This window comes from Desulfovibrio sp. Huiquan2017 (genome assembly GCF_017351175.1).
GTDB lineage: Bacteria > Desulfobacterota > Desulfovibrionia > Desulfovibrionales > Desulfovibrionaceae > Pseudodesulfovibrio.
Genome location: NZ_JAFMPN010000023.1, coordinates 1 through 56,106, shown reverse-complemented (window position 1 = coordinate 56,106; position 56,106 = coordinate 1). Strand labels below are relative to the sequence as shown.

The following is a 56,106-nucleotide window of genomic DNA, read 5'->3' as shown; positions in this document are numbered from 1 at the left end:
AGCGGCAGCGTTTTGCTGGATGACGCGGTCGAGTTCCGTGGTGGCGGCGCTGATGTCGGCGGTGCCGGAGTTCTGCTCCTGGGTGGAGGAGGTGATTTCCTGGATGAGCTCCGCGGTCTTCTGAATATCCGGAACGAGGCGTGCGAGCATCTCACCGGCGCGGTTGGCCACGTTCATGCTCGAAACGGACAGTTCGCCGATCTCGTTGGCGGCGAAGCCGGACCGTTCGGCGAGCTTGCGCACCTCGGCGGCCACCACGGCGAACCCCTTGCCGTGCTCACCCGCGCGGGCAGCCTCGATGGCGGCGTTGAGAGCCAGGAGGTTGGTCTGGCGGGCGATCTCCTCGATAATGGAGATCTTCTCGGCGATATCGCCCATGGCGGAGACGGCCTCTGCCACGGCCTCGCCGCCAGCCTGGGCGTCATTGGCGGCCTGCGCGGCCAGGGATTCGGTCTCCTTGGCGTTGGCGGCGGTGGCGCTGATGCTCTCGCTCATCCGCTCGATGACCCCGGACAGCCGTTCCACGCCTCCGGCCTGGGCCGTAGCGCCCTGGGCCAGGGTCTGGGCCGTGGCGGAAAGTTCCTCGGCCCCGGAGGCCACATTTTCGCTCCCGGTCTGGATGTCATGGACGACCCGACCGAGACTGCCCACCATGGCTTCAAAGGAGTCGCGCAGCCGGGCCAGTTCTCCGCTGAACCGGCCGGAAAAATCTACGGACAAATCGCCTCGACTGACCTGCTCCGACGTTTCCACGATGGCGGCCAGAGGCGTGGAGACGAGCTTGCGGATGACCACGAAGACCACGGCGAGGATGACAAGCAGGGCCACGGCACCCCCGACGATCAGGCGGTTTTCGAGCTGCTCGGCCTCATGGAGGAAATCGGAGCGCTCGGCGCTCAGGGCCACGATCCAACCGGTGCGCTTGACCTGGCCGAAGGCCATGTACTTCATCGCGCCCTTCCATTCGTACTCGATAAAGCCGTTCTTCCGACGCAGCCCCTCTTGAATGAAATCGAACCTGCTCAGATCCTTGAAAATGAGGGAGGTGTCGGGATGGGCCAGGATCTTGCCCTCGGCGTCGAACATGTAAGCGTAGCCGCTGTCGCCGACCTTGATGGGAGAAAGGTAATCGGAAAAGGCCTCGCCCAGGACGGACATGCCCACATAGCCGACGGTCCGGCCATCCTGCTTGATCGCGTGGACGAAGGCGATGCGTGGTTGGTTGGTGGCCGGGGACAGCGTCACTTCGGAAATGTATTCATCCTGGCCGCCGGTTATGATGGCCTTGTAGTAGGGCCGGGAGCTGTAGTCCTTGCCCCGGCCGTCCGTGTTGGTGGTGACAACGCTGATGCCCTTGGCGTCGTGCACAAACAGGGATTCGAGCATCGGATCCTTGGCCTTGGCCCGTTGGAGCCAGGCGACGGCCGGTCGCCAATCTCCGCCCGAGGCCGCTTGGACGATCTCGTCCGCGCTCGCCATCAGGCCGAGGAAACGCATGCGGTCATCAATCCAACCGTCCAGGGTGGCGGTGACGCTGCGCGTGTTCTGACTGAGCGTTCTGTCCACGATGGACACTGTCAAGGCCTGGGTCCCGAAGGACACGGACACCAGAAAAAAAGCAACCAGCGCTAACATAAGCACCGCCAGCATGAAAACCAGTCGCTGGCCGATCCCGATATCAGAAAGCTTCATGATTTCCCCCTATTGGTTAAGACCTACATATCACACATGCGCTTTGAAGTCTTTAGTCACAGCTTCCTGATCTTCACAAAACATTCATAAAAACAATGTGATCGCGATATAGCTTTCGCGTATTGCATCATGAAGACAGCCGGTTTAAAAATTTGGCCCCCTGCCCTGCTTCGGGCGGGAAAAGCAAAATTCTTGTACCGCGCGCCGACAAAATGGCGCTCGAGAACGGGCCAATAGCTAGCATCTAATACTTTAATATTAAAGGATAAAAAAATTTTATCCACCACTACCATCGTCCTGGCACGATCGATGCTATAAAGAAAGTATCTTCCTTCTTTTGCACCGAGAAAATCACAGGCCTCCGCAAGGAGGCCTTTCTCGTTTTCGGGTCGGGCATCCCACCGCGTAATTTACGGATGCGGGAAAATCATTTCCCTGGTATTCGTCAGCCCATGCGATTCCTCTCACGATTCTTCCCGGCATGCCTCCTCGCGTCGGGCCTCCTGTTGCTCCCGGGCACGCCCTGGGCGTCCGAATCCGGCGATCTCCGAGTGCTCGTCGAACCCCTCGGGCTGGCGGCAATGAACCGGGACGGCGAATCAGCCGGATGGGCGGTGGATATCGTGCGGGAAATCATGCACCGAACGGGAACCGAGACGCCCATCGAGCTCATGCCTTGGGCCCGGGCCATCAACGTGGCCCAGGACAGGCCGAACGTAATCCTGTGTCCGGTCGTCCGGACCCGGGAGCGGGAAGAGCATTTCCACTGGGTGGGACCGATCTTCCGCGTGAAGTGGTATTTCCTGGCGCGCAAGGGATCTGGCATCACCATCAACAGCCTGGACGACGCGCGCAAGGTCCGGTCCATCGGCACCTACATCGACGACGCCCGGGACCATTACCTTATGTCTCTGGGCTTCACCAATCTGGAGCGATCCGCGAACAACGCGACCAACTACCGCAAGCTGGAATACGGCAGGCTGGACCTCATCGTGGGCAGCAACAGTGGGCTGGCGGCCATGTCCGAGGCGGCGGGAGTCAATCCGGACAACTTCGAGCCGGTCTTCGAACTCACGGAAGTGGACCTGTATTTGGCCCTGTCGCCCAAGACCGCGTCCGACACCGCAACCGCATGGCGGCAGGCCTTCCGCTCCATGCGCGAAGACGGGACCTTCGCCGCGATCCTGCACCGCTGGTACCCAGGCATGGAACCGCCCATGGACGAGCGGATCCCGTGGCGCGGGGCGGGACGCTGAGCACGAAAAAAAGCCGGTTCGGGCAACCCCGAACCGGCTTCTTCATTGGCGTGTTCCGCCCGGCTATTTCTCGTAGACCGCGCCACGCGAGGCCGAGGTGACCAGCTTGGCGTAGCGCCGCAAAAACGGCGATTGGACATCCTTGACCACGGGCTTGTAGGTTTTCTTGCGCTCGGCCAGTTCGGCCTCGTCCACCAGCAGGTTGATCTTGCGGGCCGGAATATCGATCTCGATCCTGTCGCCTTCGCGGATCAGGCCCACCGGGCCACCCGAAGCCGCCTCGGGCGAAATGTGGCCGATGGCTGCGCCGCGCGTGCCGCCGGAGAACCGGCCGTCGGTGATCAACGCCACGGACTCGCCCAGGCCCATGCCGGAAATGGCCGAGGTCGGCGTGAGCATCTCGCGCATGCCGGGGCCGCCCTTGGGCCCTTCGTAGAGAATGACGACCACGTCGCCGGGCTTGATCTCATTGCCCAGAATGGCGGCCACGCCTTCCTCCTCGCTGTTGAAGACCCGCGCCGTGCCGGTATTGCGCATCATTTCCGGGGCCACGGCGGACTGCTTCACGCAGCAGCCTTCGGGGGCGATGTTGCCGTACAGGATGGCAATGCCGCCTTCCTGGGAATACGGGTTGTCGATGGGCCGGACGATCTCGTGATTGGTCACATGCGCGTCCAGGTCCTTCAGGTTCTCACCCAGCGTCTTGCCGGTCACGGTCATGACGTCGAGGTTGAGCAAGTCCTTCTTGACCAGCTCGGACATGACGCCGGGGATGCCACCGGACTCGTTCAAGTCTTCCATATAATGCGGACCGGCCGGGGCGAGCTTGCACAGGTTCGGCGTCTTCATGCTAATTTCGTTGAACATCTCAAGGGAAAGATTGAGATTGGCCTCGGCAAACAGAGCGGGCAGGTGCAAAGTGGTGTTGGTGGAACAGCCCAGGGCCATGTCCATGGTCACGGCGTTGTGCACGGACTTCTCGGTGACGATGTCGCGCGGCCGGATGTTGCGCTCAAGCATTTCCATGACCTGCATGCCCGCCTTCTTGGCCAGCCGGGTGCGGGCGGACATGACCGCCGGAATGGTGCCGTTGCCGGGCAGGGCCAGGCCGATGGACTCGGCCAGACAGTTCATGGAGTTGGCCGTGAACATGCCCGAACAGGAACCGCAGGTGGGGCAGGCCCCGGCGGTGTACTCCTCCAGCTCTTCCTCGGTCATCATGCCCGCGCGGACCTTGCCCACGCCCTCGAACACGGTGATCAGATCCGAGGTCTTCTTGTGCCCGGCCAGCATGGGGCCGCCGGACACGAGCACGGCCGGGATGTTCAGGCGCAGCATGGCCATGAGCATGCCGGGCACGATCTTGTCGCAGTTGGGAATGCAGACGATGGCGTCGAAGGGATGCGCCGTGGCCATGATCTCCACGGAATCGGCGATGATCTCGCGGCTGGGCAGGGACATCTTCATGCCCTCGTGATTCATGGCCAGGCCGTCGCACACGCCGATGGACGGAAATTCGAGCGGAGTGCCGCCCGCCATGCGGATGCCCGCCTTGACGGCCTCGGCGATGGTGTCCAAATGCACGTGACCGGGGATAATCTCGTTCTGGGCATTGCACACGCCGATCAAGGGCCTGTCCATCTCTTCCTTGGTCAACCCGCTCGCATACAGCAGCGAACGGTGCGGGGCCTTCTCCAATCCACCAGTCATCTTCTTGCTACGCATCGAAATACCTCTCGGGTTACGGAAATTCGGGCAGCCAGTTCACTACCGATGGGGCAGCCTGTCAACGTTTTTCACTTTCCACGCCCCCTGTTGCGCGCTTTTGGGCAAGCCCGTATGTCCGTAAGGGAAGGGAAGCGTGACCCCCCTTCAAGGAGCGATACCCATGCACCGAATTTTCCGTCCCACCCTTTCCCCCGAAGATTGGCGCGCGCTCCTGGCCGCGCCCGACAGGCACTGGAAAAACGGGCACTCGGCCCTGGAACTGGCCCTGGCCTGGGAGAACGCCTCGGGTTGGCCCCCGGAAGTCGCGGCCCTGCTCGGGAGCGAACCGGCCCTCGCGGATCTGGACATGGTCCTGGCCATCCCCGAATACGCCGTGGCCCTGCCCGGCGGCGGCCGGCCGTCGCAAAACGACCTCTTCGTCCTGGCCCGGAACCGGGCGGGACTGGCCGCGATCATGGTCGAGGGCAAGGCATCCGAGGCCTTCGGCCCGACTCTGGGCCACTGGCTACGAGACGCCTCCCCCGGCAAGCGGCAACGTTTGGCCCACCTGTTGAAGACCCTCGGGCTGCCCGGCGGACCGCCGGAACCCGTGCGCTACCAGCTCCTGCACCGCGCGGCATCGGCCCTCATCGAGGCCGAGCGCTTCCACGCCCGGGCTGCGATCCTGCTGATCCATTCCTTCAGCCCGGTTCGACAGCGGTTCGACGAGTACGCGGATTTCGCCGCCCTCTACGGCGTCGCGGCCAAGCCCGGCAGGCTTCATCCACTGACCACGACCACGCCGGTCCCCCTGTACGCCGGATGGGCCACGGGCCAACCCGCCGCGCCCTGACGGGCGAACGACGGAAAAGGCCCCGGCAGGCGAAAACTGCCGGGGCCTCGTTTTTCAGGAGGAGAAGGTTGAGGTTGTCGGTCTATGGCCTAGCGGCCCGTGGCGAAGGTGCTGCGGGGGAACATCATGGTCGGTTTGGACACGGCCGAGGCGTTCTCGGGCATGACCATCTCGGCGTCGATGTCGCCGATGTGCTCGCGGTAGGCGATGATATCCTGAACCGTGCACATGGCCATTTGATGCTTGATGGCGAAGGCCACGATCTCGTGCAGCTTGGCCATGGTCCCGTCCGGGTTGGTCAGCTCGCAGAGCACGCCGCACGGCGACAGTCCGGCCAGACGGTTCAAGTCCACGGTGGCCTCGGTGTGGCCGCCGCGTTCGAGCACGCCGCGCGGCCGGGCCGCCAGCGGGAAGACGTGACCCGGGCTGTTCAGGCTCGCGGGCGAGGCATCGGGCGCGATGGCCGCCTTGACCGTGGTCACCCGATCCGCCGCGGACACGCCGGTGGTCACGCCCTCGGCCGCCTCGATGGAGATGGTGAAGGCCGTGTTGTACGCGCTGGTGTTGTTTTCGACCATCATGGGCAGACCCAAGGATCGGATCTTCGCCTCGGTCAGGCAAAGGCAAACGATGCCGCTGCACTCGCGGATGAGCATGGCCATCTGGGGGACGGTCAGGGTCTCGGCGGCAAAGATGAGGTCGCCTTCGTTTTCCCGGTCGGCATTGTCCGTAACCAGGACGCCCTGCCCCTTGCGAAGGGCCTTGAGCGCTTTCTCGACCCGCGAAATCGGGCCACCGAACTGTTTGAGGATTGGCTGATCCATCATGAATCTCCTTGATTAAGGATTATGAATGAATCAGGGCGCATAGACAGGCGAACGGACGCACAGGCACCCGCCGCGGCAACCACTGTCCACGGCGGGGTAACGCCGGGCAAGGGATTGCTGGACTGCCTCATTCTCTTCATTCCGGACTGTTACCGTCGGCCCCGGATTCGCACCGGGTCTGCTGGTCCCCCTCCACCCGGAGGGGCGCTCGCGGGCTCACTGGCAAGCCAGATCACCGCCGGTGGGGACTTCCACCCCGCCCTGAGAACAAGTTGGCTTTAGCCATAAGGCCGAACTGACCGCCAAGTCAACCAATACCGGCACTTTTCGGCGGGGTTTTTAAACCTTGCCGCGCAGCGGCGCGCAACCGACCGGATACATGGAGGTTTCCAGCTGGAAGGGCGGCTGTTTCAACGGTCCGACACGTGGAAAAACGGCGCCGGCCGTCTTGCCCCCGCCGGTATTTCGGTGTAGTGCTCTCAGCCATGCATGAAATGTCGATTGTCGAATCCATCCTCGGCATCCTGCGCGAAGAGATGGTCAAATACGACGGCCAGAAGCTCACGAAAGTGACCCTGAAAAACGGCCAATTGGCCGGAGTGGTCACGGAATCCCTGCAATTCGCCTGGGAAGCGCTCATTCCCGGCGGCGAATTTGACGGGGCCGAGCTTGAAATCATCGAGGTGCCCGTAAAGGTGGCCTGCGGCGAATGCGGCGAGGTATTCAGCCCGGACCATACCCGGTGCATGCCCTGCCCCAAGTGCGAGGCCCTGCTGGGCCACACGGTGCTGGAAGGGAAAGAACTGCTCATCGACTCCATCGAAGTGGACGACCAGCAATAACGACAAGGAGTGACCATGTCCAAGGAAGTGACCATAGTCCGCAACGTCCTCGAGGCCAACGACCGCCTGGCCGACGAGCTGCAAAATAATTTCCGGGTCAAGAAAATCCTCTGCCTGAACCTGATGAGTTCGCCGGGCGCGGGCAAGACAACTCTGCTCGAACGCACCCTGACCGACCTCAAGGACGAGTTCAAGATGGCCGTCATCGAAGGCGACCTCCAGACCGACAACGACGCCCAGCGCGTGGCCGCCACCGGCGCCCAGGCCGTGCAGATCAACACCGAAGGCGGCTGCCACCTGGATTCCGGCATGGTCATGGACGCGCTCAAGGCCATCGACACCGACGGACTGGACATCCTCTTCGTGGAGAACGTGGGCAACCTGGTCTGCCCGGCCGAATTCAACGTGGGCGAAGACTACAAGGTCACCCTGCTGTCCGTGACCGAGGGCGACGACAAGCCCGAGAAATACCCGTTCATGTTCCACATTTCCGCGGTCATGCTCCTGAACAAGACCGACCTGCTGCCCTACGTGGACTTCGACCTGAACAAGGCCGAGGCCCACGCCAAGAAGCTGAACAAGGACATCCAGGTCATGCCCATCTCCGCCCGCACCGGCGAAAACATGGAGCAATGGTACGCCTGGCTTCGCAAGAAGCGCGCCGAAAAGCTGTAGATCCACCGCGAAACCGCTTTTCCCGGGGCCGCCCATTAGGGCGGCCTTTTTTCTTTACCCCTCCGCGACGCCTCGCCTATGCTCCGGCAAACCGCCAAGGAGAACCCCATGAACAGGTCGACGCTCCTCGCACTGGTCCTGTGCGTGTTCTGGATCGCCCCCGCGCAGGCTGGGGTGGGCATGGTCAAAACCACCTTCAACGACGCCCGGCGGGGAAGGACGCTTGAAACCCACATCTGGTATCCCTGCGACGGCGGCCTTGTTGCGCGCCATGCGGAAAACGCGGTGTTCGAAGGGCACGACGCCGTCGTGGACGGCATCATACGGCACGGGAAGTATCCCCTGTATATCCTGCTCCACGGCACCACGGGCAACTGGAGAAACCTCTCCTGGCTGGCGGCCCGCCTCGCGGAGAACGGGGCCGTGGTCTGCGCGGCAAACCATCCGGGATACACCTCGGGCGACGCGACCCCGGTCTCGATCCTCCGCGCCTGGGACCAGCCCCTGGACGCGGGATTCCTGGTGGACGAGATGCTGCGCTCCCGGTTCAAGGACGACATCGATCCCGGCAGGGTCTTCGCGGTCGGCTATTCCCTTGGCGGATACAGCGCTCTGGCCCTGGCCGGCGCCCGGCTCGACCTGCGCCGCTTCATCGATTTCTGTGCGGCGAACCAGGACGGGTCATGCCGCTATTTTCGCCCCGTCCTAACCGGACTCACGGACCGGGACTTCAGCCTGGCCGAACAGGGCCTGAGAGATGCGCGCTTCACCAAGACTGTGGCCATCGCGCCGGGATTCGTCGAGTCGTTTACCCCGCAGTCCCTTCAAGGCATCACCATCCCGGTCCTGATCATCGGCGCGGGCAAGGACCAGAACATTCCGCCCTCCACCCACTTCTACCCCCGATTGCCCGATTTACCGTCCAACATCGCCTACCGGGAAATAGCGCAGGCCTCGCACTTCAGTTTCATGCAGATCTGCAAGCCCGGCGCGCTGAAAATCCTGGCCGAGGAGGACGCGCAGTTCGTCTGCATGGACTACGGGAGCGACCGGAGGGACATCCATGAAAGGCTCTACCGATACATCGCGGATTTCATGCAGCCGAAGGCCGACTAGCTCCGCGGTCGGACGCTTCGGACTCCTTTCCCTCCACGGGACGGCCTCCTTGGCTGCCAGGCGAATTTTTCGCCCGGTTTTTATTGGCAAGCCGAACGCCCGGCTGTAGGGTGACGCTATGCCCTTTCCCAAAGACTTGCCGCTTGAGGCCGTGTTCGCCTCCATCGCCGACGGGCTATTCACCGTGGACACCGACTGGAACGTGACCTATTTCAACGAGGCCGCCCAACGCATCACCGGCATATCCGAGGCCGACGCCCTGAACCGTAAATGTTGGGACGTGTTCCGTTCGTCCCTGTGCGACGGCCAGTGCGCCATCCGGTCGTGCCTGCGCCAGGGCGGGCGCATCGTCAACAAGTCCATCTTCATCGTCCGTTCGGACGGCACCACCCTGCCCATCTCCATTTCGGCCTCGCCCCTCAAGGACGGGCGCGGTGTGGTCATCGGCGGCGTGGAGACCTTCCGCGACCTGACCGATATCCATGTCTCGCGGCAGCAGGCCAAGGACATCTACCGTTTCGAAAACATCGTGGGCCGAAGCCAGGCCCTGGAAAAGATCTTCCGCATTCTGCCGCAGATCAGCCAGTCCGAAGCCACCACCCTGCTGCTCGGCCAAAGCGGCACGGGCAAGGAGCTTTTCGCCCGGGCCATCCACTCCCTGAGCCCGCGCAAGGACGGCCCGTTCGTGGCCGTAAACTGCGGAGCCCTGCCCGACGCCCTCCTGGAATCCGAACTGTTCGGCTACAAGGCGGGCGCCTTCACCGACGCGCGCACGGACAAGCCGGGCCGGTTCGAACAAGCTGACGGCGGCACGGTTTTCCTGGACGAAATAGGAGACATGCCCCGCAACCTTCAGGTCAAGTTGTTGCGCTTTCTCCAGGAAAAGACCTTCGAACCGCTGGGCGGCGTGGCCCCGGTCCATGCCGATGTGCGCGTGGTGGCCGCCACCAACCGCGATCTCGAAGACGCCGTGGCCGAAGGGGCCTTCCGCCAGGACCTGTTCTACCGCCTCAACGTGGTCACTCTGACCCTGCCGCCCCTGACCGAACGTCAGGAGGACCTGCCCCTGCTCATCGACCACTTCCTCGAAGAGTTCAACGGGCTGCGCAACAAGGCCATCAAGGGCGTCAGCGAGGACGCCCTGCACGTGCTCATGCGCCACGACTATCCGGGCAACGTGCGCGAGCTGGAAAACATCCTCGAATACGCCTTCATCCTCTGCCCCGACGGGTTCATCCAGATGGAGCACCTCCCGGAATATCTCCAGCCCAAGGCCGGACGCCGGGCCGCGTCCGCCGGGCTAAGCGGGACCATGGACGCCATCAAGCGGCGCGCCGCCCGCCAGGCGGTACGCCGCAACAACGGCAAACGCATGGCCGCCAGCCGCGAACTGGGCATCACCAAGGATACCCTGCGGCGCCTCCTGGCCGAGCCCGCACCGGGCGAATAATTCGCCCTACGCCACAACTATATGGCGTAAAATTCGTCCATAGAATCTTTTGCTGCATGTATAACATATTGATTTACAAAGGTATTTTATTTGGCATGATCCATGCTCAAAGGTAAAGCAATCGGTTCGGGTTCCACCGGACTTTTTGGAGTGAAACGATGAGAACGGATTCCGCCAAGCTGATTTGCCTGGCGTGCTACCAGGACCGACTGGCCTCCGTGTGCGAAAATGCGGACGGATACAAGTTATTTGAAATACGCGATAAAAAATCTTACCCCGCAGGCCTCCTATCCCTTCCCTCAAAGGACCCTATGGACAGGACATCCGCCATATTGGCCTGCGGGGTAACCATTTTCTTGTGCGGTGCCATCTGCAACCGCACCCGTCACGCCCTGGAAAAAGCCGGGATCACGGTCATCCCCTGGCTGACCGGCTCCGAGGACCAGGTGCTCGACGGATTTCTCCACGGCCAACTGGCCGAATTGACCATGCCGGGGGCATCGGTTTGACATTTCTCCCACTGTGGTTATTTCTCTTGAACCCGACCGCGGCCGTTCGCCGGTCCGGGCTCTATGAACACTTCCAAGGCGGCTTCGGGTCGCCGTTTTCAGGAGAACAATATGAGTGGTTGTGAAGGATGTGCCTCCGCCTCGCCTGACGGAACCTGTACCAGCACCACGGGCTGCGACAAGCCCGAAGATCAGAAACTGCAAAAGACCCTAAGCCGCATCAAACACAAGATCGTGGTCATGTCCGGCAAGGGCGGCGTGGGCAAATCCACCGTGGCCGCCAACATCGCCGTGGCCCTGTCCCTGGCCGGCAAGAAAGTCGGCCTGCTTGACGTGGATGTTCATGGCCCCAGCGTGCCGCGCCTGCTCTCGCTCAAGGGCAAGCAGCCCCACATCGGAGACCAGGTCATGGAACCCGTGCCGTGGAGCAAGAACCTGTCCGTCATGTCGCTGGGTTTTCTGCTCCAGGACGACCGCCAGGCGGTCATCTGGCGCGGTCCGGTCAAAATCGGCCTGATCAAGCAATTCGTTGAGGACGTCATGTGGGGCGATCTCGACTTTCTCATCGTCGACTGCCCCCCGGGCACCGGCGACGAGCCCCTGTCCACTCTCCAGACGCTGGGCCCCACGGCCATGGCCGTCATCGTCACCACCCCCCAGGGCGTGGCCGTGGATGACGTGCGCCGGTCCGTGTCCTTTGTCGGCGAAGTCGGCAACCGCGTGCTCGGCATCGTTGAAAACATGTCCGGTTTCGCCTGCCCCGACTGCGGCAAGGTGCATAACATCTTCAAGTCCGGCGGCGGCGAGGATCTGGCCAAGGAATCGGGCGTCCAGTTCCTCGGACGCATCCCCCTGGACCCGGCCGTGGCCGACTCCGGCGACGAGGGTTACCCCTTCATGAAGGTCCACCGCGATACCGCCACCGGCAAAGCCATGGAACAGGTCATCGCCCCCATCCTCGCCCTCCCCGACCCGCCCAAGGCGTAGTCGAGAAGTTGAGATAACACGGGCCTGGAGCGCACACCGCTCCAGGCCCTTGTCTTTTTCCGCCTCCGAGATGCGGCGCCGCGAAACATTCAGGCCGGACGGCGACACGCTCCCCTTGCCCGGCCGCCGGGATTTGCCTCGGCGAAAATCGACCAATCCATCCGCATCACCCCCCGATTCAGTCAAACCTTCATGCCGTTTCCCGCCCCGGGAGTGAGGAGACGGAGAATTTTGCCCGGGGAACGGCTGAAGGCGCGGACCACACAGGGATCGAACTGGGAGCCGGAACAACGGACGATCTCGCGGCAGGCGTGGTCCACGCCCAGAGATGAACGGTAGGGCCGGTCCTGGAGCATGGCGGACAGGGTATCGGCCACACTGATGATGCGCGCGCCGAGTGGGATGGCCACGTCTTCGAGGCCGTGGGGATAGCCTTTCCCATCCCATCGCTCGTGATGATGGAGAACCATATCGACCACGCCGAGCTCGCGCAGCGCAGCCACGGGTTCGAGGATGGCGGCCCCGACCTCGGGGTGCTGACGCACGGCCCGCCATTCGTCGTCGGTGAGCGGCCCCCGCTTCCTGAACACCGAGTCGGGCACGCCGATCTTGCCGATGTCGTGCAGATGCCCGGCAACATGGATGACCGAGGCATGGCTCGGGGAGAGCCCCATGGCCAGAGCCAGGGCCAGGGCGATCTCGGCCACCTCATCGGAGTGCATGGAGGTGTGCGGGTCCTTGGCGTCGATGGCGTTGCCCAGGGACTCGGCGAGTTGATGCAGGGCTGTGGTTATGAGACGGCCGGAGTCCGATCGCCGGGCGGACGGCCTCGGCAGCGGAACGGCCGCCGCCGAGGCCAAGCGAAAAACATCCATGGCTAGGCGGCCTTCTCTTTGGCCTGGACGGTCAGGGAATCCAGATTCCGCATGATCGCCCGGTACAGGCCGGTGTCCTCGCCTCCGCCCTCCACGGCCCGATTGGCTGCGATGCGGAAGCTGACCCGCGCCTCCGCGTATTTGCCGGACATCTGGTAGACCAGGGCCATGTTGTTGCGCACTTTGGCCTCGTGCAGGGGCGAATTCAGGCTCCGGGCCAGGCTGTCGGCCTGGGTCAACTGGAACAGGGCGTCGCCGGGACGGCCTTCGTTGCAGGCGCGCATGCCGTCTCGATTGAGGATGCCGAGTTGTTTCAACGTGCTCATGATTTTCTCCTTCGGGTTAAATGGATTCCGGCCGCGCACGATGCGGACCGGCCGGTACATCGGCCGCGCAACGGACGGCATCCCTCCCCCCCGGAAAAGACTTTCCCAGGCCGGACAACGAATTGCATCATGATCGGGTTGGTCGCCATGGGTGCACTTTATTGAAGTTGATTTTCAATATCAAGAAAAATCCGCATCTTTTCCGCTTCGCTTTCCGACCCGCCGCGTTCCACTGGCGCATTGGCGCAAAATTGCGTAGCATGCCGCAAACATGGAGTCGTACATGTCCCGCACATCCGTCCGTTTCCTTCCCGTCCTGGCGGCCATTTTCCTGACCTTGGTCGCCCTGCCCGGTTGCCGGACCACATCGTCCGACACGCCCGCGCCCGATAGCGAGCCGAGCTCGATGGCCGCGCTCAAGATCTCGGTCTCCTACCGCGAACGCATGCTCCTGCCGCCGGGCTGCACCCTGTTCGTGGAGCTGGTCAACATCTCCCGGCTGAACCCCGACGACAACGTCGAGGCCAAGGCGTTCCTGCCGATCAAAGCCGCGCCGCCCTTCAAGGCGGTCTTCAGCTACGACCCGGAAAAAATCGTCAAGCAGCTCCACTACGCGATCTCGGCGCGCATCGAGTTTAACGGCCAGGTGCTCTTTTCCGGCGACATGCGCATAGACCCCCTGACCTGGCCCAAGGACAAGCCCGTGGAGATCACGGTGACCATGGTCCGGCGCTAGCTGCGAAAGCAACGGACAAGAAAAGGCCCGACGCTTTGCGTCGGGCCTTTTTATTAACAGTCGTGCGGGGACGGGCGCAGCCCGAGGGGCTATCGGGCGATCATGGATCGGAGCAGCTCGGCGCAGTTCTCGGTATTGTGCCCCATGTTGTCGAGGCAATCCACGAAATGCAGGAGCTGGTAGATGTCCTTGAAGTCGATGTCCTTGCCGTAAATTTTCTTTTCCAGAGCGTTTTTGCGATGGCGAACCTCGTCGCGCTCCCGGCGGACCTTGCGGAAGCACTCCTTGGTGCCCTCGCGGTCCAGGGACTCGCCGTTGAGCAGGCCAATGGTCGATTTCAAGGCCGGTCCGAGGAGCACGGTGCACTTGGCCACGGAATCCAAGAGGTAGATCAGGTCCTTCTGGACGTCCTCGGGGATGGGTACCGGGCGCATGCCCAGCCAATGCAAGGCGTCCTGGGCCGCGTCGAGAACATTGTCCTGACTCTTGGTGTAGGACAGGAACAGGTGTTTCTCCACGGCCATGAACAACCCCTTGGGCAAGTGGTTGCGAATGTTCCGCTTGATGGAATCGGCGTGGTTCTCGATCTCGTCGATGGCCTTGGTCAACTCCTTGAACTCGCGGCACACTCCGCCGGACACGTAACACTCAAGGGATTCGTCGATGGCAGCGATGCATTCGGCGATCTTGTCGTAGTGCTCGACCAGCCCTTCCATGGGAGAGCGGCTTCCGAGCAGACCGAAGAAGGGGATTCTCAATGTCATATGGTGACCTCTACTGAAAAGGGTTGTTGCGAATATGTATGTAATTTAGCTGTAACACAACCATTTGAGCAGCACAAAGATAACAATGCTGGTCAGGGCCGCGATGGGGACGGTGGCCACCCAGTAGGCGACGATGCGCAGCAGGACCCGAAAATCCACGGCCGAGAAGCCGCGCGCCAGGCCCACGCCGACCACGCCGCCAACCGCCGCATGGGTGGTGGACACCGGCAGGCCGAGATTGGAGGCGACCAATACGGTGGAGGCGGCCCCGAAGTCAACGGCAAAGCCGCGCGTGTTGGTCAAGGTGGTGATTTTCTCGCCCACCGTGCCCATGACCTTGTGGCCGAGGACGGCGATGCCCACGGCGATGCCCATGCCGCCCAGGACGAGCATGGGCCAGGGGACGTCCGCCTTGGCCAGAAGCATGTGCTCTTTGGCGATGAGGTAAATGGCCGCCACCGGCCCGATGGCGTTGGCCACGTCGTTGGCCCCCTGGGACAGGGCCACGTAACAGGATGTTCCGACCTGCATCTTGCGGAAGATTCGTTCCACGCCCTCGGCGCCCTCCTCCTGATCCAGGACGAACTTGCCCACAAAATGGCGAGCGACGGCCCAGGCCAGAAGGGAAAGCAGCGCGGCGATGGACAGCGAAACCAGCCAGTGCAGCCCCAGGGACTTGCCCACCGGAGTCTTGTACAGGAAGGACAGGGAGATCATGGACAGGGTCACGGCCACCCAGATGGGCGCCCATTTTTTGGCCTGATGCACGAAATGCCGTTGAAAAAGGATATACCGCCGGATGTGGGTGAAGATGAAATAGGCGATGGCCGCGGCAAAGAAGGGAGAGATGATCCAGGACAGGACGATGCCGCCCATCTTGAGCCAGTTGACCACGTCCGGGCCGCCCGCCACCAGCCCAAACCCGGTGATGGCCCCGACGATGGAGTGCGTGGAGGAAACCGGCAGCGAGGTCAGCGTGGCCACCAAAACCCACAGCCCGGCCGCCAGGAGCGAGGCGAACATGCCGATCATGATCAATTTCGGGTCCGCGATGACATCGGGGTTGATGATCCCCTTGCTGATGGTCGCGGTCACATGGGACCCGAGGAAGACCGCGCCCACGAAGTTCAGGGAACCCGCGATGAACACGGCCTGTCTGACCGTGATGGCTCTGGCTCCCACGGCCGAAGCCATGGAGTTGGCCACATCGTTGGCCCCGAGGTTGAATGCCATGAGGAACCCGGCCCCCACGGACATGTATAGAAACAGATCGTAGATATCCATCGTATCGCCCCTCTTACGAGGGAATTGGTTAAAAGTTACAAGGCCGAATCCCCCGGCTTGTTCAAACGAAAGCAGAAACGTGCGCCGCGCACATCCTCGCCATAGCCGTCATGCCAGATATCCCCACCCAGATTCTTGACGATGCGACGGCAGATGGCCAGACCCAGCCCGGCACTGCCCGACCCGTCGATGGTGTTCTCGTCCACCCGGTAGAAGCGTTCGAACACCTTGGTGGAATGCTCCCGCGAGATGCCCGGCCCCTGGTCCTCCACGCAAAAGACGATGGACTCGCCGTCGTCTTCGGCGCTGACCGTGATGACCCCGCCTTCGGGGCTGTACTTGACCGCGTTGTTGAGCAGATTGTGAAAGACGTGCAGCAGCCCGTCGGTCTCGCCCATAACGGCCATTTCGTCGTCGGGGGTGCGGGTGCGGAAGGTGATGTTGTGTTCACCGGCCCAGACGGCCAGGTCGTCGATGGCCCGGGACAGGTGTTCCCGGCCGGACAGGGGCACGAGCTTGAGGCGTTTGCCGGCCTGTTCGGACTTGGCCAGCGCCAGCATGCTGGAAATGACCTTGTCCATGTGGTCGGCGTTTTTGAGCACGATCTCCAGAAATTTTCGAGCGGATTCGGGGTCGTCGGGCGGCATGTCGAGAAGCGTCTCGGTATAGCCTTTGATGGAGGTCAGGGGGGTGCGCAGTTGGTGGGAAGCGTTGGCCACGAAATCCTTGAGGCCCTTTTCGCTACGCTTCATTTCCGTGATGTCGTAAAAGACCAGAATGACTTTGCGCACGCCATTCTGGTCCAGGAAGCGTTCGGCCGTGACCTCGATGATCCGCGTGTCCAGGATGTCGATCTGGATGGACCTCGGCCCGGCCTCGGGCTCGGCGATGACCTTGTCCACCAGGTCCTGGATCTCGAAGCGGCGGATGACTTCGATGGGCGAACGGCCCACCGTGGTGGCGGGCAGGTTGAACATCTCGTCCAGGGCCTTGTTGAAGGACTCCACCCGGCCGTGGGAATCGAGCGTCAGCACCCCCTCGCGCATGCCGCCGAACACGGCCTGCAACTGCCCCTTCTGGTCCTGGATGAGTTCGATGTTGCGCTCGATGGACTGGGCCATGGCGTTGACCGACTGGGCCAGGGGCTTGAACTCGCCGCCGGGCAGGACGCGCAGCCTCTTCGAATAATCGCCCTCGCCGATGGACCGCGCCAGTTCGGAAAAAGCGCGGATGTCGCGGCTCATGTTGTGGGACATGACCACGCTCAGGAGCACGGCCAGGGCGAAGGTGCCCAGGAAAAGCCAGATCAGGTTGGAACGCAGGAGATCAAGCCGCGCGCTGACGTGGGAAAAGGGCACGGCCATGCGCAGGACGCCCGCGTCCACGCCGGACAAGCCCGAAAAATTCCGGGCCACGTAGAGCATGTCCTTGCCCAGGGTATCGGAGTGGCGGACGTTGATGCCCCAGCCGTCGTCCTGGACGGCCAGCACCTCGGGCCGACGGCTGTGGTCGTCCATCTGGCCGAGTTCGGCGAAGGGGACCTCGGAGTCCGCCACCACCTTGCCGTTCACGATGTAGGTAATGCGGGAATTCAGTTTGAAGGCCAAGGCGTCGAGCCACTCGGCGAAGTCCTTTTGGGACTGAAACGTCGAGTGGTCCTGGATGAGCCATTCGATGGCCTCGATCTGGTGCCGCGTGCGGATCTCCGCCTCGGTGACCAGTTCGTCACCGACGATGCTCGTGGAGTAGAAGAAGACCACGGCCATGGCCATGAGGAGCAATCCCCAGGTCCACAGCAGTATCCGCATCTGGAAAGAGCGCAGTTTCATTGCCTGTCCTTGGATGGCGCGTTCAGCGGTTGCATGTTGATCGACGGGATCAAGTACCTCTTTCGCCGAACGCGTGCGCTGTGTAACACAATCGTAACCGAATTGTAATGTTTCGCAGCGTTACAGTTGTGTGACAAAGGCGCCCGTAAAAGGCAAGAAAAAGCGCCGGAAACCGGCCGCGCACAGAGGCTTCGGCACGCGGCATTGCGGGCGCAACACACTGCATTCACAAACCATATCAAGCATGAAACCGGAGCGCCGCCGCATCCACTCCGCCCGGCCAGGATGGCGGGCACGGCCCGCAAGGACCGCGGGGCTGCGCGCGGATCGTCAGACCCGCAAAAGCCATTCCCGGGGGCCGAACGACGGATCGATCTCCCCCACGACGGAACCCGGCCCGGAAAGCCGTCCGGCGCACGGCCGTCAGAAGCCGCGCATGCACTCCATGAGGTAGGTGGAGACCTCCACCCAGCAGACGCCGTTCCGCACGACGATACGCACGTTGTTCTCCGGGATGAGGGCCATGTCTTCGGCCACGTTCTGCCACTTGACTTCAAGCTCTTGCGGCGTCAAGCCAAGTTTTACCATTTCCTCAAGGGGATAGCTTTCGGCCTCGGTCCATTCATCGTCTCGCACAGCAGGCATATCCTTGCTCCCCGGCCGTCCCCCGGCGCATGCGCCCGGCGGCCTCACGTTGTTCGTTATCGAAAAAAACTACACGTACTCGCGCGGATTCTGCCCAAGCAGGCAGAAGGCCTCGTAGGTGATGGTGCCGCCCCACTCGGCCAGGTCCTCGGGGGTGACCGGACGCTCGCCCGGGCCGCCCAGAAGCCAGGCCTCGTCGCCCGGCAGGACCTCCGTCCCTTCGCCCATAAGCTCGGTCACGTCAACTGCGGTCATCTGCATGCACACCCGGCCCCGGATGGGCACGCGCCTGCCGTGCAGGACCATCTCGCCCCGGTTGGACAGGGCGCGGCTGTAGTTGTCGGCATAGCCCACGCCCACGATGGCCACCATGGAATCGCGCTCGGCCGTAAAGGTCCAGCCGTAGCTGATGGACTCGCCTTTTTTCAGGGGGTGAACCTGCATGACCGGGGCCGAGACCGACATGGCCGTCCTGAGTCTGCCGGGCAGGCGCTCCTCGCCCGCCCCCTCCAGGGGATCGCAGCCGTACAGGCCGATGCCCAGGCGCATGGAGTCCATGCGGCAGTCGCCGTGCACCAGGCCGCCCGCCGAATTGGCCAAGTTGGCCTCCACTTTGAAGCCCGCGCGGGCCAGCCCGTCCAGAGCGGCCTGGAAACGGCGGGCCTGGAGCGCCACATCCGTCTCCCGGCCGGGCTCGTCGGCCCGGGCAAGGTGGGAAGTGGCCATGACCGGGGTGACCGGGCCGCCCTTGAGCAGGGCGGCGACCTCGTCCGTCTCCTCGGGCAGGAACCCCAGGCGGCGCATGCCGGTGTCGAACTTCAGCCCGATGTTCAGCGGCCCGTTTCGCTCGGCCGCGGCCAGGACCCGCTTCAATTGGGCGAAATGGGAGATGGGCGTAAGGATGCGATGCTCCCACAGGGACTGGATGTCCTCGTCCGAGATGGGCCCGAGCAGGGCCAGGATGCGCTTGGCGCAGCCGGACCGGCGCAGCTTGACCGCCTCATGGACAAAGCCCACGGCAAAGGTTTCAGCGCCGTCCTTTTCCAGGGCGGAGGCCACTTCGACCAGGCCGTGACCGTAAGCGTCGGACTTGATCACCGGGATGACGTTGTCGTGAATCTGCGTGAACAGGCGGTAGTTGTGGCGCAGGTTGTCCAGGCGGATGCGCACGCGAAGTTTGTTGTAATCGATCATCACTTTCTCTTGAACAATTTTTCGAGATCGGAAGGCGTCCAACGCAGGACCACGGGCCTGCCGTGGGGGCAGAACTCGCGCTCGGGCGTCGCAAGCCAGATTTCCAGCAGAGCGAGGGCCTCGTCCACGGCCAGCGGCTGGCCCGCCTTGATGGCGGTCTTGCAGGACATCATGGTCCACAGGTCGTCCAGCCCCCTGGCCTTTTCCGCCAGGGCGTCCCTGAGATACTCCCGAGCCTCGCCGGTTTCAAGGGTCGGGGGAATGCCCCGGACCAACGCCTTGGCCGGGCCGTCCATCTCGATGACAAACCCCATGGCCCGCAGGTCGTCGCGCAACCCCGCCAGGACTTCGGCCTCGCTGGGATGCAAAGGCAGTTCCAGAGCCAGGGCCAGGGGTTGGGAGTCGCCTTTTTGGCGCTGCTCGCGCATGGCCGCCAGCAAAACGCGCTCATGGGCCGCATGCTGGTCCACCAGGAGCATGTCCACGCCCCGACGCAGGACCAGGTAGGTATCCGCGATCTGGCCGAGGTAGGTATAGCCGCTGCCCGCCAGCGTCGCGGGACGCAGGGCTCCGGGGCCGGGCTCGCGGGCCAGGGACGGGCCAGGATCGGCCGGTCGGTGGGCCGCCCCGCCCTCCGGGGAAAAAGCGGACGCAGGCGGCGGCACGGGCAAATCCAGAGCGCGGGCCCGGTCCTCCTTGAACGCCCGATAGGTGGAAAACTTCGCGTCCGCGAATGCGGCGGGCCGGTGGGCCGGTCCGGCCGGTGCCGACAATCCGCCGTCCTGTCCGTCCCCCTCCCCGCCGGCGAAGGCGGAAGACGACGCGTCGCGCCGCGCGGGCGAGACGCAGCCCGGGACGAGCCCCCCGTCCGGATCGGACAAGGCCTGGATCACGCCGGAACGAATGGCCGAAAACACGCGGCTCTCGTCCAGGAAGCGGACCTCCAGCTTGGCCGGATGCACGTTCACGTCCACCTCGTCGCGGGGCAGGTCCAGAAAGAGAACCATCTGCGGATATTCGCGGGACAGGAGCATGCCCTTGTACGCCTGGCGTACGGCCGAAAGCATGAGCTTGTCCTGGACCGGACGGCCGTTGACGTAGAGCAGGATACGGTCGCCGCGCCCCTGGGCTGTGCCGGGCGACCCGGCCGCGCCGTGCGCCCGGTACCCGTCGCGTTCACAATCGAAGGGGGCGAGCCCCCGGCACACGGCGGGGGGCCAAAAGGCAGCCAGCCGGTCGGCCAGGGTCTGGTCCGGAGGCAGTCGAAAGAGTTCGCGTCCCCCCACGGTCAGGGAAAAGCCCACGCGCGGATGAGCCAGGGAGACGCGCATGAGCACATCCTGGCAGCGCCGGTTTTCGGTGGACTCGGTCTTGAGGAATTTGAGCCGGGCCGGAGTGGCGGCAAACAGGTCGCGGACCTCCACCCGGGTACCCGAAGCCAGGGCCGCCGGGCCCTTGCCCGCGACCTCGCCTGCGCGGACCTCGATGAAGGCGGCCTCATCCGCGCCCTCGGCGCGGGAGGTCATGGTGAAACGCGAAACCGAGGCGATGGACGGCAACGCCTCGCCCCGGAACCCGAAGGAGCCGATGGCGGACAGGTCGTGGAAATCACGGATCTTGCTGGTGGCGTGACGGGTCACGGCCAGCTCCAACTGATCGGCGGGAATGCCCGCGCCGTTGTCCTGGACGACCATGAGCGCGCGCCCGCCCTGTTCAATGGTCACATCCACCCGGGTGGCCCCGGCGTCCAGGGCGTTCTCCACCAGTTCCTTGACGACGCTGGCCGGGCGCTCGACCACCTCGCCCGCGGCGATCTGGTTCTTGAGCCCCGGCGGCAATACGCGAATTTCAGGCAATGCAGTCATATCCTCCCAATGTAAGCACCCGGTCCGGCGACGCAACCCCGGATTCCGGGAAAGACGCCGCGACGGGCTAGAAGGTCAGCAAGTCGAAGCCGACGGCGAAACGGTTGTCGCCGGGCTTCTGGGTGTAGGAGAAATGCAGGGTGTAGCACTCGGCCGCCCAGTCGAGGTACAGGGTCCTTTCCAGGTCGTCCCCGCTCATGAAGTCGTGGCGGTACTTGGCACCCAGGGTAACGGCCTCGTCGATCTCCCATTTGGCCCCAAACTTGATCACGGAGAGGTCGTCGTCGCGGGTGCGCTGGTATTCATCCAGGCTTTGCAGGAAATCGTATCCCATGCTGATCTCGCCCAGGCCGTCCTTGTAGAGGCGGATGGAGTTCTCGCTCTGGGTCATGCCGCTCAGATATGGGGAGAACCAGTTGCGGGTCAGGATATCCACGAAGCGGGCGGGCTTGACTCGCAATTCGGCCATGACGTCGGAAAAGGGCCTGCGTTCGTAGCGGTCCCGCTCGTCGTTGCGCCGGGCCTCGCGGATGTCGTAGGACTGCTGCACCCTGAAACGCAGAAAATCGAGATAGTCGCGGGCCACCTTGGCCACGGGCTCGCCGTTCGACCCCGGGGAGAGGACTACCGAGTCGCGACGGCGATCCAAAACGCTGGTCAGCGAGTAGGTGACCTCGTTCCTGCCGTCCTCCCGGTCGTCGGTGTCGAAATAGGGAAGTTCCTCCTGGTCGGAGGGGGTGTTCGTATAGGTGTATTCCACCCTGGGGATGATCGCGTTTTTCAATCTGGTCCAGCGGGAGGTCCCGGCCAGGCCGGGATCCGCTTTGGGCGCCTCGTCCAGGGAGAAGGTCCGGGTCATCTCGGAAAAGGCCGTGAACCCGCCGGTCCAGAGGGTCCGGGTCTGAAAGCCGTCCTTGATCTTGGTGGTGTCGATGACGTCCTCCCGGCTGCCCGTGTCGGACACCTCCAGGTCGCCCACGTCCTCCCGGTTGGTCAGGGAATAGGCCGTCTCCTGCATGGAGACCGAGGGAATGACCGTCAGGAAGCGGCTCTTCATGGGATACTTCAACTCGGGCGAGAGTATGGCGCGGTGCCCCGAGTCGCCGTATTCCCGGTGGAAATAATCGTACTTGGCATCCATGGCCCCCTCGAACCCGGCGCCCAGGGACTGTTGCCAGGCGTAGGCGTTCAGTTCGGGCAGAATCTGGACGGTCGGGTCCTCGCTGCTCGGGTTGTTGCCGTTGCGGTAAGCCAGGTTCTGCTCGTACTGGGTCAGGGCAACCACGCCGAAGCGGTCCCAACTGCGGCTGACGTAGAACTTGTTCGACCGGAGCAGGGAGTCCTTGTTGTCGATATCGCGGCCGAACACGTCCAGAAACTCATCGCGGGTGTCCTCGAACCCGGTGGGCCCGTCCTGAAAGTCGCGCAGATAGTTCTGGTCCGAAACCAGGTCCAAGTCCACCTTGAGCTTCCACTGGGGGCTGCCCAGCCAGCCGTCGTACTTGCCGCGCACCCACCAGCGGTCACGATTTTTGCGGGTCAGGCCGTCGTCCCGGTACTTCGACCACTCGTCGCTCTCGTTGACCGCCCGGATGTTGTCGTTCAGGAAGTCCGCCTGCCACATGCCCCTGGACGAGGAGTCCTCGGTATGCCGGAACTCGAAGCCCTGCATGTAGCCGCGCTTGCTCATGTAGTTCTGGTAGAAGGTGGCGTCCATCTCGTCGTTGATGACCCAGTAGTACGGCAGGTTGACCTGCAGGCCGAGCTTGTCCGAATTGGACATGTAGGGCATGAGGAAGCCGCTCTGCCGGTCGCCCCGGCCGGGCAGGACCATGTACGGCCAGTAAAAGACCGGTACGTCCTTGATCCTGAAGGCCGAATGATACAGGCGGATGCGGCCGTCCAGGTTGATGTCGCCCTTCGCGGTGGACACGGACCAGGCGGGCTTTTCCCCCGAGCAGGCGGTCACCTTGGCGTTCTTGAAGGTGTAGGAGTCGCCCACGGACTTGCCCACGCGCTCGGCCTCCACGTAAATGTGGGGCTTGGCCATGAACAGCTTGCCGTTCTTGAGCCAGCCGGTCATGTTGTTCAGGTCGAATTCGCCCTCGTCCGCCTGGAGGAAATCCCCCCCCCAGTGGGCCCGAACATTGCCCTTGAGAAAGACCCAGCCCGTGGCCTGATAGTAACGCGCGAAGTCGGCGCGCAACTGGTCCTCGCCCAGGCTCAGGGAAACATTGCCGAAAGCCTCCACGTATTCGCTGGCATGGTCGCCCACCACCCGGTCGGCCGAAAAGGTCCACTCGTCCTGGTCGGGGGCCTGCACGGGCGCATCCGGCACGTACTTCCTGACCTTGTTGCGGTCGGGCATCTTGCCGATGAGAGTCCATGGCAGGCACAGCGACAGGACGAGAATCACCCCGGCGGCCAGCAATATGCGCGAAAGCTTGCGTTTCAAAAAAAAGTCCTTCGGCTACCTGGACCGGAGGTACCTGTCGTCCCTGTCCAAATAATTCTGGACGTAATCCTTGGCCCCATCCTCCAGGCTCGTCATTTCAACGGCGCAGCCTGCCGCCTTGAGCTTGTCCATGTTTGCCTGGGTAAAATACTGATATTTATCACGAATGGCTTCAGACATAGGGATGTACTCGATCTCCGGCTCGCGATTCATAGCGGAAAACACCGCGTTCGCCAAATCATTCCAAGTCCTTGCGTTTCCCGTGCCAACGTTGAAGATGCCGCCCGTGCCGCGATGCTCCAGGAACCAGGCCATGATGTCCACGCAGTCCTTGATGTAGACGAAGTCGCGTTTCTGGCCGCCGTGGGGGTACTCCTTGCGGTAAGACTTGAACAGCTTGAGCTTGCCGGTTTCGAGAATCTGGGCGTGGGCCTTGCAGATGACCGACTTCATGTCGTCCTTGTGGTACTCGTTCGGCCCGAAGACGTTGAAGAATTTGAGGCAGACGATCTGGTCGAGAACGCCCGCGTCCCTGGCCCAGAGGTCGAAAAGCTGCTTGGAATAGCCGTACATGTTCAGGGGGCGCAGCCTGCCGATGGCCGTTTCGTCGTCGTCGAAGCCGAATTCGCCGTTGCCGTAGGTGGCCGCCGAAGAGGCGTTTATGAAACGTGCGTTGTGACCAAGGCAGAACCGGCAGACGTATTGCGTATAGCGGTAGTTGTTCTCCATGAGGAAGTCCGCGTCGAGCTCGGTGGTCGAGGAACAGGCACCCATATGGATGACCGCTTCGGTCTCGAACGGGTCGTCCCCTTCGAGAATGAACTTGAGGAACTGGTCGCGGTGCAGATAATCCTGGTACTTAAGCCCCACCAGGTTGTTCCATTTCTCGCTGGTGGACAGATTGTCCACCACCAGGATGTCGTCGATGCCCATCTTGTTGAGCTTCCAGACCATGGCGCTGCCGATAAATCCCGCGCCGCCGGTAACAATATACATGGCTTCTCCTTGCTGCCTCGATGACGCCCGCGGGCGTAAACGCTTCTACATACTGTGTTCAAGGTCGGGACGCAACCGCGAGGACCAAGCCCTTTTTCTGGACACCTAACGGCATTGTGTTACTATTTGCCGTGACCACGCTTGCGGCCCACCCCCGTTTTGCGTATAGAGTAATTAAAGGTCCCCATTGCGGTGATCGAGACATTGCCCAAAATCTCTAAAGGAGTGAGATCATGACTCAATCTAGAAAACTGCTTTTGTTCATGCTGGCCGCGATGTTGACTTTCTCCTTCGCGTTCGCCGCCACGGCAAACGCCAAGATGGTTAAGAAAGTCGATAACTTCATACTGTTTCTTGACCAGTCCGGTTCCATGGCCATGCGCAATGCCGATGGCGTCAAGAAAATAGAAAAGGCCAAGAGCGACATGCTCGCCCTGAACGCCGCCATCCCGGCGCTGGGTTACAACTCGGCCGTGGCCCTGTTCGCCCCGTTCGAAGTCCAGAGCGCCCCCAAGGCGTACTCCGAGGGCAACGTCGCCACCGCGATCGACGCCATCGATACCGATTACCAGATCTTTAACCGCCGCACCCCCATGGGCGCCGGGCTTGACGACGTCAACCCGATGATCGGCAAGATGTCCGGCAAGACCGCGCTGATCATCTTCACCGACGGCGAGTCCAACTACGGCGCCGACCCGGTCGCCGTGGCCAAGAACCTGTATGCCAAGTACGGCAACAATCTCTGCGTCCATGTGGTCAGCTACGCCGACAACCCCGAGGGCCAGGCCGTGGTTGACGGCATCCGCGCCGCCTTCCCGTGTTCCGTGGCCGCCGACGGCGCGACTTTCGCCGACGCCACCGCGCTGAACCAGTATGCCAAGTCCGTTTTCTACGAGGACGTGGCCGAGCCCGCTCCGGCCCCGGCCCCGGTCGTGGCCGCTCCCGCTCCGGCCAAGGAAGTGGTTTCCTTCAACCTGAACTTCGGCTTCGACAAGTACCAGATCACCGATGAGATGGTCCCCGTGCTGGAGCAGGCCAAGATGATTCTCGAGGAAGAGCCCGCGGCCACCTACGAGATCTCCGGCCACACCGACGCAACCGGTACCGAAGCCTACAACCAGGGCCTGTCCGAGCGCCGCGCCAATTCCGTCATGAAGTGGCTGACCGACAACGGCATCAATGCGAACCGTTTGGAAGCCAAGGGCTACGGCGAACTCGCGCCCAAGTATGACAATACCACCAAGGAAGGCCGTAAGCTCAACCGCAGGGTTGAAATCCAGACCAAGTAACGATATAGGACCTCAAGGTTGGGCGGCATCCCGCCGCCCAACCTTTGGCTCTGGTTGGAAGGATTCAACGCCATGCACAAATTTATCGTTTATGCCTCACTGGCCATTTTTCTGACCGGGGCTCTTTTTGCGTCTGACGCCCGGACCGCCCGGGCCCAGGATCTCGCCTCCATCGCGCCGGAGGACGCCGTTCCCCATATCACCTCCAAAAACATGCCCCTCTACCTCGACGAGGGGCTGGTTTCCAAGAACGCGGACTTCACCAAATTCGCCCGGGTCCGGGCCAGGTCCCTGGAACGCAACCACCGCATGGCCCGGTCGCGCATGCAGATCATCAAGAAAGCCGACGGCTCCTACGTGGCCCGCTACCATGCCATCGACATGGACTCCATCGTCACCAAGGTCAGCCGCTCCCAATCCAAGACCATCCCCTTCGTGGGCGTCATGCGCTTCTGCGAATTGGTCATGGAAGCCACGGCCGATTCCCCGGCCGCCTGCCGGGCCGCCAAATTCACTCCGGTGACCGTCATCCCCAACCGCCAGATATTCAGCTACCGAAAAGGCTCCTGGCAGTAAGCCACCTTCCCGCCCCCGCTTCCCCATACGGCTCTGGACCGCGCTTCCGTTGCGCCCGGCGATCGGCCCGGGCGGGTTGCCACAACCGCGACAGCGGTCTATAGGACAAGCGATACCCGGCATCCGGGGCCACCCGGACGGGCACTTTCCGCCAAGGGGGCGACGATGATCAACTACTGGCCGCTCAAGTACGAGACTCCGGATGTGCGCCGACGCACCGTGGACGGCCTGCGGGCCCTGCGCAAGCGCATCCGCGAAGCCATGCCCGGCACCACCCTGCACGACACCCTGGTGCTCGGCACCTGGAACATCCGCAACTTCGACGACAACCGCTTCGGCCACGGCCCGCGCATCAAGGAGTCCATGTACTTCCTGGCCGAGGTCGTCTCAGCCTTCGACGTCCTGGCCGTGCAGGAAATCTGCCGTGACCTCGGACCGCTCAAACAGCTTATACGGCTGCTCGGTCCAAACTATGACTACATCGTCACCGACGTGGCCGAACAGGACGGCGGCAACCGGGAACGGCTCGGCTTTCTCTACAACAAGGCCAAGGTCCGCTTCAAAGGCGTGGCCGGGGAAATGGTCCTGCCGGTCAAGGATCTCATCGGCCACGGCGGCAAGCGGCTCCAACCCGCGCGCTCGCCCTTCGGCTGCGAGTTCCAGGCGGGCTGGTTCCGCTTCCTGTTCACCACCGTGCATATCTACTTCGGCAAGGAAAGCCGGGGCACGCCGGAATACGCCCGACGCGTGGCCGAGATAGACGCCGTTGCCGCCAATATCGCCCAACGCGCCGAAAAGGAACCGTGCAGTTATATCCTGGTGGGGGATTTCAACATCGACAAAATGGGCGATCCGTCGGGCAACGCGCTTATCCGCAACGGCTTCCAGGCCGCCCAGAACAACATGGGGTCCAATGCGGACCGGACCAAATTCTATGACCAGATTTCCTGGCTGCCGCGCAAGGGCACGGTCCGCCAGACCCGCTCCGACCGCAACCAGGGCGTCCTGGATGTCCTCCCGGCTGTTATGGGCGAGGACCGGTTCCCGGACTACCGGAAGGCTGTGGAGGCCACGGTCCGGGGCCAACTCGACAAGGCCCGGACCGAACGCGCCGAGCTGGCGGCCAAGGGCAAGGACAGCGCCGCCGCAGACAAGCGCATCGACAAGCTCGAAGCCCTGCTGGCTGACGCCGACGGACTCAAGGATTACTACCTCAAAATCTGGCGGACCTTCCAGATCAGCGACCACCTGCCCCTGTGGGTGGAACTGTCCATCGACTTCAGCGCCGAATACCTCACCCGATTGCGAAATATGCCCGGTATCCAGACCCGGGACAACGTGGAGATTCCTCTGTAGCGACTGGACAAACCCGGCCCGGCCCCGCATGATGCCCCCGCACCGCAAAACGAGGGAAACAGATATGGACGGAAGAAACCGCAAGGACATCCGGCCCGGCCAACGGGTCAATATCGTGCTAAAAAAGGACCAACGCACCGGCACGCTGACCGAAGGCACGGTCGCCGCGCTGCTGACCAAGTCCCCTACCCATCCCCACGGCATCAAGGTCCGCCTGACCGACGGCCAGGTAGGCCGGGTCAAGGAAATCCTCGGGCAGGAGTCCTGACTATGCCCCTGCGCATCTGGGTGGACGCCGACGCCTGCCCCAACACGGTCAAGGAAATCCTGTTCAAGGCCGCACTTCGCCGTGAAATCCCCGTGACACTGGTGGCCAACACCCCGCTCAGGGTGCCGCCGTCCCCGCTCTTCGACACCATCCAGGTGGATGCCGGCTTCAACGAAGCCGACAACGAGATCGCCCGCCGGGTCAACCCCGGCGACCTGGTCATCACCGCCGACATCCCCCTGGCCGACGCCGTCGTGACCAAGGGTGCCACCGGCCTCAACCCACGCGGCGAACTCTACACCGAGGACAACGTCAAGGGGCTGCTGCGCATGCGCAACCTCTTGGAGGAACTGCGCTCCGGCGGCCTCGCCCAGGGCGGCCCCGCCCCCCTCGGGCCCAAGGACAAACAGCAATTCACCAACCAACTTGACCGGTTCCTGACCAGACACGCGAAGTAAGCCGGTGGACAGGAGACAGCACCCCTTTTCAAAGTTTTTCCCCCGCCTCCCCTGTGAGTTGAAACGTAGAATGCGGCACGGCGGCTAGATCGCGCCATTACCCCGGGCACCACCTTTCTCCCTTCCCTTCTGGAGCGATTCGGGTGCGCCGCACCTGACAATGACGCTTCCCTTTGTTCGAGCACGGCTTCCGTACACACTACGCCAATAAAAAAGGCCCGGGTTAAACCCGGGCCCTTTTTTATTGGCGTAGCGAGACAGCCGCAAGGCGATTAAAGCTTCGCTTTGATCGCCGCGGCGATAGCCTTGCCCTGCTCGTAGCACTTGCCCAGGACCTCGTGGTCGGGCACGTACTGGTTCTTGATCGGTTCGACGACTTCCATGTTCATGTCTTCGAGCCACTTGGTCAGAATCTTGGTGCATTCGCCGGACCAACCGAAGGACCCCACGGCGGAGCCGATCTTATTCTGCGGGCGCAGCCCCTTCATGTAGGTCAGCATGTCGGCCATGAGCGGCAGGATGCCGTTGTTGTGCGTCGGGGACCCCACGATGACGGCGGCCGCGTCGAAGACCTCGGCCATAACGTCCGAATGGTGGTTGTTCTTCATGCACATGAGGCGCACGGACACGCCCTCGTCGGCCAGGCCCGAGGCCACAGCCTCGGCCATCTTCTCGGTGGAATGCCACATGGTGTCGTAAACAATGACCGCCTTGTTCTTGGGCTTCTGCTCGGCGTAGGCCTGATAGGTCTCCATGGCCCAGGCGCAGTCCTCGCCGCGGAAGAGCAGGCCATGATCCGGGCAGATGATCTCGATATCCAGGGCCATCTCCTTGATGGTGGCCAGAGTCTTGAGCACCACCGGGGAATACGGCAGGACGATGTTGGCATAGTAGTTGGCCATGAGCTCTTCCAGACGGGTGCGGTTCACCTCGTCGGCCCAGCGCTCGGAGGTGGCCCAGTTCTGGCCGAAGGCATCGTTGGTAAACACGATCTTGTCCTGCGGGCAGTACGTCAGCATGGAATCGGGCCAATGAAGCATGCGGGTTTCCAGGAAGGAAAGGGTCCGCTTGCCGATCTCGATATTGGTGCCGGTGGGCACGACTTCCACGGGCCAGTCCGTGTATTTGAAGTGAGCCTTCATGGCCTTCTGGCCCATGGGCGAGGTAAAGATCTTCTCGGGACGGTACTTCTCCACGACCTTGGGCAGGCAACCGGAGTGGTCCGGCTCCAGGTGGTTGGCCACCACGTAGTCGATCTTGCGGTCGCCGAGCACCTGCGCGATGTTGCATTGCAGGGTGCCCCAGAAGCGCTCGTCCACGGTGTCGATCAAGGTCACCTTTTCATCGACGATCAAAAAATTATTGTAGGTGGTGCCCTTGTGTGCCTTGGAATAGCCGTGGAAGTCACGACGGTTCCAATCGACCGCACCGAGCCAGAATATTCCATCCTTGATTTCAACAGGTCTCATGGTCTTCTCCACATTGAGCGGTTGCTCAACCGCGATGATAAAAAAAGGGAGCGCGAACCGTGGGTGCGCGCTCCCTGCCCGCGATACGGGCCGGAAATTAACCCTCGGGGACGAAGCTGTCCTTGCCCGCCCCGCAAACCGGACAAACCCAATCCTCGGGAATGTCTTCGAACTTGGTCCCGGCCGCGATGCCGCCATCGGGATCGCCTTCGGCGGGATCATACACATAGCCGCAAATCTCACATACGTATTTCTGCATGGGATCAGTCTCCTTTTGAATTGGCATATTCGCAGCAGCGGCGGCCGCTGTCAACTTATCGCCATCGGTTTATATGGGCCTTCACCTTCCGGTGCAGACGGACCGGGAGCGGAGTCCCAAAAGGTATCCGGGCCGGTCAGAGAGAAAAAGAGTCCCGCCCGCAACCGCATCTCGGGCAGACCCAATCCTCGGGCAAATCCTCGAATTTGGTCCCCGGCGCAATCTCGGTCTCGCTGTCGCCAAACGTCGGGTCGTACATGTAGCCACATTGGCAAAAGTACGGAGCGCCTCAATTAATATCATCAGGGAGTTTGCTCTGGCCCCTGTTTTTTTCCAGTCCATCTTCATCACGCAAGGCGGTGGTAACCTATGCACCTCCGTCCCACGGTACGTCTTCCTGTTCGAATTCTATCCGATCGGCGCCGCACTCCGGGCACCTCCAGTCCTCCGGCAACGCGTTGAAATCGGTGCCCGGCGGGGTATCGGAATACGGATCGCCAACCTTCTGGTCATACACATAGCCACAGATCAGGCAAACACTCCTCGACATGAGAACAAGCTCCCTTCGGTTGTCCCTTTTCGCGGCGGTCGCGACCGCCATCAAGGTTTCACATCACACAACAGGCAATTCGCAATCGCCTCGTGTGGAGCCGGGGCCGACCAGAGGCCGGAAGCACTTCCGGGTCCCCCCGCAGATGGGGCAGCGCCATTCGTCGGGCAGATCCTCGAAACGGGTGCCCTTGGGGATTTTCCCCTTCCGGTCCCCCTTGTCGGGATTGTAGATATACCCGCAATTCACGGTCTGGCACTGATACATTTCCTGGGGCAGGGCCATAATCGCCTCCCGGATGAAGGGGGACGGGCTCGCGCCCGCCCCCCTGGGATATCTTGCGCGGAAGCCGAACGGCTCCGCGTCATCGCGGATCGCCTAAGCGGAGGCGGCCCACAGACCGTGCAGATTGCAGTATTCGCGGGCCTTGAGTTCGCCGGACAGGCCGCAGATGCAGAACTCGGCCTCGGGCTTGTCGCCGGGCTTGAGCATCTTGGTCAGGACCACGTCGCCCACCTGGAGCTCGATCCACTCGATGTAGTGCTTCTCCTCCATGGGATGGGGCACGGAACCGACCTTGACGGTGACCTTATCGCCGTCCTTCTCGATGACGGGGACGTGCTTTTCCTTGGCGGCGTCAACGGTGTTTTCGGTCATCTGAACCATCTCCTCGCCGCAGCAGACCAAATCGCCGCCGCCTTCGTGAATGGCCATGACGATATTGCCGCAAATATTACACTTGTACACTTCACCCAGTTTAATAGCCATGTCGAATCCTCCTTGGATTACTTGTAAAACTTACCAGTTGGTATCCTTGATCTCGAAATGGGCCTGGGGATGGTCGCAGGCCGGACATTTCACGGGAGCCGTGGTGCCCCGGTGATTGTACCCGCAGTTCTGGCAACGCCAGACGATCTCCTCGTCCTTGGCAAAGACGCGGTCGGTCTCGATATTCTTGATGAGGGCCTTGTAGCGTTCCTCATGATAGCGCTCGGCCACGGCGATGTTCTCCATGACCGCGGCGATCTCGTTGAAGCCCTCCTGGCGCGCGATCTTGGCGAACCCGGGGTACATCTCGGTGTTCTCCTCATGCTCGCCAGCAGCGGCGGCCTTGAGGTTCTCCAGCGTGGTGCCGATGACGCCGGCGGGGAAGGAACCGGTCACCTCGGCGGTGCCGCCCTCCAGGAACTTGAACAGCCGTTTGGCATGCTCCTTCTCGTGTCCGGCGGTCTCCTCGAAGATCTTGGAAATCTGCACGTAGCCTTCTTTCTTGGCCACGCTGGCGTAATAGGTGTATCTGTTGCGAGCCTGGGACTCGCCGGTGAATGCGTACATCAGGTTTTTTTCCGTCTGGGTTCCTTTCAGGGACATTGTTCCTCCTTATGGAATGCATCCTTGGTTTTTCGAGTTAGATGATACCTTACACAAAAATATGCCCATTGTCGCATCATTCTATGAAAAGGTCTTCCCTTCCGCGTCATTTTACAAATTTTATCCTGACAGGCCATTGAGTTACACTCAATGTAAGAATCATTAATATATATAATCAATCTGCCTGTCAAGCGACGCTCCGCCCCAGTGGACAAAAAATAAGGCCGGTTGCCCCGTGGGGCAACCGGCCTTACGCCGTCATAACGATATTTTTCGAAAACCTATTGCCGCGCAGCCCGGCATTTGGGACAGATCCCCACAAATTCGACGTTGGTGTTCAGAATCTTGTAGCCCCCCGCGCAACTCTCCGGGATGACCGGTATATCAATGTCGCACTCCACGTCGATGACGGCTGTGCAGACCTCGCAACGAATATGTGGATGCGGTTGCGGGGTACCGTCGAACCGCTTCTGCTCACCGGGCGCACCCAGTTTGAGGACCAGTCCTTTGGACGACAGAAATTCAAGATTTCGGTACACGGTTCCCAAGCTGATCCTGGGAATGATCTTGCGGACCATGTCGTAAACCTCGTCAGCCGTGGGATGCGTCTTCACCTTACGCAACTCTTCCAATATCACTTTCCGCTGCTTGGAAAGCCTGAAACCCATCTCTTGAGCCATGGACATCCTCCATATTTAATAACGATTACTATTCGCCCGATTCGTTCTTGTCAAGAGGAATCCGTGCAGGCGGAATCATGGCTCATTATCCCAGAAAAACGTTTTCTGCAAATGGCCGGAGAAAAGGCCTCTCAACGGCTTAAATTAATTGAACAACAGATATTCTACACAAAGAGAGGAAAAGCCCGACGCAACGAAAAGGGGCCCGGTCGAAACCGGGCCCCGATCTATTGTCGCAACTGCCGGGCGGTCGTCAATTGCGGAACTTGGCGACCAGTTCGGCCAGCTCCCGGGCCATTTCAGAGACTTCCTGGATGCCCTGGTTGGACGTGCGGATGCCGGACAACACCTCTTGGGAGAGGTTGTTGATCTGGGTTACCCGGGTATTGATTTCGTCCGAGGTGGAGGACTGCTGTTCCGCCGCGGTGGCGATGCCGTTGACCATGTCGGCGATGGCGTCGGAATGCTTGACGATCTCGTCGAGCACCCCACCCGCCTCCTGGGCCATGCCCGAGGTGTTCAGGACCCTTTTCTTGGCGGTGTCCATCTCCTTGACCACGTCGGAGGTGGATTGCTGGATGAGCAAGATGGCCCCTTCGACTTCCTTGGTGGCGTCCATGGTCTTCTCGGCCAGCTTGCGGACCTCGTCCGCGACCACGGCGAAACCGCGTCCGGCCTCGCCCGCCCGGGCTGCCTCGATGGCCGCGTTGAGCGCCAGCAGGTTGGTCTGGTCCGCGATGTCGTTGATCACGGCCATGACCTGACCGATGTTCTTGGCCCGGCTGGACAGGGAGGCCAGGGCCCCGGCAAGGTGCTCGGTAATGTCGGCCACGGAGTTGATCTCCTCCACGGTCTTGCCCACCACCACGCCGCCCGAGGCGGCCACCTTGTTCGCCTGGTCCGAGGCCTCGGCGGTCTCGGCGGCATTTCTGGCCACCTCCAGCACCGTGGCGTTCATCTCCTCCATGGCCGTGGCCACCTGGCTGGTCTCATGGGCCGTGGTGTCCACGCCGTTGGCCAGTTGGTCCATCTGGGTGGACAGGGTGTCGGAAGCCTCGTTGAGCTTGTTGGCTACCTCGGTGACCTCGTTGGCCACGGCGAGGAGCTCCTGGCGCTGGAGTTCGATGTTCCGCTTGTCCTCCTCCTCGCGGCTCAGATCGATGAGCACGCAGATGACGCCCACGGTCACGCCCTCGGCATCCTTGAGCGGCGAGGCCTCGAACATGAGCGGGAAGGTGGTGCCGTCATGGCGGGTGAACAGGAAGCGCCCATTGAGCGGTTCACCCAAGGCGATGACCTCTCCGGCGTTGCAGGAGGAGCCGTCCTCGGACTCGCAGGCGAAGACCTCGGTCACGGAACGGCCCTTGAGTTCCTCTTCGGTCAGGTCGAGGATGGCCTGAAGCGGCGGATTGATAAATTGCAGGGTCTGCTTGGCGTCGGTCACGAACAGGGGGACCACGATGCCGCTAAGCACGCTCTGGTTGTATTTGAGCTGGTCCTTGATCTGGTTGACCATGGACTCCAGATAACGGGACAGGGAACCGAGTTCGTCGGTCCCGGTCACGGTGAACCGGGCGTCCAGATTGCCGTGGGCGACATCCTCGGCCGTGTCGGCGATGGATGTGATGCGATTGACGATGACCCGGCGCATGAAGATGATCAGCGCGGTCAGCAAGGCCAGGACGCCAAGCACGGAAATCCCCGCGGACTTGAGCTGGTTCTCCTTGAGCGCGTCGTATTGCGGACTGACGTCCACGGCCACGACCATGGCCCCGAGGATATCCCGGCTCCGCCCGTGGCAGTGGTAGCAGAACGGGTTGTTCGCGATGGACTTGACCTCCACGAAATGGCGCTTGCCGTCCACATCCTCAAGCTTGCCCTCGGCCAGTTTCTCCTTGAGCCCCTTGGCCACCAGCTCGGGCAGCCCGGCCTCGGGCAGCACGTCAAAAATCTTTTGCCGCGCGACCTCGTTCTCGGTGGAGTAGGTAATTTCGCCCTTGTAGTCGGTCAGGTAGACTTCGATGTCCGGATAGCGCTCGGCCATCTGGAGGAATTTGATCTCAGTGCCCTCGTTGTCGCCCTTGGCCATGGGATCTTCAATGGCGATATACAGCATATCCGCCACCCGCTCCGCGGCCACGGCCACCTCATGGAGAGTGTGGTCTTTGGTGGATATGGAGCTGTAGGCGAACAGCCCGGCAAAGGCCAGGATGGTCAGCAGAGACGAGAGAAGAATGAGTTTAACGCCCAGCGAGCGCGTGATGAAATTGTCCATACGCCCTCCTAGTGCGCGCCGCCGTACAACAGCGGCTTGAAGTCAAAGGCCTCGACCCGTTCCGGGTTGTGGCAGACATGGCAGTCATCCAGGGTCAGATCGCGCTTGATCAACTCCGGGTCGCCCCCGGACTCCACATGGTCGTATCCCGGCCCGTGGCAAACCTCGCACCCGGCCTGGGCCATATTGGGAGTCTGTTCGAAGCTGACGAACCCTCCCGGCTGCCCGTACCCGGTCATGTGGCAGCCGTAACACTCGACCAATTCCTCTTTGGTCAGGTCGCCCATCATGATTTTGACGGACGCCCCGGAATGGGCCTTCTTCGCAAATTTTTTGTAGTTGCCGTATTCCCGTTCGTGACATTCGCCGCATGATTCGGCCCCAACATACCGGCCGGAATTCGCCCCTCCGGTGTCCGTCAGGAAAATGCACACGGCAAGAGCCGCCAGCGAAAACGCACAGCAGCCCTTGATCCACAACGCTCGATTGAACATGAACCAACCCCCATAGCTATATGACCCGGTGCCGCAACCGGCCGGGCACCCTCACCCCGGCCAGGTCAAATACCTCGTCACTATAGAGACTTATTCACTATTGGTAAAGGGTTGGCGTATAAAGATTGATCCGTAAGGCCTGCTACCAGGCCAGGGTCTTCTTGAAGGCGGTGGCCAGTCCCTCCACGTTCGCGTCCAGAATTTTCTCATCGCCCAGGGAGGCGGTCAGAGCGGGTTCCTCGGAGACATTGCCGATCCAGGCACAGGCCTGTCCGGAGAACAGGGCCTCGAACCGATCGCGGTCGGCCGGGGCCACGGTGACCAGCAGCCGGCTGGCCGACTCGGCGTAGAGCAGGCCCGTCACATTGAGCTCGCCGCAGGCCGGTACCTCGTCCAGGTCCACTTCCGCGCCCAGCCGCCCGCCGATGCACATCTCGGCAAGAGCCACGGCCAGTCCGCCGTCCGAGCAGTCGTGGCAAGCGGTGATCAGCCCTTCCCCGGCAGCCGCGAACACGGTCTCATAACGTTTTCTGGCGGTCAGCAGATCCACCTGGGGCACGCGGGCGTCGGAGAAGCCGAGTTCGGCGGCGATCTCGCTGCCGCCCATTTCGGACCGGGTCAGGCCGAGCATGTAGATGAGGTCGCCGGGCTTCTTGAAGTCCGAGGTCAGGCACTTGTTCACGTCCGGGATGACGCCGATGACCGAGAAGAGCACGGTCGGCGGGATGGAGATCTTGCGCCCGCCGCCCTTGTAATCGTTCTTCATGGAATCTTTGCCGGACACGCAGGGTACGCCGAAGCCCAGGCAGTAATGGGCCAGGGCCTGGTTGGCGCGAACCAGCTGGGCCAGCTTGTAGTGGCCGTCCGGGGTGGACTCGGACTGGACCGGGTCGCACCAGCAGAAGTTGTCCACGCCCGCCATGTAGCGGACGTCGCCGCCCACGGCCACGGCGTTGCGCACGGCCTCGTCGATGGCGTTGGCCATCATCCAGTAGGTGTCGAAATCCGAAAACTGCGGGCAGATGCCGTGGGACACGACCAGTCCCCTGTCCGAGCCGTACTCGGGCCGGATGACGCCCGCGTCGGACGGTCCGTCGCCGAGCACGCCGACCATGGGCTTGACCGCGGACTTGCCCTGGACCTCATGGTCGTACTGCCGGACCACGTATTCCTTGGAGCAAATGTTCAGCCGGCCGAGCATGGACCGGAGCAGCGCATCCTGGTCCTCGGCCACGGGCACGGCATCCTGGGCGATCTCGGGCCGCTTCCAGACGGCCTTGAGTTCCATCTGCGGCACGCCGTGGTGCAGGAATTCCATGTCCAGGCAGGTGACCAGCTTGTCGCCGTAACGGACCAGGTACTTGCCCGAGTCGGTGAAGGTGCCCAGCGCCGTGGACTCCACGTCCATTTCCTCGGACAAACGCATGAATTCGTCGAGCTTGTCCGGGGGCACGGCCATGGTCATGCGTTCCTGGGCCTCGGAAATGAGAATTTCCCAAGGGCGCAACCCGTCGTACTTGAGCGGGGCCTTTTTCAGATCCATGTCGAAGCCGCCGGTATCCTCGGCCATCTCGCCCACGGAGGAGGACAGGCCGCCCGCCCCGTTGTCGGTGATGGCGTGGTACAGGCCGAGGTCGCGGGCGCGCATAAGGAAATCGTACATCTTGCGCTGGGTGATGGGATCGCCGATCTGGACCGCCGTGGCCGGGGAACCCTCGTGCAGTTCCTCGGAGGAGAACGTGGCGCCGTGAATGCCGTCCGCGCCGATGCGGCCGCCGGACATGACGATGACGTCGCCGGGCAGGGCGCATTTCTCGTAGGACGGATGGCCGGAGACCGTGACCGGCATGGTCCCGATGGTCCCGCAATAGACCAGGGGCTTGCCCAGGTAGCGCTCGTCAAAGACGATGGACCCGTTGACCGTGGGAATACCGGACTTGTTGCCGCCGTGCTCCACGCCCTCGCGCACGCCCTCGAACACGCGGCGCGGGTGCAGCAGCCGGGGCGGCAGCTCGCCCTCGTGGAACGGGGAGGCGAAGCAGAAGACGTCGGTGTTGCACAGCAGATTCGCCCCCATGCCGGTGCCCATGGGATCGCGGTTCACGCCCACGATGCCGGTCAGGGCCCCGCCGTAAGGATCCAGGGCGGACGGAGAGTTGTGGGTCTCCATCTTGACGCAGACGTTGATGGACTCGGAGAACTTGATCACGCCCGCATTGTCCTTGAAAACCGACAGGCAGTAGTCGCCACCCTCGCGGAAGGCCGCGTTGCGCGCCCGGATCTGCTTGGTGGAATTCTGGATGAAGGTCTTGTACAGGCTCGAATATTCGACGGTCTTGCCGGTCTCGGTATTCTCGTACTCGATTTTCGCCGAAAAGATCTTGTGCTTGCAGTGCTCGGACCAGGTCTGGGCCAGAACTTCGATCTCGGCGTCCGTGGGATCGGCGGCAAGACCGATCCGTTCCCGCTCGGCCCGGACCGCCGGGTCCGCGAAATAGGCGCGGATGTCGTGCAGCTCCCGAAGCGACAGGGCCAGGGTGTTGGCCCTGGAGAAATCCGTGAGTTCGCCGTCGGACATGGAGGCCAGGGGAATGACGGCCACCGCGTCCGAGGCCTGGCCCGTGACCCGGGCGGCCTTGGCCGCGAAACCGGGGTCCGAGGCCCATTGGGCGGCGGACTTGTATTCGAAGCGCTGGATGAGCTCGTTGGCCAGGAGGTCCCTGGCAATACGACGCGCGCCCGCCTCGTCCATGTCGGCCTGGATGAGATATTGCCGCGAAGTGTAGACCTTGATCCCCTCGCGCTCGGCCTTGGACAACCCCAGGACCACGCCCAGGATCTCGCGGGCGGTGCGCCCCTCGTTGTCCGTCACGCCGGGCCGGAAGCCCACTTCGATGATCCAGTCGAAGTCGCGGGCGAGCGGTTCGAGCGACACTTCGTGCAGGACCGGGTCATGCAGGGCGGCCCGTTCGACGACCAGCCCCACCTGCTCCTCGCTCACGCCTTCCAGGGTGAAGACGTTGACGATGCGGACATCCTCCACGTCCATGCCGAGCTCGCTTCTGATCTTGCGGGCGATTTTCTCGCCGAGCACGTCCCGGACGCCTTCCTTCAGTCCAACGATCACACGACAAAGCATATCTGGTCTCTCCTCTCGGTATGAAAAAGCGGAAAGGCCGGTCTCCGTTCCGGACCGGCCTTGAAAATCACTTGGTTCGGGTCAGTACAAAATCCGCGGCCTGCCGGAGCACGGTCAACTCGTCGCCGGGCTCGTACCCGTCCAGGCACGCCTTGGCCTTTTCGATGTATCGGGCGGCTTCCTCGCGGGTCTTCTCCGAATAGCCTCCCTCTCGCACCTGCTCCAGGACATCGCGGCTCTGAGCCTCGCTCAGACTGCCTTCTTTCAGGGCCTCCAGCAGAACCTCGGCCCCGGCCTCGTCGCCCTCCTCCATAAGCAGGATGAGCGGCAGGGTGATCTTGCCCTCCCGAAGGTCGCCGCCCTCGGGCTTGCCGGTCTCGGACGTGGGCGATGCGTAATCCAGGGCGTCGTCCACCAACTGAAAGGCGATGCCCACGTTCAGGCCGAACTCGCCCGCCGCGTCTTCCTGTTCGGGAGTCCCCCCGGCCAGGGCCGCGCCGCACCGGCAGGCACACTCGATGAGCCGTGCGGTCTTGCCGATGATGATGCGCATGTACGTCTCGCGGTCGAGCGACGGATTGCGCGAAAACTCTATCTCCTCAATCTCGCCCACGGCCGTCTCCATAATGCCTTTGGCGAGCAGCCAGGACAGCCGGGGATTGCCGTAGCGCGCGCCCATCGCGTTGGCCAGGGCGAGCAGCGCGTCCCCCGCCAGAATGGTCTCGGTCCGGCCGAAAACCAAATGGGCGGCGTCCCGGCCGCGCCGGAGCTCGGCATCGTCCAGGTAATCGTCGTGCAGCAGGGTGGCCGAGTGGAGCAATTCCAGAGCGCAGGCGATGTCCAGGTAGTCGTCCCGGTCGTAACCGAGCGCCCGGGCGAACAGGAGTGTAAGCATGGGCCGGATGCGCTTGCCGCCGGAACCGATGATGTGCTTGGCGACATCCCGGACCAGCCCGTTGAGCTGGTCGGCCTCGTGCTCCAGAAAGTCATTGATCCCGGGAAGTTCCCGTTGGAAGTAAGGCAGAAGTTGGTCCATATGTGCGTACTATGTCAGGTTGCTGGTTGCGGGGCAAGCCCCGTATTACGCGGCGAATAGCGTCCCCGTCGCTTCGGAGAGCGACCGCAGCGCGCCCTTCAGATCCCAGTCCTCGGGCTCGCGGGAACCCACCAGGTTGGAGATGGCCCGCACCTCCAGGAAGGGAAGCCCGCCGACAACGGCCGCATAGGCCGCGCCGAATCCCTCCATGTTCTCCATCTGCCCGTTGCAGGAGAGCTTGAGCCAGCCCGCCCGTTCCGGGGTCCCGGTCACGCCGGACACGGTCACGCCCGTCGCGCGCAGCCAGTTCCGGCCCAGAGTCAGGCCCATGCGCTTCGCGTCACGGACCGGCGAAAGCTTGAGCCGGTTCCAAATTTTCTGCCCGTCGGCCTCGCCGTGGGCGAAACCGAGCCCCTTGGGATCGGCCGCGCCTTCCTCGTCCAGCAGCCCGTACTCGGGCCAGGTTTCCTGCCAGGCGAAGCAGATGCCGCCCATGGGCGTCTCGCCCAGATCGTATCCCCCGGCGATGCCCAGGGCGACCACCCCGTCCACGTCCGGCCGGGTCAGCCACCGCCCGGCGCACAGGGCCGTGTTGACCAGCCCCACGCCGGTCACGCCCAGGAGCAGGTCGCGGCCGCCGAATCCATATTCGGCCGTTCCGCCCTGGCCCGGGACAGGCCCCTTCGGGAAGGCGGCCCGCATCTCGTTGGCCGTGGCGGTAAGGACCAGGATCATGCCGTCCGTCCTACAGTCGCCAGTAGGCCACGGCCTCGGCCGCAAGCTCGGCCCGGTCGAAGAACCCCTTGACGTCCACCACCAGCGCCTTGGCCGGGTCCGCGAACCAGCCCTTCAGCTCCTTGACCGCGATGGACCGGTAGGCCTCGTGCGGCACGGCCAGGATCAGGGCGTCCAGGTCGCGGAACTCGTCCAGCGAGCGCAGAGTCACGCCCAGCTCCCGCCGGGCCTCCTCGGGGTCGGCCTGGGCGTCATGAACCAGCACATCCACGCCGTAGTCGGCGAGTTCGGCCAGGATATCCACCACCCGGGTGTTGCGCAGGTCGGGCACGTTCTCCTTGAAAGTCAGGCCGAGCACACCCACGCGGGCGCCCATGATCTTGTGGTCGTTCCGGATGAGCTTCTTGATGGTCGCCTCGGCGATGAATTTGCCCATGTTGTCGTTGATCTCGCGGCCGGCCAGGATGACGTGAGGATGCAACCCCAGGGCCTGGGCCTTGAAGGTCAGGTAGTACGGGTCCACGCCGATGCAGTGTCCGCCCACCAGGCCGGGCCGGAACGGCAGGAAATTCCACTTGGTGCCCGCGGCTTCGAGCACGTCCAGAGTATCGATGCCCATGGTCTCGAATATCAGGGCCAGCTCGTTCATGAGGGCGATGTTCAAGTCGCGCTGAGTGTTCTCGATCACCTTGGCGGCTTCGGCCGTGCGGATGTCCGGAGCCAGGTGGGTGCCCGCCTGGACCACGGTGCCGTAAACCTGCTGGAGCAGCTTGCCGGTGGCCGCGTCCTGTCCGGCCACGATCTTGGTGATGGTCTCCAGCCGATGGACCTTGTCGCCCGGGTTGATGCGCTCGGGCGAATAGCCCACGCAGAAGTCGGAGCCGCACTTGAGCCCGGACTCGGTCTCCAGAATGGGCACGCAGACCTCTTCGGTCAGGCCGGGGTAGACCGTGGATTCATAGACCACCACGGAACCGGGCTGGAGATACATGCCCACCGAGGCGGTGGCCCCGCGCACGGGGCTCAGGTCCGGGGAACGAAATTCGTCGATGGGCGTGGGCACGGCCACCAGGATGAGCCGGGCATTGGCCAGACTGGTGAGATCCGAGGTCAGGGTCAGGTCCACGTCGTCGCCCACGGTGTCGAAGTCCACCTCGTTGGTCCGGTCGATGCGCAGTTTCAACTCGGCCACGCGCCGTTCCGACACATCCACGCCGATCACCTTGAAATGACGGCCCAACGCCACAGCCAGGGGCAGGCCGACATATCCCAAACCGATCACGGCGATGGCATCCTCTTTGGCCTGCAACCGCTCGAAATTAACCATATCCATTCCGTACTCCTTTATTCCATGGGTGGACACCAACCGGGTTCTGTGGCTTACTGCACACCATGAACATCGACTGGCCGCTGCTCTTCGCCGCCATGGGGTTGGCCCTGGTACTCGAAGGCGTCCTTTACTTCCTGTTCGCCGAGCGCATGCCCGGACTGCTGGCGCGATTGGCTGTCCAGCCGCCCAAATTCCTGCGCTTCGTCGGCCTCGTGGCCATCATTCTCGGCCTGCTGATCATCTCGTTCGGCCGCTCCTTATCCCCATAACGGGCGGGCTGTCCAGAACCCCCGGGGCGTTCCCCGGAAATCGGCATTCCGCCACGCTACCCCCTTTTCGCGGATTTCCCCACGGCCGTTCCTTTCGGCGCCTTCTTCTTTCCCGGGGAGGCCTTCGCCGTCTTCGACGCGGACCGTTTCGGGGCCGCCTTCTTTACGGAGACCTTCTCCGAGGAAGCCCCCTTTGCCGGGGATTTGGGGGTGGGGGCCTTTTTCGCGGGAATCGCAGGCTCGTTCGCGACCGGCTCCGAGGCCGGTTCGCCGGATGGCTTTTCCGCCACGTGCAGGTAGACGATGCCGGACATCATGGGCACGTTGTAGACCCGCTCGAAACCCGCTTCAAGCAGTTCCAACCCCAGGGCCCGTTCGTCGGGAAACGTTTTTATGGTCTCGGCCAGATAACGGTACGCGACGGGATCGCCGGAAATGCGGTCGCCGATAAACGGCAGGACCTTGTCCAGGTAGAAATTGTACAATCCCTTCCAGACCCGCTTGGACCCGGTGCCGAATTCAAGGATGCACAGCCGCGCTCCGGGCTTGAGAACCCGCAGGAACTCGGCATAGGCCTCCGCGCGGGGCAGGATGTTGCGGATGCCGAAAGCGATGGTGGCCGCGGCCATGCATTCGTCCGGCAAGGGCAGGTTGCGGCCGTCCGCCTGGACCGGAAAGATGCGCTCTTCACGGCCGTGCCTCAATTTCTTGGCCTTGCCGTTCTCAAGCATGGGCAGGGTGAAATCAAGGGCCGCCACCTTGCAGTCCGGGTACTGCCGCAGCAGCTCCACGGACACGTCCATGGTTCCGGCGGCCAGGTCCAGGACCATGCCGCCCGGCTCGGGGCGGGCCGCCCGGGCCAACCGATAGCGCCAGTAGATATCCTGGCCCCCGGACAGGGCGTGGTTCAGAAAGTCATACCACCCGGCGATGCGGCCGAACATGTCCGCCACCCTCTTGCCGTGCTCGGCATGGGTGGAAGCTCCGGTGTGGGACGCGCATTCGGGGCGGGCCATTATTCGGCCTCGTCCTCGATGATCGCGGCGCGCGAGCCGTCCCCGGCGGTCACGCCGGTGATGGTGCGCATGATGTCCTTGTAGATGACGTCGAAATTCTGACCGAAATTGGAGGGGGAGATGCGCCCCACCTCGATGAATTTGATGACCACTTCCTTGGCCACCTGCAATGCCTGCTTGTCGTACTTGTCCATGAGAACATACTCCCGGTCGTCAAAGGAAAAACCGCCCGGTGGGAAATGGCCTTGACCAACATAGTCAGGGTATAGCCGGGCGGGGAAAAGGGAGAAACCTGAAAGCCCCTCTCTTTTTTCGGGATTCGTACCATGCGCCGAACCGTTCGTCGAGGACTTTGGACCCGATAAAATCGCCGCGCCGTGCGGATTTCGCTGGACTGCGAGGCCGGTCCGCCCTACCGTCGCCCGGGCCCGGCGAGTCGGGTACCCTTTCCCGTCGAGGTGTCCATGCGCATTCCCCTTTATACCGCCCTGCTGCTGACCGCGTCCAACGTATTCATGACCTTCGCCTGGTATGCCCATCTCAAGGAGCTGAACCAGCGTCCATGGTACGTGGCGGCCCTCGTAAGCTGGGGCATCGCCCTGTTCGAATACCTGATCCAGGTCCCGGCCAACCGGTTGGGCTACACCACCATGACCCTGCCGCAGCTCAAGATCATGCAGGAGGTCATCGCCCTGGCCGTGTTCGCGCCGTTCTGCCTGCTGTACATGCACCAGCCCCTCAAGCTCGATTACCTGTGGGCCGCGTTCTGCCTACTCGGGGCGGTCTATTTCATTTTCCGTTCCTGAAACCGGGACCGGTCACTCCGCGCAAAGGCACTCCCCGGCCTCGGCCAGCCGGTTGCGGCCCTGACGCTTGGCCCGATACAAGGCCTCGTCCGCGCGCTCGAAGACCCGGGCCGGAGTGGACAGGGAACCGTCGTGAATGTACAGGCCGATGCTGGCCGTGACCTGGTGATCCCGGGCATCCACAGGGAACGGGGCGGAGGCCACGTTCTCCAGGATGCGCTCGGCCACGTTGCGGGCGGCCCGGCAGCGCTTGCCGGGCAGGAGGATGACGAACTCATCGCCGCCCATACGGGCGACGAGGTCCTGGCTGCGCACGGCCGAGGCGCAGCGCTCGGCAAAGCCGCGCAAAATCACGTCGCCCACGCCGTGGCCGTAGTTGTCGTTCAGGATCTTGAAATGATCGATGTCCAGCACGAGCAGGGCGAAAGGGTCGCCCTGGTCCACGGCCAGATCCAGCTGGGCTTGCATTTCACGCCAGAACATGCGCCGGTTGAGCACCCCGGTCAGCGGGTCGGTGCCCGCCTCCTCCCGAAGCCGCTCCTCTTCCTGCTTGCGCGCCCGAATGTCCACGGCGATACCCGCGAGCTGCTCGGGCCGACCGTTGCCGCTGCGCCGAAGGTTGCCGACAAGTTCCACCCAACGAAGGTCGCCACAGTCCGTGACCAGGCGAAGGTCCTGGCGGAAGACGTCCTTGTTCCCGAGCATGTGATCGCGCACGGACCTGAGCAGCGCATGCCGATCCGGGGGATGGAGCAGGCGGAGCCCGGCGCGCAGGGAAAGGTAAATGTTCTCGGCGGGCATGGGCATGGAATGAATGAGTTCAGCCGCGCACCACACCTGGCCGGTGGTGAAGTCGAAGGACCAGGCCGAGCTGTCGGTGATCCGGCGCAGGATGTCGAACTGCTTGCGCTTGGCGGAAAGCCGGTCGCGAAGCACGGCGTTGGATATGAGATAGGCCGCCGTGCGCAGCAGGGCGATCTCCACGTCGGTCCAGTCGTATTCGCGCTCGCAGTCGTCGAACCCCAGGGTTCCCCACCACTCGTCATCGACCATGACCGGGATGGTCAGCATGGACTTGATTCCCTGCAAGGTCTGGCTGTCAAACAGCCAACCCGGGACCAGGTGGCGGGTCAGGATCTTCTGCCATTCCCCGTTCCGGCGGCTTTGGATCAGTTCCCTGTAGCCGGGCTGGTCGATGGGGTTGGTGAACATGGAGAACATGGGCATGCCGATCTGCCGGTAACGGGGCTCGGCCGCCCACTCGAAGGCGTAATTCTGGGTAATGTGGGTCGGGGTCAGGGCCACGGTCTGAAAAATCCACACCCGGCTCACGCCGGTGACGCGCCCCAATGCGGCCAGCAGGTCGTTGACGCCTTCGGGCCAGCCCTTGCCCGAGGTCAACTCTTCGGCGCTTCGGGCTATGGCCGAAAGCAGGGCCGCTTTGCTGCCATCCTCGTATGAGGCCCCCAATCCATCGAACATTCCGGTCTCTATGGGCATCGGCCCTACTCCACACTATCGGCCCGCCGAGGTCAAGAATCGGATGAGAATAATCATTCTTGCTTTCTTGAACTTGTATTGATAGGCAATTCGAATGAGTACTCTAGACTTTCTTAAGACTCGCCGGAAAAGACGGTGGACCGGGACGATCCGCACGCTCCTGCTCGCCCTGCTCCTGTGTGCGGTATTTCCCGCACCCGTGGCGTCGGAGGTCATCGGCAGCGTGGACACGGTCTTCCACATGTTCTCCAGGGACGACGACATCATGCTGGAAGCCTTCGACGACCCGGACGTGGACGGCGTGACCTGCTACCTGAGCCGGGCGCGCAAAGGCGGGGTCAAGGGCATGATCGGCGTGGCGGAGGACCCGTCCGACGCCTCGATCATGTGCCTGGCCACCGGCGACATCCACGTGCCCGAACGGGTCAAAAACGGCAAGTCCGACGGCGAAAAGGTCTTCAAGAAGGGCACCTCTCTGGTCTTCAAATCCATGCAGGTGGTCCGGTTCTACGATCAGAAACGGGACGTCCTCGTCTATATGGTCTACAGCGACCGCATCGTCGAGGGTTCGCCCAAGAACAGCATCACCTGTGTCAAGGTGAAGTGACGGAGGACCTACCATGAGCAGAGACGAACTATCGCGGCTGATGGGCGACGCCCTGGCCGACCAGGAGATGATCCGCGAAGCCATGACCATTCAGGACCGGCCTGCCCTGGAGGCCTATATCCTGGATCGGGGCTATGCCCTCACCCCCGGGGAGATGGACGAAGTCTGGACCCTGGCCCGCAAGGTCCTCGGCAGCGGTTCCGAGCCAGCCGACGCGGCCCGTTGGCGGATGGGAACCGGGGGCGGCGAGCAACTCGCTCCAACGGACTGATTCCGGTCAGAACCGCCAGAGAATCCGGGCGTAGCCGCCCAGCGCGTTGTCCAGGTCGTGAGACGACTTGTACGACCCCGTCTTGTTGTACAGCTTGTACTTCCGATTATAATGATATTCAGGCCCGATGCTGAAGGTCAGGGCCTTGTTGGGCAGGTAGTCCAGGTAAACGCCGACCTTGGAGTGAACCACGCCGAGATAGCCGTTGCTGTAGAGCGGATTGTCCGAGGCCAGCCGATAGGTCTTGTCCTGGGTGGTAAGGGCGAAGTTCAGGCCGATGTTTTCCGAGCCCGACTTGCCGTCCTTGATCAGGCCCACGGATTGGAGCGTCCGGCGCAGGGTCTTCTGCGACACGGCCACGGCCAGGCCGAACTCCACATCGCCGAACAGGTCGCGGCTCAGGGCCGACAGGGCCACGGTCCGGGCGGTGATGCCGAGCATCCAGCCGTCCCAAAAGTCATAGGCCACGCCGCCGTCGAAACCCACGCCCAGGGCCCCCGGGAGGGTCTTCTCGTAGGAGGCGTCCACTTCCCCGTTGAACCAGTACCGCCAATTGTCCCCCAACCGGTTGTTGAACATCCTGGCTTGAGCGGTGACGTTCTGAAGCGACTCCCACGGAGTGACCGCGGACCCGGAGTCGAACCGGCGGCCCAACTCGGATTTTCCGGTCCACTGGAAGTCGTCGAGTGTGTAGGACAGATGAAAGATGTAGTAATCTGCGGAGATGGAGGCGCTGGTCACGGACACGCGACCCAGGCCGTTGGAGAAATCCGCTTCGCCCACCCAGCTCATGTCCCCTTGCAATTGCAGGTTCTGGTTCACATTGCTGGGCGCGGCCAGCAGAAAACCGGGCTCGTCGCCCATGGTCAGACTGGTGTCGGCCAGGGCGCAGGGCGCGCTGCAGAGCAATATCAGAAGAATGGCGAGGGCGCGGAACATGCCGCGTGGGATACACCGTCGCCCGGGCGAAGGCAAGAACGCCCAGCCCGTTCGGAGCGCAAAAAAAGACCCGGCGCGGCGTGCGCCGGGCCGGGTCTGAATAGCGGCATGCCGCGCCCGGGGATCAAGCCCCGCAGCACTTCTTGTACTTCTTGCCGCTGCCGCAGGGGCAGGGGGCGTTGCGCGAGATCTTGGCGTCCTTGCGTACCGTGGCCGGCTTCTTCTCCTGGGCGGACTCGCTGTCCGTGTACTGGAGATCGTCCGTGTCCTCGTGCTTGAACTCTTCGTCACTGACCTCGGCCTGGATGCGCAAGTGGGAGAAGGAACGCAGGGCGTTCTCCTTGATGGTGTAGATCAGCTCGGAAAAGAGCTCGAAACCCTCGCGCTTGTATTCCTGCTTGGGGTCCTTCTGACCATAGCCGCGCAGGCCGATACCGTCGCGCAGATGGTCCATGTTCAGCAGGTGTTCCTTCCAGTTGCGATCCAGGGAATCGAGCAGGAAATAGCGCAGAATCTCCTGGTAGTGTTCGCCGGTGGAGGCGCGCAGGTAGGCGAAGATCTCGTCCATCCATTTGCGGGCCTGGTCCATGTCCGGCAGATCGGACTTGGCCCAGTCGGGGAACCGCTCAAAATTGAAGACTTCCTCAAGGCGGGCCCGCACAGATTCCCGGGTCTCCTTGTCCGTGCCGCCCTTCATGTCCAGGGCGGGTTCAAGGATGTCGCCCAGGAGGTCGTCGGCGTACTCCATGGCGATGGGCTCGACTTCCTTGGACTCCATGAGTTCGCGCCGCAGGCCGTAGATGGCCTCGCGCTGCTGGTTCATGACGTCGTCGTATTCGAGGAGCTGCTTGCGGATCTCGTAGTGATGCCCTTCCACGCGGGTCTGGGATTTCTCGATGGCGTTGCTGACCATCTTGTTCTCGATGGCCATGCCGTCCTCCAGCCCGAGCTTCTCCATGATGTTCTTGAGACGGTCGGAGCCGAACAGGCGCATGAGGTCGTCGTCGAGCGCCAGATAGAAGCGGGAGGAACCCGGGTCGCCCTGACGGCCCGCGCGGCCGCGCAACTGGTTGTCGATGCGCCGGGACTCGTGTCGCTCGGTGCCGATGATATGCAGGCCGCCCAGTTCTCGGACGCCCTCGCCAAGCTTGATGTCCGTACCACGCCCAGCCATGTTGGTGGCGATGGTCACCTTGCCCTTGTGGCCCGCTTCCAGAACGATCTCGGCCTCGCGCTCGTGCTGCTTGGCGTTGAGCACGTTGTGCGGGACCTTGCGCTTGGTCAGCAGATTGGAGAGCAACTCGGACTTCTCGATGGAGACCGTGCCCACCAGGGTGGGCTGGCCGCGCCGGTAACAATCCTCGATATCCGCAGCGATGGCCTTGTATTTCTCTTCCTGGGTCTTGTAGATGGAGTCCGGGTTGTCCGCGCGGACCATGGGCATGTTGGTCGGGATGACGATGACCTCAAGCCCGTAGATCTGCTGGAACTCCACGGCCTCGGTGTCGGCCGTGCCGGTCATGCCCGCCAGCTTCTCGTACATGCGGAAATAGTTCTGGAAGGTGATGGACGCCAGCGTCTGGTTCTCGGCCTCGACCTTGACGTTTTCCTTGGCCTCGATGGCCTGGTGCAGCCCGTCGGACAGACGGCGGCCCGGCATGAGGCGGCCGGTGAATTCGTCCACCAGAACCACCTGGTCGTCCTTGACGATGTATTCCACGTCGCGCTGGAAGCAGTGGTGCGCCTTGACCGCCTGGAGCACGTGGTGCTGGAGCGCGATGTTCTGCGGGTCGAACAGATTGTCCACGCCGAGCAGCCCCTCGATCTTCTCCACGCCCGCGTCGGTCAGGGTAATGGACTTGGTCTTCTCGTCCAGGACGAAATCGCCATCGGGCACGGCGTCCTTGTCCTCGGGGTCCGTGGGGCTGGACTTGACCAGCTGGGGCACGATGGCGTCCACGCGGCGGTACAGGCCCGAGGACTTCTCGCCCGGGCCGGAGATGATCAACGGGGTCCGGGCCTCGTCGATAAGGATGGAGTCCACTTCGTCGACGATGGCGAAATTCAGCGGGCGCTGGACCAGTTGTTCCTTGTAGAACTTCATGTTGTCGCGCAGGTAGTCGAAGCCGAACTCGTTGTTGGTCCCGTAGGTGATGTCCGCCCGGTAGGCCTCCTGGCGCTCCTGGTCGTTCAGGCCGTGGACGATGACGCCCACGGTCAGGCCGAGGAAGTTGTACAGCTGCCCCATCCACTCGGCGTCGCGCTTGGCCAGGTAGTCGTTGACCGTAACCACGTGCACGCCCTTGCCGGACAAGGCGTTGAGGACCACGGCCAGGGTGGCGACCAAGGTCTTGCCCTCGCCGGTCTTCATCTCGGCGATCTTGCCCTGGTGCAGGACGATGCCGCCGATGAGCTGGACGTCGAAGTGGCGCATGGGCGGGTCGAAGGCGCGCTTGCCCGCCTCGCGGACCAGAGCGAAACATTCGGGCAGCAGGTCGTCCAGGGTCTTCTCGCCTGCGGCCACCTGTCCCTTCCAGGCCGCGATTTTGGCCGGGAAATCAATGTCGGACAGGGCCAGCATCTCCGGTTCAAGCGCATTGACCTGCGCGATGATCGGCTTGAGTTTCTTGAGGTATCGGTCGTTCTTTGAACCGAAGAGCATTTTGAGCATGTATGGATTCTCCAGGAAATCTTTGGCGGCCGGAATGCGCGGCCGCGGACGCTGTAACGCATGATAAAGTCGGAAAAGGGAAAGTCAACGCGACAATCGCGTGACAAACCCTCTTTTGCCCCGGCGCGGACAGGAATAGCATAAAGCGGGCCGGGCGTAAAAGGGCCGGGCAGGACGGGAAATACGGTTACGCGCGCGGCGATTCCGCCCCAGGCTCCGACGGACGCAACCGTTCGTACCAGGCCGCGCCGACCAACGTGAAAAACGCCCACACGGCCGCCGCGTACAGCTGCCGGAACCAGAACAGCCAATCCACCGGAACGGACAGGGCCCGGCCCGCCAGCTCATATAGGGGGAAAACGGCGAAGCCGGGCAGGGTGCGTTGCACCAGGAACCACAGCAGGCAGGTGTACAGGAGGACGCGAGTGCGCCCGGCGGTCATCCCCCAGGCCCGCCGCATGGCCGGATCGTCCCCCGCGGCGACCGCCCCCGGTGCGCCGCCGAACCGGCAGACGATCCAGAACACGGGCAGGCGTGCGAAAAATTCCACCAATTGCCATTTCAAGGTCATCACAGCCCACGAGAGTCCCGCTTCCGGCGCAGAAAACAGGGGAAGCGACAGAGCCAGGGCCATACCCGCCCCCCAATGGACGGCATATGCGCCCAAGAAAAACGGCAGGCTCCGGCCCCATCGCCGCAGGCCTTTTGCGAAAAGCGCCTCCCCGCCGCCCCGGACCGCGAGGACATATTGCCGAAACAGGAACAGGCAGATCGCCGCCTCGACCGCCAGGGCACAGAAGGAATGGGCCCAGACGACGAGCGCCAGGGACGTTCGGGACTCCCCGGATTGCAGAAAAAAGGATACCGGCAGCCAGGCCGTCCAGGGCAGCAGCGGTACGAGCCATGCCAGGACAAAGCCGCCGAAGGACAACGGGTGGGCGCCGACATGACGCTGGGCATCGCGAAGCGCCCCGGCGACCTGCCGCCAATCGCTATTCCACACCGCCTCCAGGCGCAGGAACCAGGGGACGCCCGACACGGGCTATTTTCCGCCGGTCATGTCGTCGGGCAGGTCCGCATAGGGCCCCACACCGGAACCGGCGCGCGGGTCGGGCGCGGGCGCGAAGGCAAACGCGGGCCCGGAACCGTCCCGGGCGGTATGCATCCGCAGGCACAGCTTCTCGTACCAGACCGCGTTCATAACCAGCATGACGATCCAGACGAACAGGTCGAAGACCAGCAGGAAAAGAAACAGCAGGATGACGCCCGCGCCAATCTCGCCGTCCGTGGCGGAAGTGGCGATGAAGACCTCGAAGAGCCCGGTCAGGATCATGACCGGCAGCGCCACGATCATTGTGGACCAGAACATGCGCCAGGCGTGGCCCCGGGTCAGGGCCAAGGCTTCGCGCACCCCGACCACGCGGCCCACGGCCGCGCCGGGAATCATGACCATGAGCCGCAGGAACAGACCGAAGAGAAAGGCATAGACGACGCTCCCCGCAATGGCGAACAGCGCAAACAGGGCCGGACTCAGCCCGGCCGGACCGGCGGAGTCATGGGACAGGGACGAATAGGCCAGGGCGCCTATCGGAATTCCGGCCACAAGCAGGACGCCGAAGACCACGGCCACGAGGACCAGCCCCCGGACAAAGACCCGGCCCATGGTCGGCCAGAAGGGATGCGGCAGGGCCGCGCCAGCCCCGCGCTGCATGGTCACGGCCAGATGGTTGGCCGTGGTCATCAAGAAGAGCGACGCCAGGATGTGGAGGCAAAACGCCAGAGCCACGCCCGGACCGCGCCAGGAACTCGCCAAGCCCATGACCGCCAGCATCGGCGCGAGGACGACCAGCGACAGTCCGAAAAACGTCCACTTACGCCGCCAGCTCAGGACCACGGCCTCCCGGGCGACAGCCCACGGCGAAATCTTGTCCGACATATAATCTACCTTATGATTTCAAGCCAGTGGCCCACCTCAACAGAATCCGGGGCGGTAGCCGAGAGCTGGGCCAGGCAAGCGGAACAGCCCGAAAGGACCATGTCCGCGCCGCGAAGCGCCTCCCAGCACTGCCGGTTGACCGGCTCGGTCAAGCCGGGCGCGGCCAGACGCATGACCCCGCCGAAGCCGCAACATTCCCTGTCCGTGGATGCGGCCAGCCGACTCCCCAGAACCGCCCGAATCAAGGCGCGGTCCGGGTCGTCCTTGCCCGCGTGGCACGGGTGATGGTAGCCGAGCCGCTCCGGCGCATTATCGGATATCATGAATTCAATATCCCGTACAGCGACCGACAGAGGCAGGAGGGAGTCGACCCACCGCGCCTTTTCCGCCTCGGATTCAAACCGGTCGTAAGCCCGCAGCCCGGCCAGGCAGGAGGCGCAGAACACGGCCACGCGCGGCCGTCCGGCCTCGCGCCAGACCGCCACGTTGTGCTCGGCCATCTTGTCTGCCTCGTCGCCGAACCCCGCCCCCTTGAGGCCCGAGCCGCAACAGTCGAAGTGCCCGGGCAGGACCGCCGCGCCCAGGCCGTCCAGCAGCTTCAGGGCGGCCATGAGCCAGCGGCCCTGGACATAGTTGGCCGTGCAGCCCGCGAACAGAAGCAGCTTCTCGCCGCGATACGTGTCCGGGAAGACCTCGGGCGTCAGGAAGGGGTCCAACCCCGGCCCGCCGGTCATGCCCGCGAGCATCTTGAGCATGGGGCCGAGCTTTTCGGTGCGGAACCGCTCGGGAATGAGGGCGGCGGCCTTGGAGCCGGGCGACCAGAGTTGCCGGGCTCGGGTCAGCCAGGTCTTCCACAGCCATGACCTGAAATCGGGGTGCGCCCCCCGCAGGGCAGCCACCAGGCCGGGCACGTCCTGGCCCTGGGAGCAGACCTCACGGCACCGCCCGCAGCCCAGGCAGAGTCCGGCCAGTTTGGCGGCGTCCGTCTCGGAGAGCTTGTCCGGGTCCTCGGCCAGGACCCGGCAGAGGTCTGACTTGGAGCGCGGGCCCAGCTCCTCGCGGCCCGTGGCCCGCAACAGAGGACAGGCCTGAAGGCACTTGCCGCACAGGATACAGTGGGAAACGTGTTCGCGGATGCTGTCGGACATGACCGCCCTACCACCCTTTGCCGGGGTTCATGATCTCGTGGGGGTCGAAGACGCGGCGCACGCTCTCCATGAGCTGGAGCTGGTCCGGACCGAGCTGCTCGGGCACGAAGGAGGCTTTGGTCAGGCCGGTGCCGTGCTCGCCCGAGATGGTTCCGCCCAGTTCCACAGCGGCCCGAAACAACCGCTCCTTGACCTGATGCGCGGCACGGACCTCCTCGGGCCGGGACGCGTCGTGCATGATGTTGGTATGGATGTTGCCGTCGCCGAGATGCCCGTAGCAAAGCACGGGCAGCCCGGCAGCCCGCCCCGCTTCCTGGGCGATGTCCACCAATTCGGGCACACGGCCGCGCGGCACGGCCAGGTCCTCGGAAAGCTTGTCGGGACGGAGTCGATAGGAGCCCGGCGAGATGTCGCGGCGCGCGGCCCAGACGGCCTCCTCGGCCTCGCCCTCGCCTACCTCGACGGAGACCGGGGCCACGGGACGCAGCGCATCCTCAAGCCGCCGGACCTCGGCGGCCACGCCCTCGCGCGTGCCGTCGAACTTGAAAAGCAACGCGGCCCGCGCCGCCGGGGCCAGGGGTATGTCCCCGCCCAGACGCACGGCCTTGATCGTGGTCGCGTCCATGAATTCACAGGCGCAGGGCAACAGTCCGGCCCCGAACACAGCCATGGCTCCGTCCATGGCCCCGGCCAGATCGGCGAAGCCCACCAGGACCGAGCTGGAGGTCTCGGGCAGGGGAATGAGCTTGACCACGGCCCGGGAGATCAGCCCGAGCTTGCCGTCCGCGCCCACGAAGAGGCGCTTGAGGTCCAGGCCGACCACGTCCTTGTGGGCCCGGCCGCCCATGCGCAGGATCCGGCCGCCGGGCAGGACGGCCTCCACGCCGAGGACCCAGTCGCGGGTCACGCCGTATTTGACGGCCCGCAGGCCGCCCGCGCAGGTGGAGATATTCCCGCCCATGGTGGAGATTTTCACGCTGGCCGGGTCCGGCGGGTAGAAGAGCCGCTTCCCGGCGCACGCCGCCTGGAAATCCGAGGTGATCACCCCGGGCTCGACTTCGGCGGCGAAGTCCCGCTCGTCGATGTCGATGATCCGGTTCATGCGGAGCAGGGAGACGGTCACCCCATGCAGAAGCGGCACGGTGTTGCCCACCTGGCCCGTGGCCCGCGCCCGAGGGTAGATGGGCATGCGTTCCAGGTCGGCCCAGCGCAGGAGTTCCGCCACCTGTTCGCGGCATTCGGGACGGACCACCGCCCAGGGCATGGACCGGTTGCGGCTGGCATCCGTGGAAAAGGCGCTGAGCGGCTCGGCGTCGAGCACGCATCCGTCGCCAGGGAACAGATCGGTCAAAAACGCCCGGTGGGCGTCGGTCAGAGACTTGGCGTATTGCGGCATGGGGCGAACCTACGAGCGCGCTCCCCGGCTGTCAATGGCGTCCCCGTCCCCGTCCGCCCTAGGAACCGTTGCGCTGCAAATACGCGTCGATGCGCGTCCGCACGTTGTGTTCAATATTCCGGTACCAGAAGGCGTAGTCGAACTTGTGCAGCACGCCGGGCGGAAAATGCCCGATGACCAGCTTGTCCGGCGGCACGGTCTCCAGGGCTCCGTTCTCAAGGTTGACGCGCGCCCCGGTGTATTGCGGGACCTCGCGCAGGACCTTGCCCTTGAAGTCGTCGAAGAAGACTGCGCCCAGGTTCAGGTTCTTGTCGGCCATGGTTCCGTCGGTCTTCCAGTTGAGCGGGTTGATGCAGATGGCTCCCGGCCGCAGCACGGGCGACCCGACGGCCCCCGGCGCCTGGGTGTTCCAGGACACCACCACCCCGATATCGTCGGCCCCCTGCGCGGGCTTGATCCACGGGTACTTTTCCAGATCCTCGCGGGTCACGGAATAGCCGATGACGTAGGCGGCCACGAGCCTCTTTTGCAAGGCCGGGTCCTTGAACCGGCTGCGCAGGAGATCGAGCATGACCACTGATCCCTGGCTGTGCGCGGCCAGAATGAACGGGCGGCCGCCGCTGAGAAAATTCAGATAGTAGTCGAAGGCGCGGTGCACGTCGTCGGCCCCGATGCGGAAGTAGCGGTTCAGGGTCATGTCCTGTTTCGGATCGAGGGCCGCGAAGGACACCTGGCGGTAATAGGGCGCGAACAGGTTGGCCGAGGACGAGTAGACCCCGGCCTGCGCCTTGAGCAGCCCCTGCACGTCGGCCCGAAGTCCGCTGTTGAAGACGTCCATGTTCAATGGCGAGGTCTTGGGATAGATGGTCGGATAGACGTAGAACACGTCCACGGCCTTGTCCGGATTGTCCGGCAGCGAAGCCCAGCTCACTCCCTGCGCGTAGTCGGGGCAGGCGGGCACGCATTCGGCCGCATCGGAGGTGTCGGCGGCCATCGCGGCGCCCGCCAGGGCCAGGCAAATCAACAGGGAAAGCATTCCGGTCCGAATAAAACGCATGGGCGACTCCTTGGTCGGGGTTTGGTTCTGCGTAGCAATTCCGATAAAAAAAATAAAGCGTGCTCCCTAAAAAGAGGGATATCGCCAGGCGGTGGGCCTGGGCGGGGCGCGAAGGTTTTGTTCGCGCCCATGCGGTGGTGGAAATTGGTTTGCTGACGGAAGGTTGGACCGCGCCTCCGCGCCGGGGCTTCGGGTTGTCCTCCTTACGTTGTTGTTTCGCCTTTCCGGCGACTTCCTTTTTTGCTGGCGCAGAAAAAAGGAAGCAAAAACTGCGCTGTTGTTGCTGCCGCGCGGAAGCGGACCCAAGAGCCCGTAGGCGGCT

Annotated in this window: 55 protein-coding genes and 1 riboswitch (1 of these 56 only partly in view); of the genes, 18 read left to right on the top strand and 37 right to left on the bottom strand. The window is 63.0% G+C overall.

The genetic code is table 11. The annotated features are described in order from the left end of the window. A protein-coding gene (locus J0909_RS17455) for a methyl-accepting chemotaxis protein (RefSeq protein WP_207264881.1) crosses the window boundary here: on the bottom strand, positions 1-1,692 show its 5' portion. 165 nt of this gene lie to the left of the window's left edge; only the first 1,692 of its 1,857 coding nucleotides appear in the window; it begins with the start codon at positions 1,690-1,692; its stop codon lies off the left edge, out of view. Between the two features lie 551 nt (positions 1,693-2,243). Between J0909_RS17455 and J0909_RS17450 the strand changes: the two genes are divergently transcribed. Continuing rightward, positions 2,244-2,948, top strand: coding sequence for a substrate-binding periplasmic protein (locus tag J0909_RS17450; RefSeq protein WP_207264879.1), 705 nt, complete (start codon positions 2,244-2,246; stop codon positions 2,946-2,948). A gap of 63 nt (positions 2,949-3,011) precedes the next feature. Here the strand turns inward: J0909_RS17450 and ilvD are convergent, their stop codons facing one another. Beyond that, positions 3,012-4,673, bottom strand: coding sequence for a dihydroxy-acid dehydratase (ilvD, locus tag J0909_RS17445; protein ID WP_207264877.1), 1,662 nt, complete (start codon positions 4,671-4,673; stop codon positions 3,012-3,014). 163 nt (positions 4,674-4,836) lie between these two features. On the opposite strand from ilvD, the gene J0909_RS17440 reads away from it, so the two are divergent. Next, positions 4,837-5,508 (top strand): DUF6946 family protein, encoded by a 672-nt coding sequence (locus J0909_RS17440; RefSeq protein WP_207264875.1) that lies wholly within the window; start codon positions 4,837-4,839, stop codon positions 5,506-5,508. Positions 5,509-5,597: 89 nt separating this feature from the next. Here the strand turns inward: J0909_RS17440 and ribB are convergent, their stop codons facing one another. Continuing rightward, positions 5,598-6,332 carry a 3,4-dihydroxy-2-butanone-4-phosphate synthase gene (gene ribB, locus J0909_RS17435; protein ID WP_207264891.1) on the bottom strand — a complete coding sequence of 245 codons (735 nt, stop codon included), beginning with the start codon at positions 6,330-6,332 and terminating at the stop codon, positions 5,598-5,600. Positions 6,333-6,460: 128 nt separating this feature from the next. Further along, positions 6,461-6,608: riboswitch (FMN riboswitch) on the bottom strand. 212 nt (positions 6,609-6,820) lie between these two features. Here ribB and J0909_RS17430 point away from each other — a divergent pair. From J0909_RS17430 to J0909_RS17405, 6 genes are all read left to right on the top strand, one after another. Beyond that, complete coding sequence (locus tag J0909_RS17430; RefSeq protein ID WP_286182124.1) at positions 6,821-7,177, top strand: hydrogenase maturation nickel metallochaperone HypA/HybF; 357 nt, start codon at positions 6,821-6,823, stop codon at positions 7,175-7,177. A 15-nt stretch (positions 7,178-7,192) separates the two neighbouring features. Further along, positions 7,193-7,852 (top strand): hydrogenase nickel incorporation protein HypB, encoded by a 660-nt coding sequence (hypB, locus tag J0909_RS17425; protein ID WP_207264873.1) that lies wholly within the window; start codon positions 7,193-7,195, stop codon positions 7,850-7,852. Between the two features lie 108 nt (positions 7,853-7,960). Next, positions 7,961-8,968, top strand: a complete 1,008-nt coding sequence (locus J0909_RS17420) for an alpha/beta hydrolase family protein (RefSeq protein WP_207264870.1) — start codon at positions 7,961-7,963, stop codon at positions 8,966-8,968. Positions 8,969-9,086: 118 nt separating this feature from the next. After that, positions 9,087-10,418: a sigma-54 interaction domain-containing protein gene (locus J0909_RS17415; RefSeq protein WP_207264868.1), complete on the top strand. Its 1,332-nt coding sequence runs from the start codon at positions 9,087-9,089 to the stop codon at positions 10,416-10,418. A gap of 311 nt (positions 10,419-10,729) precedes the next feature. Next, positions 10,730-10,927 (top strand): NifB/NifX family molybdenum-iron cluster-binding protein, encoded by a 198-nt coding sequence (locus tag J0909_RS18485; RefSeq protein WP_286182123.1) that lies wholly within the window; start codon positions 10,730-10,732, stop codon positions 10,925-10,927. Positions 10,928-11,038: 111 nt separating this feature from the next. Continuing rightward, positions 11,039-11,914, top strand: coding sequence for an Mrp/NBP35 family ATP-binding protein (locus tag J0909_RS17405; RefSeq protein ID WP_207264864.1), 876 nt, complete (start codon positions 11,039-11,041; stop codon positions 11,912-11,914). A gap of 182 nt (positions 11,915-12,096) precedes the next feature. Here the strand turns inward: J0909_RS17405 and J0909_RS17400 are convergent, their stop codons facing one another. Together J0909_RS17400 and J0909_RS17395 are read right to left on the bottom strand one after the other, a co-directional pair. Then, positions 12,097-12,789, bottom strand: a complete 693-nt coding sequence (locus J0909_RS17400; protein WP_207264862.1) for an HD-GYP domain-containing protein — start codon at positions 12,787-12,789, stop codon at positions 12,097-12,099. Between the two features lie 2 nt (positions 12,790-12,791). Then, complete coding sequence (locus tag J0909_RS17395; protein ID WP_207264860.1) at positions 12,792-13,115, bottom strand: tetratricopeptide repeat protein; 324 nt, start codon at positions 13,113-13,115, stop codon at positions 12,792-12,794. A 283-nt stretch (positions 13,116-13,398) separates the two neighbouring features. Here J0909_RS17395 and J0909_RS17390 point away from each other — a divergent pair, with 283 nt between their 5' ends. Beyond that, positions 13,399-13,851, top strand: coding sequence for a YbaY family lipoprotein (locus tag J0909_RS17390; RefSeq protein WP_207264858.1), 453 nt, complete (start codon positions 13,399-13,401; stop codon positions 13,849-13,851). Between the two features lie 89 nt (positions 13,852-13,940). Here the strand turns inward: J0909_RS17390 and J0909_RS17385 are convergent, their stop codons facing one another. The 8 genes from J0909_RS17385 to rfaD all read right to left on the bottom strand — a co-directional run bounded on the left by J0909_RS17385 (position 13,941) and on the right by rfaD (position 24,883). Then, on the bottom strand, positions 13,941-14,615 hold the full coding sequence (locus J0909_RS17385) for a DUF47 domain-containing protein (protein WP_207264857.1): 675 nt from the start codon (positions 14,613-14,615) through the stop codon (positions 13,941-13,943). Between the two features lie 45 nt (positions 14,616-14,660). Next, complete coding sequence (locus J0909_RS17380; RefSeq protein ID WP_207264856.1) at positions 14,661-15,899, bottom strand: inorganic phosphate transporter; 1,239 nt, start codon at positions 15,897-15,899, stop codon at positions 14,661-14,663. A 35-nt stretch (positions 15,900-15,934) separates the two neighbouring features. Continuing rightward, positions 15,935-17,728, bottom strand: coding sequence for a HAMP domain-containing sensor histidine kinase (locus J0909_RS17375; protein WP_207264855.1), 1,794 nt, complete (start codon positions 17,726-17,728; stop codon positions 15,935-15,937). Positions 17,729-18,151: 423 nt separating this feature from the next. Then, entirely contained in the window at positions 18,152-18,373 is a 222-nt protein-coding gene (locus J0909_RS17370) for a hypothetical protein (protein WP_207264854.1), read from the bottom strand. Between the two features lie 69 nt (positions 18,374-18,442). After that, positions 18,443-19,567 (bottom strand): alanine racemase, encoded by a 1,125-nt coding sequence (alr, locus tag J0909_RS17365; protein ID WP_207264853.1) that lies wholly within the window; start codon positions 19,565-19,567, stop codon positions 18,443-18,445. Continuing rightward, on the bottom strand, positions 19,567-21,432 hold the full coding sequence (gene mutL / locus J0909_RS17360; RefSeq protein WP_207264852.1) for a DNA mismatch repair endonuclease MutL: 1,866 nt from the start codon (positions 21,430-21,432) through the stop codon (positions 19,567-19,569). The genes alr and mutL overlap by 1 nt, the downstream gene beginning before the upstream one ends. 67 nt (positions 21,433-21,499) lie before the next feature. Continuing rightward, entirely contained in the window at positions 21,500-23,887 is a 2,388-nt protein-coding gene (locus J0909_RS17355; RefSeq protein WP_207264851.1) for an LPS-assembly protein LptD, read from the bottom strand. Positions 23,888-23,902: 15 nt separating this feature from the next. Then, positions 23,903-24,883, bottom strand: coding sequence for an ADP-glyceromanno-heptose 6-epimerase (gene rfaD / locus J0909_RS17350; protein WP_207264849.1), 981 nt, complete (start codon positions 24,881-24,883; stop codon positions 23,903-23,905). 233 nt (positions 24,884-25,116) lie between these two features. Here rfaD and J0909_RS17345 point away from each other — a divergent pair, with 233 nt between their 5' ends. From J0909_RS17345 to J0909_RS17325, 5 genes are all read left to right on the top strand, one after another. Beyond that, positions 25,117-26,172 (top strand): OmpA family protein, encoded by a 1,056-nt coding sequence (locus tag J0909_RS17345; RefSeq protein WP_207264847.1) that lies wholly within the window; start codon positions 25,117-25,119, stop codon positions 26,170-26,172. A 72-nt stretch (positions 26,173-26,244) separates the two neighbouring features. Next, entirely contained in the window at positions 26,245-26,748 is a 504-nt protein-coding gene (locus J0909_RS17340) for a hypothetical protein (protein ID WP_286182122.1), read from the top strand. Between the two features lie 165 nt (positions 26,749-26,913). Continuing rightward, the gene (locus tag J0909_RS17335; protein ID WP_207264844.1) at positions 26,914-28,104 is read left to right on the top strand and encodes an endonuclease/exonuclease/phosphatase family protein; all 1,191 of its coding nucleotides are present in this window, start codon (positions 26,914-26,916) and stop codon (positions 28,102-28,104) included. Between the two features lie 64 nt (positions 28,105-28,168). After that, positions 28,169-28,372, top strand: a complete 204-nt coding sequence (locus J0909_RS17330) for a YwbE family protein (RefSeq protein ID WP_207264842.1) — start codon at positions 28,169-28,171, stop codon at positions 28,370-28,372. A gap of 8 nt (positions 28,373-28,380) precedes the next feature. Next, positions 28,381-28,830 (top strand): YaiI/YqxD family protein, encoded by a 450-nt coding sequence (locus J0909_RS17325; protein ID WP_207264889.1) that lies wholly within the window; start codon positions 28,381-28,383, stop codon positions 28,828-28,830. Between the two features lie 272 nt (positions 28,831-29,102). On the opposite strand, the gene J0909_RS17320 is transcribed toward J0909_RS17325, so the two are convergent. From J0909_RS17320 to J0909_RS17255, 14 genes are all read right to left on the bottom strand, one after another. Continuing rightward, the gene (locus J0909_RS17320; RefSeq protein WP_207264840.1) at positions 29,103-30,299 is read right to left on the bottom strand and encodes an FprA family A-type flavoprotein; all 1,197 of its coding nucleotides are present in this window, start codon (positions 30,297-30,299) and stop codon (positions 29,103-29,105) included. Between the two features lie 97 nt (positions 30,300-30,396). Then, entirely contained in the window at positions 30,397-30,558 is a 162-nt protein-coding gene (rd, locus tag J0909_RS17315) for a rubredoxin (RefSeq protein WP_207264839.1), read from the bottom strand. Between the two features lie 136 nt (positions 30,559-30,694). Then, the gene (locus J0909_RS17310) at positions 30,695-30,817 is read right to left on the bottom strand and encodes a rubredoxin (protein ID WP_207264837.1); all 123 of its coding nucleotides are present in this window, start codon (positions 30,815-30,817) and stop codon (positions 30,695-30,697) included. A gap of 108 nt (positions 30,818-30,925) precedes the next feature. Beyond that, a complete protein-coding gene (locus J0909_RS17305; RefSeq protein WP_207264887.1) occupies positions 30,926-31,108 on the bottom strand; it encodes a rubredoxin in 183 nt (60 codons plus the stop codon). 63 nt (positions 31,109-31,171) lie between these two features. Further along, positions 31,172-31,393, bottom strand: coding sequence for a rubredoxin (locus tag J0909_RS17300; protein ID WP_207264835.1), 222 nt, complete (start codon positions 31,391-31,393; stop codon positions 31,172-31,174). Between the two features lie 93 nt (positions 31,394-31,486). Continuing rightward, positions 31,487-31,876: a desulfoferrodoxin gene (locus tag J0909_RS17295; protein ID WP_207264833.1), complete on the bottom strand. Its 390-nt coding sequence runs from the start codon at positions 31,874-31,876 to the stop codon at positions 31,487-31,489. Between the two features lie 30 nt (positions 31,877-31,906). Continuing rightward, complete coding sequence (gene rbr, locus J0909_RS17290; RefSeq protein WP_207264830.1) at positions 31,907-32,479, bottom strand: rubrerythrin; 573 nt, start codon at positions 32,477-32,479, stop codon at positions 31,907-31,909. A 281-nt stretch (positions 32,480-32,760) separates the two neighbouring features. Then, a complete protein-coding gene (locus tag J0909_RS17285; protein WP_207264828.1) occupies positions 32,761-33,159 on the bottom strand; it encodes a Fur family transcriptional regulator in 399 nt (132 codons plus the stop codon). Positions 33,160-33,412: 253 nt separating this feature from the next. Next, on the bottom strand, positions 33,413-35,434 hold the full coding sequence (locus J0909_RS17280) for a methyl-accepting chemotaxis protein (protein WP_207264827.1): 2,022 nt from the start codon (positions 35,432-35,434) through the stop codon (positions 33,413-33,415). An 8-nt stretch (positions 35,435-35,442) separates the two neighbouring features. Then, positions 35,443-35,928 carry a cytochrome c family protein gene (locus tag J0909_RS17275; protein WP_207264825.1) on the bottom strand — a complete coding sequence of 162 codons (486 nt, stop codon included), beginning with the start codon at positions 35,926-35,928 and terminating at the stop codon, positions 35,443-35,445. A 142-nt stretch (positions 35,929-36,070) separates the two neighbouring features. Then, positions 36,071-39,067: a phosphoribosylformylglycinamidine synthase subunit PurS gene (locus tag J0909_RS17270; protein ID WP_207264823.1), complete on the bottom strand. Its 2,997-nt coding sequence runs from the start codon at positions 39,065-39,067 to the stop codon at positions 36,071-36,073. Between the two features lie 67 nt (positions 39,068-39,134). Further along, a complete protein-coding gene (locus J0909_RS17265) occupies positions 39,135-40,103 on the bottom strand; it encodes a polyprenyl synthetase family protein (RefSeq protein WP_207264821.1) in 969 nt (322 codons plus the stop codon). Between the two features lie 45 nt (positions 40,104-40,148). Then, positions 40,149-40,838, bottom strand: a complete 690-nt coding sequence (gene mqnB / locus J0909_RS17260) for a futalosine hydrolase (protein ID WP_207264818.1) — start codon at positions 40,836-40,838, stop codon at positions 40,149-40,151. 10 nt (positions 40,839-40,848) lie between these two features. Continuing rightward, the gene (locus J0909_RS17255; protein ID WP_207264816.1) at positions 40,849-42,171 is read right to left on the bottom strand and encodes a nucleotide sugar dehydrogenase; all 1,323 of its coding nucleotides are present in this window, start codon (positions 42,169-42,171) and stop codon (positions 40,849-40,851) included. Positions 42,172-42,230: 59 nt separating this feature from the next. On the opposite strand from J0909_RS17255, the gene J0909_RS17250 reads away from it, so the two are divergent. Further along, positions 42,231-42,437, top strand: a complete 207-nt coding sequence (locus J0909_RS17250; RefSeq protein WP_207264814.1) for a DUF2065 domain-containing protein — start codon at positions 42,231-42,233, stop codon at positions 42,435-42,437. 56 nt (positions 42,438-42,493) lie between these two features. Here the strand turns inward: J0909_RS17250 and J0909_RS17245 are convergent, their stop codons facing one another. After that, complete coding sequence (locus J0909_RS17245; RefSeq protein WP_286182121.1) at positions 42,494-43,453, bottom strand: ubiquinone/menaquinone biosynthesis methyltransferase; 960 nt, start codon at positions 43,451-43,453, stop codon at positions 42,494-42,496. Further along, positions 43,453-43,647 carry a hypothetical protein gene (locus J0909_RS17240; RefSeq protein WP_207264812.1) on the bottom strand — a complete coding sequence of 65 codons (195 nt, stop codon included), beginning with the start codon at positions 43,645-43,647 and terminating at the stop codon, positions 43,453-43,455. Before J0909_RS17240 ends, J0909_RS17245 begins: the two co-directional genes overlap by 1 nt. 270 nt (positions 43,648-43,917) lie before the next feature. On the opposite strand from J0909_RS17240, the gene J0909_RS17235 reads away from it, so the two are divergent. After that, the gene (locus tag J0909_RS17235; RefSeq protein ID WP_207264810.1) at positions 43,918-44,259 is read left to right on the top strand and encodes a DMT family protein; all 342 of its coding nucleotides are present in this window, start codon (positions 43,918-43,920) and stop codon (positions 44,257-44,259) included. Between the two features lie 12 nt (positions 44,260-44,271). Here J0909_RS17235 and J0909_RS17230 read toward each other — a convergent pair whose 3' ends face one another. Next, complete coding sequence (locus tag J0909_RS17230) at positions 44,272-45,759, bottom strand: sensor domain-containing diguanylate cyclase (protein ID WP_207264808.1); 1,488 nt, start codon at positions 45,757-45,759, stop codon at positions 44,272-44,274. A gap of 94 nt (positions 45,760-45,853) precedes the next feature. Between J0909_RS17230 and J0909_RS17225 the strand changes: the two genes are divergently transcribed. Both J0909_RS17225 and J0909_RS17220 read left to right on the top strand, forming a co-directional pair. Further along, positions 45,854-46,366 (top strand): CreA family protein, encoded by a 513-nt coding sequence (locus tag J0909_RS17225; RefSeq protein WP_286182120.1) that lies wholly within the window; start codon positions 45,854-45,856, stop codon positions 46,364-46,366. A gap of 13 nt (positions 46,367-46,379) precedes the next feature. Then, entirely contained in the window at positions 46,380-46,637 is a 258-nt protein-coding gene (locus tag J0909_RS17220) for a hypothetical protein (RefSeq protein WP_207264806.1), read from the top strand. A gap of 6 nt (positions 46,638-46,643) precedes the next feature. On the opposite strand, the gene J0909_RS17215 is transcribed toward J0909_RS17220, so the two are convergent. From J0909_RS17215 to J0909_RS17185, 7 genes are all read right to left on the bottom strand, one after another. Next, positions 46,644-47,576: a hypothetical protein gene (locus J0909_RS17215; RefSeq protein WP_207264804.1), complete on the bottom strand. Its 933-nt coding sequence runs from the start codon at positions 47,574-47,576 to the stop codon at positions 46,644-46,646. A 124-nt stretch (positions 47,577-47,700) separates the two neighbouring features. Beyond that, complete coding sequence (gene secA / locus J0909_RS17210) at positions 47,701-50,247, bottom strand: preprotein translocase subunit SecA (RefSeq protein WP_207264803.1); 2,547 nt, start codon at positions 50,245-50,247, stop codon at positions 47,701-47,703. A 187-nt stretch (positions 50,248-50,434) separates the two neighbouring features. Continuing rightward, positions 50,435-51,286: a hypothetical protein gene (locus J0909_RS17205; protein ID WP_207264801.1), complete on the bottom strand. Its 852-nt coding sequence runs from the start codon at positions 51,284-51,286 to the stop codon at positions 50,435-50,437. Positions 51,287-51,289: 3 nt separating this feature from the next. Continuing rightward, positions 51,290-52,183: a hypothetical protein gene (locus tag J0909_RS17200; protein WP_207264800.1), complete on the bottom strand. Its 894-nt coding sequence runs from the start codon at positions 52,181-52,183 to the stop codon at positions 51,290-51,292. A 5-nt stretch (positions 52,184-52,188) separates the two neighbouring features. Further along, on the bottom strand, positions 52,189-53,331 hold the full coding sequence (locus tag J0909_RS17195; protein ID WP_207264799.1) for a (Fe-S)-binding protein: 1,143 nt from the start codon (positions 53,329-53,331) through the stop codon (positions 52,189-52,191). Positions 53,332-53,338: 7 nt separating this feature from the next. Beyond that, positions 53,339-54,727: an FAD-binding oxidoreductase gene (locus tag J0909_RS17190; RefSeq protein ID WP_207264798.1), complete on the bottom strand. Its 1,389-nt coding sequence runs from the start codon at positions 54,725-54,727 to the stop codon at positions 53,339-53,341. A gap of 58 nt (positions 54,728-54,785) precedes the next feature. Further along, the gene (locus J0909_RS17185; protein WP_207264797.1) at positions 54,786-55,784 is read right to left on the bottom strand and encodes a DUF3089 domain-containing protein; all 999 of its coding nucleotides are present in this window, start codon (positions 55,782-55,784) and stop codon (positions 54,786-54,788) included. Positions 55,785-56,106 lie beyond the last annotated feature (322 nt).

Bases quoted from the DNA above. Each gene is read 5' to 3' on its own strand.
- J0909_RS17235 (WP_207264810.1), top strand. From the start codon at position 43,918: ATGCGCATTCCCCTTTATACCGCCCTGCTGCTGACCGCGTCCAACGTA.
- J0909_RS17320 (WP_207264840.1), bottom strand. From the start codon at position 30,299: ATGAGACCTGTTGAAATCAAGGATGGAATATTCTGGCTCGGTGCGGTC.
- rd (WP_207264839.1), bottom strand. From the start codon at position 30,558: ATGCAGAAATACGTATGTGAGATTTGCGGCTATGTGTATGATCCCGCC.
- J0909_RS17215 (WP_207264804.1), bottom strand. From the start codon at position 47,576: ATGTTCCGCGCCCTCGCCATTCTTCTGATATTGCTCTGCAGCGCGCCC.
- J0909_RS17310 (WP_207264837.1), bottom strand. From the start codon at position 30,817: ATGTACGACCCGACGTTTGGCGACAGCGAGACCGAGATTGCGCCGGGG.
- J0909_RS17405 (WP_207264864.1), top strand. From the start codon at position 11,039: ATGAGTGGTTGTGAAGGATGTGCCTCCGCCTCGCCTGACGGAACCTGT.
- rbr (WP_207264830.1), bottom strand. From the start codon at position 32,479: ATGTCCCTGAAAGGAACCCAGACGGAAAAAAACCTGATGTACGCATTC.
- J0909_RS17335 (WP_207264844.1), top strand. From the start codon at position 26,914: ATGATCAACTACTGGCCGCTCAAGTACGAGACTCCGGATGTGCGCCGA.
- J0909_RS17190 (WP_207264798.1), bottom strand. From the start codon at position 54,727: ATGCCGCAATACGCCAAGTCTCTGACCGACGCCCACCGGGCGTTTTTG.
- mqnB (WP_207264818.1), bottom strand. From the start codon at position 40,838: ATGATCCTGGTCCTTACCGCCACGGCCAACGAGATGCGGGCCGCCTTC.
- J0909_RS17440 (WP_207264875.1), top strand. From the start codon at position 4,837: ATGCACCGAATTTTCCGTCCCACCCTTTCCCCCGAAGATTGGCGCGCG.
- J0909_RS18485 (WP_286182123.1), top strand. From the start codon at position 10,730: ATGGACAGGACATCCGCCATATTGGCCTGCGGGGTAACCATTTTCTTG.
- ilvD (WP_207264877.1), bottom strand. From the start codon at position 4,673: ATGCGTAGCAAGAAGATGACTGGTGGATTGGAGAAGGCCCCGCACCGT.
- J0909_RS17340 (WP_286182122.1), top strand. From the start codon at position 26,245: ATGCACAAATTTATCGTTTATGCCTCACTGGCCATTTTTCTGACCGGG.
- J0909_RS17270 (WP_207264823.1), bottom strand. From the start codon at position 39,067: ATGCTTTGTCGTGTGATCGTTGGACTGAAGGAAGGCGTCCGGGACGTG.
- J0909_RS17430 (WP_286182124.1), top strand. From the start codon at position 6,821: ATGCATGAAATGTCGATTGTCGAATCCATCCTCGGCATCCTGCGCGAA.
- J0909_RS17195 (WP_207264799.1), bottom strand. From the start codon at position 53,331: ATGTCCGACAGCATCCGCGAACACGTTTCCCACTGTATCCTGTGCGGC.
- J0909_RS17200 (WP_207264800.1), bottom strand. From the start codon at position 52,183: ATGTCGGACAAGATTTCGCCGTGGGCTGTCGCCCGGGAGGCCGTGGTC.
- J0909_RS17230 (WP_207264808.1), bottom strand. From the start codon at position 45,759: ATGCCCATAGAGACCGGAATGTTCGATGGATTGGGGGCCTCATACGAG.
- J0909_RS17265 (WP_207264821.1), bottom strand. From the start codon at position 40,103: ATGGACCAACTTCTGCCTTACTTCCAACGGGAACTTCCCGGGATCAAT.
- J0909_RS17280 (WP_207264827.1), bottom strand. From the start codon at position 35,434: ATGGACAATTTCATCACGCGCTCGCTGGGCGTTAAACTCATTCTTCTC.
- J0909_RS17395 (WP_207264860.1), bottom strand. From the start codon at position 13,115: ATGAGCACGTTGAAACAACTCGGCATCCTCAATCGAGACGGCATGCGC.
- J0909_RS17380 (WP_207264856.1), bottom strand. From the start codon at position 15,899: ATGGATATCTACGATCTGTTTCTATACATGTCCGTGGGGGCCGGGTTC.
- J0909_RS17225 (WP_286182120.1), top strand. From the start codon at position 45,854: ATGAGTACTCTAGACTTTCTTAAGACTCGCCGGAAAAGACGGTGGACC.
- J0909_RS17370 (WP_207264854.1), bottom strand. From the start codon at position 18,373: ATGCCTGCTGTGCGAGACGATGAATGGACCGAGGCCGAAAGCTATCCC.
- J0909_RS17375 (WP_207264855.1), bottom strand. From the start codon at position 17,728: ATGAAACTGCGCTCTTTCCAGATGCGGATACTGCTGTGGACCTGGGGA.
- rfaD (WP_207264849.1), bottom strand. From the start codon at position 24,883: ATGTATATTGTTACCGGCGGCGCGGGATTTATCGGCAGCGCCATGGTC.
- J0909_RS17400 (WP_207264862.1), bottom strand. From the start codon at position 12,789: ATGGATGTTTTTCGCTTGGCCTCGGCGGCGGCCGTTCCGCTGCCGAGG.
- J0909_RS17330 (WP_207264842.1), top strand. From the start codon at position 28,169: ATGGACGGAAGAAACCGCAAGGACATCCGGCCCGGCCAACGGGTCAAT.
- J0909_RS17255 (WP_207264816.1), bottom strand. From the start codon at position 42,171: ATGGATATGGTTAATTTCGAGCGGTTGCAGGCCAAAGAGGATGCCATC.
- hypB (WP_207264873.1), top strand. From the start codon at position 7,193: ATGTCCAAGGAAGTGACCATAGTCCGCAACGTCCTCGAGGCCAACGAC.
- J0909_RS17285 (WP_207264828.1), bottom strand. From the start codon at position 33,159: ATGGCTCAAGAGATGGGTTTCAGGCTTTCCAAGCAGCGGAAAGTGATA.
- J0909_RS17240 (WP_207264812.1), bottom strand. From the start codon at position 43,647: ATGGACAAGTACGACAAGCAGGCATTGCAGGTGGCCAAGGAAGTGGTC.
- ribB (WP_207264891.1), bottom strand. From the start codon at position 6,332: ATGGATCAGCCAATCCTCAAACAGTTCGGTGGCCCGATTTCGCGGGTC.
- J0909_RS17245 (WP_286182121.1), bottom strand. From the start codon at position 43,453: ATGGCCCGCCCCGAATGCGCGTCCCACACCGGAGCTTCCACCCATGCC.
- J0909_RS17420 (WP_207264870.1), top strand. From the start codon at position 7,961: ATGAACAGGTCGACGCTCCTCGCACTGGTCCTGTGCGTGTTCTGGATC.
- secA (WP_207264803.1), bottom strand. From the start codon at position 50,247: ATGCTCAAAATGCTCTTCGGTTCAAAGAACGACCGATACCTCAAGAAA.
- J0909_RS17345 (WP_207264847.1), top strand. From the start codon at position 25,117: ATGACTCAATCTAGAAAACTGCTTTTGTTCATGCTGGCCGCGATGTTG.
- J0909_RS17390 (WP_207264858.1), top strand. From the start codon at position 13,399: ATGTCCCGCACATCCGTCCGTTTCCTTCCCGTCCTGGCGGCCATTTTC.
- J0909_RS17295 (WP_207264833.1), bottom strand. From the start codon at position 31,876: ATGGCTATTAAACTGGGTGAAGTGTACAAGTGTAATATTTGCGGCAAT.
- J0909_RS17415 (WP_207264868.1), top strand. From the start codon at position 9,087: ATGCCCTTTCCCAAAGACTTGCCGCTTGAGGCCGTGTTCGCCTCCATC.
- J0909_RS17305 (WP_207264887.1), bottom strand. From the start codon at position 31,108: ATGTCGAGGAGTGTTTGCCTGATCTGTGGCTATGTGTATGACCAGAAG.
- J0909_RS17220 (WP_207264806.1), top strand. From the start codon at position 46,380: ATGAGCAGAGACGAACTATCGCGGCTGATGGGCGACGCCCTGGCCGAC.
- J0909_RS17250 (WP_207264814.1), top strand. From the start codon at position 42,231: ATGAACATCGACTGGCCGCTGCTCTTCGCCGCCATGGGGTTGGCCCTG.
- J0909_RS17385 (WP_207264857.1), bottom strand. From the start codon at position 14,615: ATGACATTGAGAATCCCCTTCTTCGGTCTGCTCGGAAGCCGCTCTCCC.
- J0909_RS17185 (WP_207264797.1), bottom strand. From the start codon at position 55,784: ATGCGTTTTATTCGGACCGGAATGCTTTCCCTGTTGATTTGCCTGGCC.
- alr (WP_207264853.1), bottom strand. From the start codon at position 19,567: ATGATCGATTACAACAAACTTCGCGTGCGCATCCGCCTGGACAACCTG.
- J0909_RS17275 (WP_207264825.1), bottom strand. From the start codon at position 35,928: ATGTTCAATCGAGCGTTGTGGATCAAGGGCTGCTGTGCGTTTTCGCTG.
- mutL (WP_207264852.1), bottom strand. From the start codon at position 21,432: ATGACTGCATTGCCTGAAATTCGCGTATTGCCGCCGGGGCTCAAGAAC.
- J0909_RS17300 (WP_207264835.1), bottom strand. From the start codon at position 31,393: ATGGCCCTGCCCCAGGAAATGTATCAGTGCCAGACCGTGAATTGCGGG.